37 protein-coding genes (2 of these 37 cut by a window edge) are annotated in these 57671 nt (G+C 37.2%); 22 read left to right on the top strand and 15 right to left on the bottom strand.

Features of this window, described 5'->3' with window-relative positions:
* From HOO91_16420 to HOO91_16395, 6 genes are all read right to left on the bottom strand, one after another.
* Positions 1 to 32, bottom strand: partial view of a ComF family protein gene (locus tag HOO91_16420; protein ID NOU19143.1) — the beginning only. The gene continues 667 nt to the left of window position 1, outside the view; only the first 32 of its 699 coding nucleotides appear in the window; the start codon lies at positions 30 to 32; its stop codon lies beyond the left edge, outside the window.
* A gap of 5 nt (positions 33 to 37) precedes the next feature.
* Positions 38 to 478, bottom strand: coding sequence for a DUF2147 domain-containing protein (locus tag HOO91_16415; GenBank protein NOU19142.1), 441 nt, complete (start codon positions 476 to 478; stop codon positions 38 to 40).
* Positions 479 to 588: 110 nt separating this feature from the next.
* Positions 589 to 1323 carry a septal ring lytic transglycosylase RlpA family protein gene (locus HOO91_16410; protein ID NOU19141.1) on the bottom strand — a complete coding sequence of 245 codons (735 nt, stop codon included), beginning with the start codon at positions 1321 to 1323 and terminating at the stop codon, positions 589 to 591.
* Between the two features lie 10 nt (positions 1324 to 1333).
* Positions 1334 to 2005 (bottom strand): PorT family protein, encoded by a 672-nt coding sequence (locus HOO91_16405; GenBank protein ID NOU19140.1) that lies wholly within the window; start codon positions 2003 to 2005, stop codon positions 1334 to 1336.
* 28 nt (positions 2006 to 2033) lie between these two features.
* Positions 2034 to 2342 (bottom strand): MTH1187 family thiamine-binding protein, encoded by a 309-nt coding sequence (locus tag HOO91_16400; GenBank protein NOU19139.1) that lies wholly within the window; start codon positions 2340 to 2342, stop codon positions 2034 to 2036.
* A 15-nt stretch (positions 2343 to 2357) separates the two neighbouring features.
* Entirely contained in the window at positions 2358 to 4097 is a 1740-nt protein-coding gene (locus HOO91_16395) for an Ig-like domain-containing protein (protein ID NOU19138.1), read from the bottom strand.
* Positions 4098 to 4162: 65 nt separating this feature from the next.
* On the opposite strand from HOO91_16395, the gene HOO91_16390 reads away from it, so the two are divergent.
* From HOO91_16390 to HOO91_16375, 4 genes are all read left to right on the top strand, one after another.
* A complete protein-coding gene (locus HOO91_16390) occupies positions 4163 to 4699 on the top strand; it encodes a hypothetical protein (protein ID NOU19137.1) in 537 nt (178 codons plus the stop codon).
* 18 nt (positions 4700 to 4717) lie between these two features.
* Positions 4718 to 5191: a hypothetical protein gene (locus HOO91_16385; GenBank protein ID NOU19136.1), complete on the top strand. Its 474-nt coding sequence runs from the start codon at positions 4718 to 4720 to the stop codon at positions 5189 to 5191.
* 52 nt (positions 5192 to 5243) lie between these two features.
* A complete protein-coding gene (locus tag HOO91_16380; protein ID NOU19135.1) occupies positions 5244 to 6545 on the top strand; it encodes an HlyC/CorC family transporter in 1302 nt (433 codons plus the stop codon).
* Positions 6546 to 7123: 578 nt separating this feature from the next.
* The gene (locus HOO91_16375) at positions 7124 to 8020 is read left to right on the top strand and encodes a hypothetical protein (protein NOU19134.1); all 897 of its coding nucleotides are present in this window, start codon (positions 7124 to 7126) and stop codon (positions 8018 to 8020) included.
* Positions 8021 to 8345: 325 nt separating this feature from the next.
* Here HOO91_16375 and HOO91_16370 read toward each other — a convergent pair whose 3' ends face one another.
* The gene (locus tag HOO91_16370; protein ID NOU19133.1) at positions 8346 to 13955 is read right to left on the bottom strand and encodes a hypothetical protein; all 5610 of its coding nucleotides are present in this window, start codon (positions 13953 to 13955) and stop codon (positions 8346 to 8348) included.
* A 312-nt stretch (positions 13956 to 14267) separates the two neighbouring features.
* On the bottom strand, positions 14268 to 14924 hold the full coding sequence (locus HOO91_16365) for a DNA repair protein (GenBank protein ID NOU19132.1): 657 nt from the start codon (positions 14922 to 14924) through the stop codon (positions 14268 to 14270).
* Between the two features lie 618 nt (positions 14925 to 15542).
* Here HOO91_16365 and HOO91_16360 point away from each other — a divergent pair.
* From HOO91_16360 to HOO91_16295, 14 genes are all read left to right on the top strand, one after another.
* Complete coding sequence (locus tag HOO91_16360; GenBank protein ID NOU19131.1) at positions 15543 to 19601, top strand: response regulator; 4059 nt, start codon at positions 15543 to 15545, stop codon at positions 19599 to 19601.
* Between the two features lie 473 nt (positions 19602 to 20074).
* Positions 20075 to 21121 carry a glycosidase gene (locus HOO91_16355; GenBank protein ID NOU19130.1) on the top strand — a complete coding sequence of 349 codons (1047 nt, stop codon included), beginning with the start codon at positions 20075 to 20077 and terminating at the stop codon, positions 21119 to 21121.
* Positions 21122 to 21174: 53 nt separating this feature from the next.
* On the top strand, positions 21175 to 22422 hold the full coding sequence (locus HOO91_16350) for an MFS transporter (protein ID NOU19129.1): 1248 nt from the start codon (positions 21175 to 21177) through the stop codon (positions 22420 to 22422).
* On the top strand, positions 22419 to 24137 hold the full coding sequence (locus HOO91_16345) for a hypothetical protein (GenBank protein NOU19128.1): 1719 nt from the start codon (positions 22419 to 22421) through the stop codon (positions 24135 to 24137). Before HOO91_16350 ends, HOO91_16345 begins: the two co-directional genes overlap by 4 nt.
* Before the next feature lie 44 nt (positions 24138 to 24181).
* A complete protein-coding gene (locus HOO91_16340) occupies positions 24182 to 27274 on the top strand; it encodes a TonB-dependent receptor (GenBank protein NOU19127.1) in 3093 nt (1030 codons plus the stop codon).
* A gap of 12 nt (positions 27275 to 27286) precedes the next feature.
* Positions 27287 to 28792, top strand: a complete 1506-nt coding sequence (locus HOO91_16335; protein NOU19126.1) for a RagB/SusD family nutrient uptake outer membrane protein — start codon at positions 27287 to 27289, stop codon at positions 28790 to 28792.
* Positions 28793 to 28847: 55 nt separating this feature from the next.
* Positions 28848 to 29918: a LamG domain-containing protein gene (locus tag HOO91_16330; protein ID NOU19125.1), complete on the top strand. Its 1071-nt coding sequence runs from the start codon at positions 28848 to 28850 to the stop codon at positions 29916 to 29918.
* A gap of 330 nt (positions 29919 to 30248) precedes the next feature.
* A complete protein-coding gene (locus HOO91_16325; GenBank protein ID NOU19124.1) occupies positions 30249 to 31859 on the top strand; it encodes an alpha-glucosidase in 1611 nt (536 codons plus the stop codon).
* A 145-nt stretch (positions 31860 to 32004) separates the two neighbouring features.
* Complete coding sequence (locus tag HOO91_16320) at positions 32005 to 32253, top strand: hypothetical protein (protein NOU19123.1); 249 nt, start codon at positions 32005 to 32007, stop codon at positions 32251 to 32253.
* A gap of 3 nt (positions 32254 to 32256) precedes the next feature.
* Positions 32257 to 32682 (top strand): PIN domain-containing protein, encoded by a 426-nt coding sequence (locus tag HOO91_16315; protein NOU19122.1) that lies wholly within the window; start codon positions 32257 to 32259, stop codon positions 32680 to 32682.
* A gap of 361 nt (positions 32683 to 33043) precedes the next feature.
* On the top strand, positions 33044 to 34273 hold the full coding sequence (locus tag HOO91_16310) for a hypothetical protein (protein ID NOU19121.1): 1230 nt from the start codon (positions 33044 to 33046) through the stop codon (positions 34271 to 34273).
* A 233-nt stretch (positions 34274 to 34506) separates the two neighbouring features.
* A complete protein-coding gene (locus tag HOO91_16305; protein ID NOU19120.1) occupies positions 34507 to 35388 on the top strand; it encodes a cell filamentation protein Fic in 882 nt (293 codons plus the stop codon).
* Positions 35389 to 36234: 846 nt separating this feature from the next.
* Positions 36235 to 39369, top strand: coding sequence for a T9SS type A sorting domain-containing protein (locus HOO91_16300; protein NOU19119.1), 3135 nt, complete (start codon positions 36235 to 36237; stop codon positions 39367 to 39369).
* Between the two features lie 329 nt (positions 39370 to 39698).
* On the top strand, positions 39699 to 42179 hold the full coding sequence (locus tag HOO91_16295; GenBank protein NOU19118.1) for an AAA family ATPase: 2481 nt from the start codon (positions 39699 to 39701) through the stop codon (positions 42177 to 42179).
* A 422-nt stretch (positions 42180 to 42601) separates the two neighbouring features.
* On the opposite strand, the gene HOO91_16290 is transcribed toward HOO91_16295, so the two are convergent.
* Positions 42602 to 42754 carry a hypothetical protein gene (locus HOO91_16290; GenBank protein ID NOU19117.1) on the bottom strand — a complete coding sequence of 51 codons (153 nt, stop codon included), beginning with the start codon at positions 42752 to 42754 and terminating at the stop codon, positions 42602 to 42604.
* Positions 42755 to 43320: 566 nt separating this feature from the next.
* Here HOO91_16290 and HOO91_16285 point away from each other — a divergent pair.
* Positions 43321 to 44076, top strand: coding sequence for a hypothetical protein (locus HOO91_16285; GenBank protein NOU19116.1), 756 nt, complete (start codon positions 43321 to 43323; stop codon positions 44074 to 44076).
* Between the two features lie 381 nt (positions 44077 to 44457).
* Here the strand turns inward: HOO91_16285 and HOO91_16280 are convergent, their stop codons facing one another.
* Positions 44458 to 47457 carry a hypothetical protein gene (locus HOO91_16280; GenBank protein NOU19115.1) on the bottom strand — a complete coding sequence of 1000 codons (3000 nt, stop codon included), beginning with the start codon at positions 47455 to 47457 and terminating at the stop codon, positions 44458 to 44460.
* Between the two features lie 579 nt (positions 47458 to 48036).
* Between HOO91_16280 and HOO91_16275 the strand changes: the two genes are divergently transcribed.
* Complete coding sequence (locus HOO91_16275) at positions 48037 to 48684, top strand: hypothetical protein (protein NOU19114.1); 648 nt, start codon at positions 48037 to 48039, stop codon at positions 48682 to 48684.
* Between the two features lie 72 nt (positions 48685 to 48756).
* On the opposite strand, the gene HOO91_16270 is transcribed toward HOO91_16275, so the two are convergent.
* Entirely contained in the window at positions 48757 to 50019 is a 1263-nt protein-coding gene (locus HOO91_16270) for a phosphoglycerate kinase (protein ID NOU19113.1), read from the bottom strand.
* Between the two features lie 201 nt (positions 50020 to 50220).
* On the opposite strand from HOO91_16270, the gene HOO91_16265 reads away from it, so the two are divergent.
* On the top strand, positions 50221 to 51375 hold the full coding sequence (locus HOO91_16265) for a DNA polymerase III subunit (GenBank protein NOU19112.1): 1155 nt from the start codon (positions 50221 to 50223) through the stop codon (positions 51373 to 51375).
* 66 nt (positions 51376 to 51441) lie between these two features.
* On the opposite strand, the gene HOO91_16260 is transcribed toward HOO91_16265, so the two are convergent.
* The 4 genes from HOO91_16260 to rimP all read right to left on the bottom strand — a co-directional run bounded on the left by HOO91_16260 (position 51442) and on the right by rimP (position 56844).
* Entirely contained in the window at positions 51442 to 51786 is a 345-nt protein-coding gene (locus tag HOO91_16260; GenBank protein ID NOU19111.1) for a hypothetical protein, read from the bottom strand.
* Positions 51787 to 51981: 195 nt separating this feature from the next.
* Positions 51982 to 55065, bottom strand: a complete 3084-nt coding sequence (gene infB, locus HOO91_16255) for a translation initiation factor IF-2 (protein NOU19110.1) — start codon at positions 55063 to 55065, stop codon at positions 51982 to 51984.
* A gap of 52 nt (positions 55066 to 55117) precedes the next feature.
* Positions 55118 to 56356, bottom strand: coding sequence for a transcription termination/antitermination protein NusA (gene nusA / locus HOO91_16250; GenBank protein ID NOU19109.1), 1239 nt, complete (start codon positions 56354 to 56356; stop codon positions 55118 to 55120).
* Positions 56357 to 56376: 20 nt separating this feature from the next.
* A complete protein-coding gene (gene rimP, locus HOO91_16245; protein ID NOU19108.1) occupies positions 56377 to 56844 on the bottom strand; it encodes a ribosome assembly cofactor RimP in 468 nt (155 codons plus the stop codon).
* Between the two features lie 351 nt (positions 56845 to 57195).
* On the opposite strand from rimP, the gene HOO91_16240 reads away from it, so the two are divergent.
* Positions 57196 to 57671 carry the 5' end (the start) of a hypothetical protein gene (locus HOO91_16240; protein NOU19107.1) on the top strand. 928 nt of this gene lie beyond the right edge of the window, so the window shows 476 of its 1404 coding nt (coding positions 1-476); it begins with the start codon at positions 57196 to 57198; the stop codon falls past the right edge of the window.

Here is a 57671-nt window from a genome sequence, read left to right as displayed (position 1 = left end):
ACAAAGTCAGTAAGTATCCGGGATATCCTCATATCATTTAAATTTCTTTAGTCCAAATAACTTGTTTCCCTATTAAGGAGAAGCCAATGTAACCCTTAACATGAAGTTTATTGATTTCTTCATCGAACCACATTAAACATTTATAGGTTTTTCCCTCTTTAGGGTCATAGATTTTTCCATTAATCCATTCATTATCATCCTTTGAAAAGACAAACCCATCTAAAAGTTTTAAACCCATAATAGGTCTCGATTGTAATTTTACATCAGGGTTTTTATCATCAACTTTAGGGCTTCCGTTTTTATTAGGTTCCTTAAGCCAAGATATTTCCCCATAGAATTTACCATCAGCATCCTTTTTAATGGTAACCTTTGAGTCGCCATATTGAGTAAGCCATGTGCCTAGAACACGACTCTCGTCCTGTGCGGTAGCAGAAATCCAGAAAAGGAAAAGGGATGAAAGTAATAGAAGTTTTCTCATAGTTAAAATTATGTTTGTTTGGCAAGATAATTTTTTTAAAATAAATCTAGCAATTGTTTGAGTAAAAAGTTAAGGAAAGTGGAAATCTAATTGACACAATATTTGAAATATTATTTCATTTCAACGATGAAACAATCGGGATAGAGTTTAATAGCCTTTCCCTTAAATATATCTGCATCTTTCCTGGAGGAAAAATTCCCTATAAATAATCGGTAGATTTTCTCATTGTTTGTTGTAATAACCTGAACGTACACCTCTTTTTTAAGAGTGTTCTTAATATCATTTGCTATTCTAAGCATATTCACCATTTCCTTATAGCTTCCAATTTGTATGGTAAATCCTTTTGGTTGGAATGAATTCACTTTCAGTTCATAAAAATCATTTACCTCTTGAATTTCTTGTTTTACCTCAGTATTTTGATTTTTAGTTTGATTAGTATTTTGGTCGATAGCAATCTGGGTTTGAGTAATTGGTTGTGATTGAGATGGTCCTTCAATTACTTCTATTTTAACTTTCACCTTTCCTTGAACAACAAATCCAAGTTTTTCTGCCGCAGAACGGCTAAGATCTATAATCCTATCGGGGATAAAAGGTCCTTTATCATTCACTCTAACAATTACGCTGATATTATTGGTTAAGTTCGTAACCTTGACCAAGGAGCCAAAGGGAATTGTTAGGTGGGCGCAGGTTGCTTTTCGAAAGCTATAGCTCTCTCCAGATGCGGTGGTTCTACCCTCAAATTTTTCAGCATAGATAGATGCAATTCCTTCCTGAGTATATCCAACCTGAGAGAACCCAGATATAGCAAGGATTTGAAAGATAATAGTAATAATTATTTTTTGCATAGATTGTTTTTTACTGAAATTCAGGATGTTTTTTCTTTTTACCCAATTTACTAAAATTATACATATAGCTTATGCTAATATTCTGAACTAGTGCATTTGATTTTTCGGGCATTCCTGTATATCTATAGTCATAAAGGTCCGTATAACCGTATGACATTCTTGCATCTACTTGAATAACCCCCCAACCGAATTCGTAGCTTATCCCTGCACCACCAATTAGACCATAATCAAAACGATTGTCGCGAAGTATATTTAAATCATAGTTTTGTAATACCATTTTTCCAGTTGTATCAACACCTTGTTTTGCAGAAAGCAAATAAGCAGCATAACAGCCCAGATTGATATGAAAATATAATCCTGCTATATCGCTGTGGACTTGGAAAAAAATAGGTATTTCAACGTAATTGCTTACATGTTGAAGTTTAGCGGTATCTTTAAAAGGCACAATATACCCACGCTGTGTAAAGTTGATTTCACCCTGAAATCCTGCCCATTTATTATCGTAGTATTTTAGGATTAGTCCAAAGTCGGGTTTTTTTCCCGGGAAAGCAGTTGCTTTTAAGTCGGGTTTAAATGAGATACTTGAAAAGAGAGAATACCCTGATTTAATGCCAATATATGTTTGCGCCCAGCATATTGAGGGTATGAATAACAGTGTTAAAATTATGGCTCTTTTCATCATGCTTTTAATATAAAATCTCAATAAATAATTAATCTTTCCCTTCAATTTTGTCCTCAATTGATCGAATCTTACTCTCGATTCTCCCACTTTTCCCTTTTCTAATATCTAGGTTTATTGAAACGTAAACCCTTTCACAATCATCTTCTAATACCTTGTAAGCCTCATTAATTAAAGCCATCGCCTCGGGTAGAGTTTCTGTTTCAACTAATGTTCCCATTGCAGTGAGCTGGGAGGGATGTCCTGTACGACGAAGATGCCTAATAATTTTGGTAACGTAATGACTTACACTATCTCCCTTATCGGTTGGGAACATGGCAAAATTCATTAGAACTGACATAATGGTTGTTTTAAATTACTTATTAAAATCAAATGTAATTTCGCTTTCCCAGTTTGCTCGGACGGTAATCACTCCCTTCGATTTTCCTTCATCATAGTAGTAAATCCTTTCAGGTTGAATCTTTTTTAAATACCAACCAGTATCCCATTCCCCATTCAAATTTGAATCTTCAATAAAACGCAAAGTGTATTTTCCGGCATCAATAAAACTCAACGCTACCTTTTCATCAGGTTTAACCATTAAACGCTCAATCACCTGCGATTTATTTTCGTTGAGTAGTTCAATAATTGCTGCGTTTTTAAAATTCAATAGATTAAAGTTCAGTATACCAAAATTATCAGGATTGGCTCCCTTAAACTGAATTTTAACTGTGTCATTTGCAATACTATCTAGCGAAAAAAAGGCTCCTGGAAGTGCTTCGAGTTTATATGTTCCATCTGATTCCCAGGCATGACTAAATCTGTAAAGACGAGGATTTATCGTATCCTTTTCCAGTTTTATATTTCCAATTTTTGATGAGTCTTTAAGGTTTGTGATGGAGATTAGAGATTCATCAATCTTTTCAAGAGGAATTGGAAAAGTTAATTCAAAAGGTTTATTTGGTTTTGCTATTTGAGAACTTTTAATGTTACTAGTCACTTTTAGGTAAACTTTCTTTTCAGGTTTATCTTTGTTTCTTTTACGTTTTTGAACGACTTCTTTTTCGGTGTATATAAATCTTAGAGTATCAAGTTTGGGTTTTAGTTGTTGTAAAGAATCCGTTTTAAGGTAGGAAACCTGAAATACAAGAGTATCTAAAGCATTAATTTTATCATTGTTAATCCAATAGATCAGCGAATCTTTACTGCGATTGGTTTCAGTTAAATACCACTTATTGTCAACCTTAAAATTTAATGGTGTTAACAGAACTTGCCCCTCAGGTTTCTTAGTGAAAGTCAATGCCAACTTGCGTCTTTTGCTGCGAGAAAATCCCAGTCGTGCTTGAATTCTATTACTCTCCTTAAACATCAATAGATTAATATCTCTACTTGCATGCCTACTAGTATCTAACAGTAAAGGTTCTTTAAGCATCTCCTTTTTGATGAGTTCATTCTGAAAAGCTATGTCCTCATTAATTTGATCGAACTTATAGTTAGAGTTATTGTCTTTTAGGGCAAAAATTTTATAATCGCAAGATTGTAGGTTTTTAAAAATGAATAAACCATGTTTATTTGATCTGGTAAGATATTTTGGGAGTTGTTTGATAGGGGTTGAATCATTATGATCCTTGTAAAGCATGACAAAAACATTCTCCTCGGGTAAAAGGGTGAATGCGTTTTTAATCACTCCAGATAATGTTAAAGAATCGATAGAGTTTCCTGTGGAAAAAGCAAATTCAAAATTATTTATCGGGTTGCCCTCGTTATTATCAACAATTGCATCGGCAAGGTATATCGTATAAGTGGTGTTATCTTTAAGAGTGTCCTTAAAACGAATTTCTATACTTTTCCCTCTTTGTAACAATTCTGGTTTTTTGATCATAGGAGGGGAAATAGCCAATTTCTTCTGAATATCTTTAAGTTGAACTATTTCATTGAAAGTTAGAGTTACCTTATCTCCCTTAAAGTTGAGTGCATTCATTGCAGGATTGCTTCGAACTAAGACGGGAGCAAGTGTATCCTTTGCCCCGCCTGTTGGAGTAACAATTTTGGCACATCTTGGTAAGATGCAGATAATCAATAAAAATACTGAAATTATTACGGCAAGTTTTTTCAAAAGAGGTTATGTTTTGGTTATTTTCTCAATTAGCAAAGTTATAAATCTTTATAACCCTAAAAACAATGTTCAGAAAAAAGGGTATTTGGTCTATCAAAAATAAGGGATATTTTTGTGGTTATACTAATTCCAATAAAATGTCGGAGGATAATCGTTTTGAAAGTAGTTTGCTTTACCGTTGGATGGGTGATCTTGTAGGAACATATGCAGCGTTTTCATTTAATCTTTTTGTAACAATAACAGCCGGTTTACTGTACAGTTTTAAAGTGTTTCAGTCACCATTTATCCTATTAATCTTTGGGGTAATTTCACCAATTATATTTACTCTTTGCCTTTACTTTTTCATCAGAAATATATCGCATGAAATACTTAATGAACCACTACCAAGTGCTTTTGTAACAAGAGCAGGAAATCGGTTACTGATGTCGTTTGATATCTTTTTAATTATAGGATTTTCTTTACTAATATACCTTGGACCTCTTAATTTCTTTATTTTTCGTTTTCTCCAAACTATATTTTTTCCAGGAATGCTTTTGGTTTTCTTAAGAGTTTTATATGTAAGTAAATTGATTGGAAGGAATGATGAAGAAGATATTTATTAATTACCACTCTGAATCATTGTGAAAACAGCCTCTTTGAATGAGCTTAAAAATGAACTATCATCGCAAAAACCTGATGAGATTCTGGCTCTTTGCCTGCGATTGGCTAAATACAAGAAGGATAATAAGGAGTTGCTCACCTATCTACTTTTCGAGGCTGGCGATGAGCAAGGTTATATAGAGGGCATCAAGAAAGAAATAGATCTGCAACTGGAGGGAATGAACAAAAACAATGTTTACTATGTCAAAAAAAGCCTTAGAAAAACACTCCGAATAGCAAATAAATACATAAAATACTCTGCATCCAAGCAAACGGAGGTCGAAGTACTCATCTATTTCTGCGCTAAACTTAAAAACTCCGGATTACCAATTCAAACAAACAATATCCTTAATAATCTATATCAGCGACAACTCGAAAGAATAAAAAAGGCATTATCAACACTTCACGAAGATCTTCAGTACGATTATAAAGTGGATATAGATTCATTATTGTAAAGCGATTCGCCCAAAAATATGTAAATTTGCATATTATCATACTCTTTAAAAAATGTTACTAGATATTATTATTACCCTTTCATTAGTATTACTTAACGCATTTTTTGTTGCCGCAGAATTTGCTATCGTAAAAGTGAGATATTCCCAGATTCAGATAAAAGCAGAACAAGGTGATAAGGTTGCTAAAACATCTCAACACATTATCAAGCATCTGGATACCTACTTATCAGCAACACAGCTAGGAATAACACTTGCTAGTCTTGGCTTAGGTTGGATTGGCGAACCAATTGTTGCATCCATTTTAACGAAAATAATTTCCTTATTTGGACTTACCCTTACACCTGAAACGCTCCACGCCTTAGCGCTGCCAACGGCATTTATTTTAATCACCATGCTTCATATTATTTTTGGTGAGTTAGCTCCTAAATCAATTGCAATTCGTAAACCGGAATCTACAACACTATTTGTTGCATACCCTTTAACCCTTTTCTATAAAATATTCCAGCCATTTATTTGGTTGATGAATGCCATCTCAAATATGTTTCTTAAGCTAATTGGCATTCATCCTATTGGGGAGCATGATATTCATAGCACCGATGAACTTCAACTTCTTGTAAAACAAAGCAAGGAGGGTGGTGCGCTTGAGGAGGAAAACTATGAAATTATTAAGAATGCCTTTGATTTTACAGACCATACTGTTAAGCAAATTATGGTTCCAAGGCAGCAGATTTTTGGAATTGATATCGATACCCCAAAGAACGAGATTATTGATAAAATTCTTGAGTATGGGTATTCCCGAATCCCAATATATCAGGACTCTATTGATAATATAATTGGTATTGCTTACGCTAAAGATGTTCTTAAAGGACATTACCAGAACCCAGATTTTAATCTTAAGGATTTACTCCACCATACCTTCTATGTAATAGAAACCAAGCGGATAAGCGATATCCTTGCAGAGTTTCAAAAACGCCACCTGCATATAGCCATTGTGATTGATGAGTTTGGAGGAACCGAGGGTCTTATTACCCTTGAAGATATTCTTGAGGAACTTGTTGGTGAAATTCAGGACGAGGATGATGACGAAAGGCCTATTGTTGAGAAAAAGGATGAGCGAACCTTTATTATTCAATCAACTACGCCGCTTATCGATATCAACGATCATCTTCCACACCCTTTTTCTATTAGTGAAAACTACAATACTCTTTCGGGTTTAATGCTTTTCAACTTCAATCGTATTCCTAAACTAAATGATAAGATTACCCTTGAGGGTTATGAGTTAACCATTATAAAAATCCAACATAGGACTATTCAAGTGGTACAAGCGGTGGAGCAGAAAGAACCTGTTGCGTAGATTAATTTAAGCCACTATATAGAGTTTGTCCAAAACCTCCGCCAAAAGCGTCATTGCAAGCGTTTTTTGCGAAGCAACCGAGCTTGCGAGTTCGCTCATGTTGCAAGTAAGCACATGGATATCGAAAGTACACACATAGATATCAAAAGTAAACTCCTGAACTTGCAAGTAAACACATGGATGTCGAAAGTAGACACATGAATATCGAAAGTAAGCCCCTGAACTAAAAAGTAAGCACATGGATATCAAAAGTAAGCTCCTGAACTAGAAAGTAAGCACATGGATATCGAAAGTACACACATGGATATCAAAAGTAAGCTCCTGAACTAAAAAGTAAGCACATGGATATCGAAAGTACACACATGGATATCAAAAGTAAACTCCTGAACTAGAAAGTAAGTTCCTGAATGTTCAAGTAAGCGTGTGAATGTTGCAAGTAAACACCTGAATATAAAAAGTGAATACACGGATATAGCAAGTAAAAATGGAATTATAATTTTTTATGTGATTTAACCTGAAATTTTTATATTTGATGGCATTTTACTAAACCGTAATTTTTTAATTCAAAAACAGAACTTATGAATCATCACCAAATTGAGAAAAACGGAATGTATAAGAAGATGCTTATTTTCTTTGGCAATCCGCTTTACAGTGTTATATGGGCAACTTTTACCCGTTTAGCGAACGAAATAACCAACTTTATAACGCTCAATACCGAACTTTCGAGCTACATACAACAGCATCATGCCGATATAAAGGGGGTTACGCATACAAAGAACGATGCGTTTATGGCTATGGTAAACATTATCGTGAACAAAGCACAAAGAGCTTACGTTTGGGCTCTTGACACGGGCAATGGCAGGTTGGCGCAAGTTTTTGATGTCCCTAAATCGGCTTTTATGAACGTAGCAGAGGATGCCGCTTTTGCAAAGATTAAAAACGTGCGCGATGCGCTTAACGCAAACATCGCCTCCATGGCAAGCGTACAGCTCACCCCTGCTGATGTTACAGAGGTAAACGCCGCAATTACAGCATACCAGCATACCGTTGGCACTACTGGAGCAGCACAAGCGCATAAAACAGGCGGAACACAGGGGCTTGAAGAATTAATACACTCCATCGATAAAAGTTTAGACATTATAGATAACCTATTGTTGAGCTCATACTCAGCAACCCATGCCGATATGATAAAGGAGTACCTGTTGAACCGTAGCGTAGAAAAGCTGCCCACGCACCACAGCGGGATACAAGTACATGTTACTGATGCCACAACGGGAGCTGATTTAGAAGGGGCGGTGTTGGCGATAAACGGCAAAACAGCCACCTCCAATATTGATGGAATAGCCGAAATCATTAAAATACACCCAGAGGGTTATAATGCCAGCGTTTCGCTTACAGGCTATGCCCCCCAAAGCTTTAAGGTGACTATTGCGAGGGGAAAGGTTACGGAGCTGGAAGTGAAAATGGCGAAGTAGCGGGTTTCAGCCATATAATCCCGAAATAATTGAAGATGAATAGCCCCGCACGGACTAAATTCAAATACACAAAAATGGTATGTTTCAGATATCCAATCCCGAAGGGATTAAATGTGAATAGCCCCGCATGCAATGCGGGGAAAGGTATAAGATAAAAAACAACCATAACATGGTTGAATAATATGAGCATAATGAACCCTGCGAAAGCAGGGTTTTTTTATTGTTTGAGTATTTGTGCAGGCAATAGATGGACGGCGGCACAGCCAACCGCCCAACCCAATCATTTTTGGTTTTTTTTAGCCTCGGTTTAATGGGGGTAAACATATTAAACGCCCCAGTTCCCTTCATAATCTAATAAAGGAAAACCTTTTTTAGGGTACAATGAAAACAACATTATATGTTTTGAGGGTAATGAACCAACACGAAGCAATAAATTCCTTTCAGGCAATGTTTTAACTTTACAACTTTGTTTGTAATCTGATTTATCTTTTAAATTAAATAGCTTATCTATTAATTCAACATCTAGAACTAACTTAATGAATAAATCATAATGCGGTTTATGAATGTCCTTTTTACCCAACAAATATATTGCATCTTCGATTGCATCATTTTTAGATTCAAATTTAATATCAGCCTCAAGCTTAAATTCAGTTTTAAATAATTTTAAAAGATTATTTTTAAATGTTTCAGTAATAATTGGTGACAAAATAATAATCTTTTTAAACGCCTTTAAGTTAGTCCTAAAAGTATCTGACTCTTTATATTTATGGAATACAAAATACCTTTCTGATTCAGGCACTTTATTACCCCATTTCTCATTTATATTGTTGCTATTTATTGCAAAATCTCCATCATCTTTAAATGGAAAATTATAGTAATTAAAAGCTTTTTTAAGTTGCGTACCTGAAATAGAAATATCAGTAATAATGACTAAGGTCTTATTTTCATGACCTTCAGTTTCAAATAATATTTTTTTATATTTTTTAAAATCAATATATCTGTCCTTAAAGCCTATCTTTTTCATTAACCTATCTAAACCATTTTTATCTTCGCCTGAATTTTTAATTGAAAATAGTATAAAATCAGGATCATTAACATATTGATCAATTTTTGATTTTATAAAATCAATATCCTCTAATGTTGTTGGGTAGTGACAATCTAATATATTTAATATACAATTATAAAGCGATTCAAAATTCAAACCTTGTTGATTCATATAGCTCTCTAATTGACTCCCTTGAATACTTGCCTCATTAAAGTTACTTAACCATGTTACAATCCTTTCTTTAAAATTGGTTGTTGTAGAATAATGTATAGAAAGATTTTTTTCAATGTTAATAATCCTAGGAAAAATACTATAACATTTTTCTGCTCGCTCATAATATCCATTTTTAGGAAATAATTTCAATAAAATATTATCATTTTCGTTTTTAGCATTATTAAAAATATCATGTCGTTCTAAAATGCGTTGATAAGTATATGAAATCTCATTTTCCGGTATATAAATAAGCAATTTATTATCATATTTATATGTAAACACGTAGTCATTTTTAGATTTTAGTTCTAAATCCTCAAGAGTAAATATCTCAAAAGACGATGAGTAAGAATCATAGAGATAAATAGCTATAGAATCATCTAATTCTGTATTATTTATTTTAAGAATATACTTATCCGATTCATTTTTCCAATCACGCTTCTTTGTTATATCTATTGTTATTTTAGAAAACCATTTATGTTCAAAGCATATATCTGTTGAGTTCTCATTATGTAAACATAAAGAAGGAATGTATTCATCGAAAACATTTGAAATGAAATTGAATTCTGAAATTTCAACCTCTGATTGAAAAATATCAATAGAATTTTTAATTGTATTGAAAAAATCAAATAAATTTTTATCGGATGGAATCAATCTGTCATTTGCAGAAAAGAAAATATCAATATGAGCATTATCTTTAATGAAAAAAGAGAAATGTATACTTAGATAGTTTATCAATAAACTCTTTACTGGTTTGTTTTTCAATGAACGAATAGAATTATAAATAGTATGTGTCCAGTAATATTGAAATTGAAAAATGGTTTTAATGTTTTTGCCTTCTATAATCTTAGTAAACTCATCAATAAACTTAATTTTATCTTCATTACAGGTTATTAAAATTGAGGAACAAGGTATAAGCCTATCCTCTAATTTACTTAACCCAAAATTGAAAGCATTATTATCATCAACAATATTTATCTTTTTAATATTCTCAACATTGGCTAAAATACCTTTTAAATTAGACCAATAGCTATCAACTGAAAAATCTTGAGATAACCCTTCATTAGTAATAAGTTTAGGGAAATCAGAATAAAAAGGCACTAATGGTTTTGAATCAATAGAAAGGCAAGGATTATAAAAATAAGGCAAGTTTGCATTGAATAAAGAGCTGAATTCTTGATGATTTTTAATGATCTTTGACAATTTTATTATAACATCGAAAAAGTTCTCAGAAAACAATTCTGTATCTAATCGTGTTCCTGCATTTTCGTATTCAATTTCATTATTAGTGAAGCTATTTTGAATTGAGATATAACTGTATTTTGAATGCTGTAATTCCTTATTAATACTTTTAACAAATATATTATCTTGAGTATATAATACTATTAACCCATTTAATGCTATATTCTTTAAACATATATTATCATTTTGCGGATATAAATTGACATTTGGATTCTTAACCCACTTATAAAATAATGAAGTATTTTCAACGTATTGAGAAATATTCTTATTATAATCTTTAAATTTATTTACATGATCCTTAGCAAATAAAAAAACTATAAGCACATTTCGATATTGTTCTACAAAGTTATTTTGGCATTTTTTGGTTGTTAAGCTTGAACCAAATTTATCACTTAATATAAAGTTGTAACTTTCATTAGAGAAATCCTGAAATTCAAATTCTTGCAGCCTATTAATCCAATAAAATTCATAATCAGTCTTAGAAACTTTAATAATTATTGATTTACTAAGTAATAAATCCCAAGCAGGTCTAACATTATTTTGTTTAGTCGCTTCAAATAAGGTTAAAAAACATAAGCAATGATAATATAGAACTAGGATTTCCTCCGTATCTATAAAATCCGAGCTTGCTTCATTTGCCTTCCATTCGCTAAATCTTGTAAATGAATATTCAGAAAGCTTATTTAAAAATTCTATGGAGTATTCGTTTTCCTTAATAATCCGTTCTAATTCCTTAAGAAAAAGGTATTTATTTGTTAATTGTTCGAGTTTACGATGAATAGAATCCCAAAATTCAATGGAATATTTTAACCCAGGAATTTCTAAAGCCAAATTCATAATTTCTATTGGGTATTTAAGGTCTATGTCTATTTTATTTTTTAAAGTCAATGTTGCCAATAGTAATTTGTCAGCATCTGATAAATCAATTCGTGAGTATGTCTTATTTATTAGATTTTTTATTAATTCAATATTATTTGAATTACAATCCTTCGATAAAAGAATCGTGTTAAAATAATGAGTTAATGAGAGACCTTTTATATTATCAATACTATCTATTAAACTCCAAAATATACCTTTAAAATTGACAATCAAATCAGCATAAAATAAGAAATACAGAGTACCCCGTCCATCACTTGAATAAGGAAGAATTGCTGAAAGTTTTTTCCTTATAAAATCTAATCGTTTATCACCTTTGAATTGATAATAAAAAAAACGCAAGTTGTCTTTTAATCCAAATTTCGTATCATCGGTTAGCTTTTCAAGTTTTAAAAGAGCATCTTGAATCTCATTTTCTGATAAAACATTTTTATTCTTATTAACATAATTTATATCATATTTAGTATCATCCTTAAATTTATTGTACTCTTCTGAATCAGCATATTCTTTTACATTAATTACTTTAGTTTTTTCTGTATTGAATTCCAAATCATTTATAGCTATCCAATCTGAAATTCTCTCATAAAGAATACCTGCTCTCTCCTTAGTTTCAACAAAAATAAATATGTCATCAACAAATCTATGATAGTATTCTCTTCCTTGATTTTTAATTATAAAATTTTCGATTAAAATATCTAGACCACTTAAATATAATTCTGCTAAGTAACGAGCGTATACAGGTCCTTGAGGCAACCCCTTTTCTGAATTTCCTGTGGTTTTTATGCTTAAATTAATTAAATAATCAACTATTTGTTTATATTTAATTCCATCGTCTTCTGACAATTCAGCTAATTTCAAGCGTATACTTTCCGGGGCTTCTTCATTTAACTTGATTTTTAATCTTTTTAAGTTAATAGTATCATAAAATCGTTTAATGTCAATTTTAATCATGAAGTATTCAGAGTACTCCTCATTATATAGTACATTTTCAATTTTTTTCGTATACTTAATCCAATTTACAAACCAATTTTGAAATACATTACCTTGATAAAAACTTGGAACAAATTCATATCCATAAGAATTATTAGATATTTCAGAATAATAAATGGTATTTAATATAAATGTAAAAAATGTAGATATGAAATTATTATTGGTGTTCAAATTATATAAATCTCTAATCTTGCTTTTTTCATTTCTATGAAAAATATAGCTTTCATAATTAGCTAGGTTAATTCCTTTATAAACATTCTCGATTGATTTATTTATTTCATAAAAGCTTAAATGGTTATTTTTTTCTAAAAGAGGATATAAAGGAACTTCATCGTTTCTTAATGAATAATTATCGAGAGCAAATCTTATTTTTTCAAATAATTTATGATCTAAACTAGATATAGAATATTTAGGTTTGTCACTAAGTTCAACTCCCTGAATTAATTCAATCGGAGATATTACATTACATTCATTACATGTTTCACATTTGCCTAAATTCCTACAAGTTATAGGCTGATAATACTTCAAATTCTCTAAGTTTTTTCTAGTCTTTTCCTTATCAAATCCTTGTATGTTAGAAAATAACTCCATTAATAAGTTATTTCCAAAATCATTATCATTTGTAGTTTTAAGCTGAGTCAACAGACCAACCAATATACTTCGTTCTTTACCCCCTAAGCCCTTTTCGTAATTATATAGTATTTTCTCTAAATGTTCACATTTTCTTAAGGAAGACAAAATAACATCCAAACTAATATCAATTGACAAAAAAGAGTTTACCCTTTTTGTTTTAAGATAATTGTCTTTGAATCTATTAAAAACAGGATAATTGTCAAAAGCATCAAGAAAAGGTTGTATCTGATCAATACTAACTGTCTTATATTTATTTAAAATTTCAAATTGTTCATTTAAGAAATGCTCGTTAGGTACAGCAAGCCAATTTACTTCGTTAAAATCAAACGCATCTAGGTTCTTGAGAAAAAAAGATAGCTTACCGCTGCCTTTATTCTGGGACAGAGGCAACTTAACGCCAAAGCCAATTCCTTTAGATTTTGGCGAGACATTTGGTGTCTTCGGGAATTTATCAGCAACTATATTATCTTTTAGTTTTAAAACAGTGTTTTCATGTATATATTCAATTAGTTTGTATCCTATCTCTTTTGAAACTAATTTTTCGAAAATAATCCATATATGAAAACCTCTTCTGCCCGAAAACTCTAATAGATAAGGAATACTTATGGAGTCCAAAAAAGCACATGCTTCATCAGCTGATTCTTTTACAAGTTTAAGATTATCTTGATTAATAGAATTTTCAACTATTTCCTTTTTAACTATATCTAAATCTATACAAATCCACTTAATTAATGCATTATTTAAAACATGTAATTCTTGATATGTTAAAAGACTTTTTTGATTTCTTAACATATCATCAACAGTAACGGGAGTAATTTTACCTTTAATTAACTTATAACTTCCATCAACCTGCTGTCTCCCATATTTATTATCATCAACATAAAAAACATCAAATAATTTATTTGACATATTTATGTATATATCATCGCTATTAATCATATCGTAATATTCCTGTTAGAGTATTTCATATTTCAAAAATACTTAATTGTAAGGAAAGTGTGATGGTAAAGTTGCAGCTCTTTTGCAAATCTTTGATTTTAGCGTTGGCTCGTGTGGGCTTGCAAATGTGCTGCAATGTGCGTTGGCTATTGATTAGAAGCGGGTTTCTTTCTGTTTTTAACAAAGTTTAATTATCGTTCAAAGCAGTTTTAACCTTGCGGCTAACTCATTTATAAGTATATTTTACCATCCAATTTAGCATGTATTATATGATAAAATCACACAATATTTAATGTGTATTTCGGGTGAATTCTATTTTATCTTTTCTATCTCCTTTTTCGTTAAGCCCGTAAGCTTAATAATTAGCTCAACTGAAAGACCTTCTTTTAAACTGTTTTTGGCAATCTCAATCTTTTCTTCCTTTTTCCCCTCTAACTTCCCTTCTTTCTCTGCAACCCTTACCGCTTCCTCCCGAATCTTCCTCTCCTCGGCGCGGATACGCTCAATCAGCTCAAACGAGGGAACGTATTTGGTGCTTTTTTCCAGCTTTTCCATTAAACCTTTAGCCTCAAAGTTCAGGTAGGATTTGGTGGAGATAATTAGGTGGTCAAATACATTGATGTGGAGTATACGCCCTACCTGAATTAGGTTGTCGGTGAGGTCTAAATCTTTTGCGGAGGGTGTAAGGTTGCCGCTGGGGTGGTTATGTACTAGGATTACCTTTGTGCAGCCCTTCGTCACCGCAAAGCGGAATACGTTTATGGGCTCGGCATAGGTTCTTGTTTCGCAGCCCAAGCTAACCAGCTCAACGTATTGTATGCGGAGGCTCGGGGCAAGACCCATCACCCAGAAGTGCTCCTTATCGCGGTCTATTTTATCCTCACGCATGAGTATCTCCTTCATTACTTTGAAGGCATCATCGGGGGTTCGGATAATTATGCGCTGCTTGCGGGTGAGCGTTATGTTCATGGATCTGTTTTTTCCGTTGAGTGGAAACAAATGTAGGAAAATTTTGGATTGGGAGGATTATGAATATCGAACAAGGATCAACGAATGTAGATTTTAGAAGATTGTAATAAACAAGCTGATTCGGCAAATATCATAAATCGTTTATCCTTGTTCTTAAATCAAAATGACAGATCCTTCGCTGCGCTCAGGATGACAATGGGATCATATTGCAATTCATCATCATAAAGGAGAGGGGTTGGAGTTTCCAGAATACATTGTTTCTTGTCATGCTGAACGGAGTGAAGCATCTTAGTTGTTGTTTAGATTGGTAGATCCTTCGCTTCGCTCAGCATGACAAGGGAATCATATTACAATTCATCATTATAAACAATAGTTCGTTAGGGTTTTATTATTGATTTGTAACATTTTGTTTTTGTGCTATTTTGTGTTTTCGTGTTTTGATGGCAACTATTTTATAGTAGCCACAAAATCACCAAGTCACCAAAATACACCAAAAAGTTTACCGAACTATTGTATATACATACCACTTCTATTTATCTTTAAACCCTTGATTCGTATAATTCTCTGTTTTTTCTACTTTTACGAACTCATTGACTGATCTCTGATTCTGCGTGCAAAATGGCTGGAAAACTCGTTAATCTAGTACTCTTTTTATCAATATCGCTTTCGCTTAGCGCAGAGTACAGAACAAATGTACATTCCATTTCACGCCGCGATGGTTTATCGAACGGTGCGGTGAATACTATTGTTAAGGATGCAGAAGGGTATATTTGGTTTGGAACTTGGAACGGACTTAACCGATATGATGGTAGCAATATTGTAACTTTCCTGCCTGGCAGCAATCAAAATTCGATTCACAATCACGTTATTCGGGAGTTATACCCCACCGCATCAGGTTCTATTTGGATTCTCACCAATAAGGGTGTTGGGTTATACGATAATATACATGATCGATTCACCTCGTATTTTACAAAGGAATCGGAACAGATAAACTATGAAAACGATATTGCAATCTGCCATTCAAATAGCAATGGAGCATTAGTTTCGATTTTTGGGTACGGCATATTCAGATTTGATAGTATATCAAGACAATTCAGTAAAATTGTTTTTGACAAAACTTCGCAAACCATCTCTCTGGGCATTAAACGTATTCATGTGGTGGGGAATCAGGTATATTGTATTTCGGGAGATGGTAAATTGATTTTAATGTCAGGTAATCACCTCGAAGAGTTTCTGCAATTGCCTTTAACAGGAACATTGACATCATCAATTGCAATATTGATCGACCAGCATCCATATATTCTTATTACCCAGCGAGCAGGAACGGCTCTTATGGTTGACCTAGAGGTTAAGTCGGTTCAACAACTCAGGATTCCAGATGATATAATTACCTCGTTCTCTCTTTCACAGGATAAAAACAGGCTATGGACTGGTACTGAAAAGGGTAGAATTTATAGTTATAATCTATTAACCAATAGTTTTGATGTACTTAATATACTTTCAGATCAGTTCGCCCACAATACCATTGCCACCCGAATATTAAGTATCTATGAAACTGAAAACGATATTTTGTGGATTGGAACTGATGGGAATGGGGTTTATACTCTGAAACTCACAGAATTTCCGAATAAAAGCCTGTCGTCGAATCAATTGGCATACCCGATTGTCCGAAGTATTCTCGTAACCCGCAAACGAGATGTTCTGATAGGTACTAAAGGAGGAGGAATAGACGTTTTTGATGCCAATGGAAATCATATTCGGAGAATATCGGTCAAAGATGGTTTGAGCAACAATTCAGTGCTTTCGTTCCATGAGCACAGTGATGGTTCTATTTGGGTTGGCACCGATGGTAAAGGTGTTGATATTATTTCTCCTGATTATAAGACTATTAAAAACTTCCCTCGTGATTTTAGAATCCTAAACCCATTGAACTTTGCTTCGGTTTACCGCATACTTGAAAACAGCGATCATCAAATTTACCTCGGAACCAGCGGTTATGGGGTTATAATGATTGAACTGGATAAGAAAAATGGTTCATTGCCAATTGGCTGCGAGCAGCTAATTCTTGATAAAAGCATTACAACACAAGGACAACAAAAGCAGATAGTTTATTCTTTGGCTGAGGAAAAACCGGGGATGATTTGGATAGGAAGCAGGGGATTGGGAGTATATCGCTATAATACAATTACTAAGAGGTTAATTTCACAATATACAACACTAACTCACATTAGTGTTATTAGGAATGATGATATCCTTTCTTTGTTTGCCAATCCTAAAGGACTTATTTGGGTAGGGAGCAGTAATGGCATTTTCAATTTATTACCAATCTCTGACGATTCGGTAAAGGTGGCCGGATTAAATGTTCAGTCTGATCTATCTAATACAAGCATACATGCCATGCAGCGTGATAATCTTGGTAATTTATGGGTTACAACCAATCAGGGACTCTCATTAGTTGATAGCAGCGGAGGTAAAGTAAGGAGTTTCAACGTGAACGATGGCCTAATTAACGTTGAATATAGTGATGGTGCTTCGTTTTTCGATGTAAAAACAGACAGACTTTTTGTTGGTGGCACAATGGGTGTAGATATTATTCAAACAGATGAGATTAAATTTTCTTCCTACTTTCCTCCAATCGCAATTAATCAGCTTTTTATTAGAAACCAGCTGGTGGAAATAGGAGATCAAAGCGTACTTACTAGCCGAATTAACCGCCAGAAAAACTTGAAACTGAAATACGATCAGAATACAATTACGTTATATATTTCTCCTCTAACTTTTTGGGGACAGGAACGCCACAGAATATCTTACAGATTAAAAAACTTTGACAATGAATGGATTACCAATCCACGGAATCAGCCCATTAGTTTCTCCAATCTGGCATCGGGTAAATACTTGCTTCAGATACGTGTAAGTGATGAGAATGGAAACTGGTCGAAGAATATCCGGGAGATAGAAATAATCATTAAACCCCCATTTTGGAGAACATTGTGGGCAATTATCGGCTATTGCCTGCTGTTCATTGGTATCCAATTGTTAATTTTCACAGCCTATCGTAGGCGTGAAGCCAGAAAAAAGGAGGCGGTATTGCAGGAATTTCAGAAGAAAAAGGAAGCGGAGTTACAAAGTTATAAAATAGAGTTTTTTACTAACGTGGCTCATGAGTTTCGTACACCTCTTACCCTGATCACCTCGCATATTCACGCTTTGCTTGAGGATACACGCAGTACACTTGAAAATCCTCGTCTTTTAAAGGTTTACAACAACAGCCTTAAACTTCAGAAATTGGTACTCGAAATTATGCAGTTTAGAAAGTTGGAAAAGGGGAAAGAACCATTAAATATCCAATTGACTAAACCAGTTGAGCTTGTACAAGAGATAATTTCTGACTTTGAGTTGCTTTTGCAGCAAAAAAATATCACTTGTGAGATTCTTGCGCCCAACCCTGAAGTTGTCTTCAAAACGGATGCAGATAAGTTTCAGCGAATAGTTTCCAATTTGATATCGAATGCCATAAAATATAATATTCCAGGAGGATTTGTCAAAGTCAATATTAAATCCGAAAACTCATCGCTTATTGTTGAAATTACCGATACAGGAATTGGAATAAAGCCCGAATATTTTCAAAAGATTTTCGAACCTTTTGGTATATCTTCTGCAAAAAAGAAGGGAAGTTTTCCGGGATACCGATCAACGGGCTTGGGCCTTGCTGTTACAAAAGGGCTTGTTGAGTTGCTGAAGGGGATTATTAGCTTTGAAAGCATTCCCAACGAAGGATCAAAATTTATCTGTGTTTTTCACAATGTACATCAGCTTAGCCCAGAGGAGTTAATTAATGAACCAATTGATGAATCGAATGAAATAGGATTCATTGATGAAATGGGATCTGAAAACTTGGTAGAAAATCCATTAATATCTGCCGGAAAACCTTTGATACTTCTGGTTGATGATGATCCTGAAATTCTGTTATTGCTCAGAGATTTTCTTCGGGCAGACTATAACATCATTTTTGCTGTTAATGGCCTTGATGCTTACAGTAAAGTTTTATCCGATAAGCCAGATCTGATTGTTTCCGATATAATGATGCCCGAAATGGATGGCATTGAACTTTGCTGTAAACTACGCGAAAACTTTGATACAAGTCACCTGCCGTTGATTCTACTTACAGCCAAAGCTGAAATTGAGGACAGAATTGCTGGATTGAAAGCTGGAGCTGATTCATACATTCCTAAACCTTTTCACCCCGAGCATCTTAAAGTTCGTATCGAAAAACTCTTGCAATTGAGGGTTGGTATCAGAAACCACTTTGGTAAGCAGGACGGGAATCCTGCTTTGGTGAAGGATATCCCCGATCCATTTTTTCAGAAGATGCTCAGCTACATTGATGAGAATATCGATGATGAAACCCTTTCATCCGAGAAACTTTGTGATAAGCTGGCTATCAGTAAATCTTCTCTTTACAATAAAACCAAATCGGTGCTTGGAACAACACCCCATAATCTTATAAACCAACGCCGTTTGAGCAAAGCAGCCATGCTGCTTAAATCAACCTCAATGACGGTGAGCGAAATTATCAACCAAACAGGCTTTGCCAGCAGAACCCATTTCTATGAGCTGTTTGGTAAGGCTTATGATTGTTCCCCTTCAGATTACAGAAACAAATCGGCAGAAAATTAAACCTGTTATTGACATCAATAGCTCAGTAAACTTTTTGGTGTATTTTGGTGACTTGGTGGCTATTATAAAAATTTTGCCACCAAAACACGAAAACACAAAATATCACAAATCAATAATAAACGTCAACTCGATGTAGGCGTAACACATTGATCATAAGCCTAGTATTAGATTGTTGCTTTGTCATGCTGAACGAAGTGAAGCATCTCGTATTTAGACAATTAGATCCTTCGCTTCGCTCAGGATGACACCTTACATCGAACTGACATTAATAAGGTTTTAACGAACTATTGTGATATAAAATACCTCTTTGCCGAGATCAATCACATTGCTTTTTAAGGATTAAAGGAGTTTTAGCGTTTCCGACAGACTTTTTGAAACCCTTGTATTTTGTACTATACAGGACAAGATTGGGAACGGAGCGGACATGGTTTTATTCAATCGTCTGTAGATTTGCTACCCACAAAAAGAGTATTATGGATATTGGTAAACGATTCCCGCAAAACCCTCTTATTCGTCCTGCCGATCTGAAATCAGGTATTGAAGGTATGGAAATAGTTTGCCTGCTCAATCCAGGTGTTTTTCAATTTGATAGAAAAATATGGCTACTACTTCGAGTTGCTGAAAGGCCTAAACAGATTGATGGCAAAATCAGCTTCCCTGTATATAATAGTAAAGGTTCAATTGAAATTTTGAATTTCGATAAAAACGATCCCGATCTGGATGCCTCTGATCCCAGAATAATCAATTATAAGAAGAAGGATTACCTTACAACACTCTCTTACTTACGACTTGTTTGCAGTGATGATGGCATTCGTTTTTATGAACCCGAAGGCTATCCTCCTATTTTCGGGAAAGGGGAGTTGGAAACCTTTGGTATTGAAGATTGCCGTGTAGCTACTATGACCGATGGCTTTAGCCTTTCGTTTACCGAGGTATCCGAATTTGGGGTTGGAGTTGGTCTTATCAGAACTAAAGATTGGAAGAGCTTCGATCGTGAAGGGATGATTTTTCCACCTCACAATAAGGATTGTGCTATCTTCGAGGAAAAGATCAACGGGAAATATTATGCCCTTCACCGCCCTAGCAGCCCTGAACTGGGTGGAAACTATATATGGATAGCTGAATCTCTCGATCTTATCCACTGGGGTAAACATAAGTGCATTGCAACCTCTCGTCCAGACATGTGGGATTCAAAGCGTGTTGGATCAGGCGCAGCACCTATCAGAACTGAAAAAGGCTGGCTTGAAATTTATCACGGAGCCAATAGCGATCATCGCTATTGCTTAGGTGCTTTGCTACTTGACATTAATGATCCTTCAAAGGTACTTGCTCGGAGCATTGAACCAATTATGGAGCCTATTCAGACATACGAGCAAACTGGATTTTTCGGGAACGTGATATTTACCAATGGTCATATTGTGGATGGTGATAAAATTACTATTTACTACGGGGCTAGCGATGAGGTTATCTGCGGAGCAGAACTATCGATAAAACGAATTTTGGAAACATTGAAAGAATAACGTTAACAATATAAAGTTGAATCAAGTAATCAAATTTGATAACAAGCTATTTTATGAAGAATAAAGTTTTGGCTGAGTTCCGTTTTTTTGCCTCTATGCCCCGTGATATGCGCCTTGTGCTTATTACCAATATGATTTATGCATTTGTACTGCCCATTATTGACATTTTTGTGGGAGCCTACATTATGCGTAGCTCCAATAACCCATCCATGGTTGCGGTTTACCAGCTGTGTGTTTACACAGGGATTCCCTTTACATTCCTACTGAATGGATTTTTGCTGAATAAGATAAAGGTATCGCGCCTATACAGCTTTGGAATGCTACTAAGCGGTGTTTCTATGATTTTCATGATGACGCTCAGCAATATAAACATGGTAGGAGTATCCATATCAGGATTTATTATGGGTGCTTCATTTGGTTTTTTCTGGGCTAATCGCGATTTCTTGGCTCTTGATACCACAAACGATACGAACAGAAACTACTATTACGGTGTTGAGACATTCTTCTACACCTTAACATTTATTATAGTACCTGCCGTTGTTGGCTGGTTTTTGATTCAAAGCACTACTCTGGGTTGGTTTGGCGGCAACATTCAGGGAGCCTATAAGATTGTAACGGCGATAGTGCTTCTGCTCACTATTCTGGCTAGTATTGTAATTCATCAGCATAGATTTAGGAATCCCGCACAGAAGAAGTTTCTTTACTTGCGTTTCGACCCGTTATGGAGAAAAATGCTAGGGCTTGCTTCCTTAAAGGGGATGGTTCAAGGTTATTTAGTAACCGCACCAGCAATTCTAATCATGACTCTAGTTGGTAATGAGGCTACGCTGGGAACTATTCAAAGTGTTAGCGGGATACTAACTGCTTTCATCCTTTATTTTCTGGGAAGGACAACAAAACCAAAACATCGGATCTACATTTTTGCCGCTGGTATGACCATTTTTCTTATAGGTGCTCTTACCAATCAGATACTGTTCTCTGCCATTGGGGTTATTGTTTTTGTATTGTGTAAAGTCTTATTTATGCCATTACACGATATTGCCTACTTCCCCATTCAAATGCAGGTAATCGATATCCTGTCGGTAAAGGAGAACCGTAGCAAATACGCATACATCTTCAACCATGAGTTTGGACTTTACTTAGGTCGATTCTTTGGTCTTGTCCTATTCATTGGCTTAGCTTTCTATGTTTCTAAAGATTTTGCCCTAAGGTATTCGCTTGTGATTGTTGCGATTATCCAGATGCTCTCTATCCCGCTTGCAAAAAACATAATGAAACATTCTTATTCTGAGGATAAATGAAAAGAAGTTTTTTCATAATAGTTATATCACTGATTTCTGGATTATACGCCTGCAATCCGCAGAATGGTGGACAAGTGGTTCAAACATCCTTGCCACGCATTAATCAGATGCCAGACGTACCACAACCATTAAAAATCATCGACTGGAGGAAAAAAACAATGCAGTTCGACAGTCTTGTTTTTAACTTTAATAATCAAACTTCTTATGGCTCGCTTATCTGGCTCGATAGTTCCAAGCGAAATATCGATCAGGTTACATTCGGGCTTTACACAGTAATTGGTGATGTACGCCAAGGATCAAAGAAAAACAATGGCGAATTTCATGAAGCGCTTACATCGCTTAACTCACTTGTGAGTGCAGGGTTGATGGGAATAGATAAAACCAACCAGAACGGTTTTAACTATGTAAAGATGGTGCAGAACTATTTTAACAGCGACACTAAGTGGAATATCGTAATGAATAATACGAATCCAACAGTGGCTATGGCTGGAGGCGGCTACGGTCGCGACTGGTGGTACGATGTTTACCCCAATGTATTGTATTACGGAGTTGCTGCCCTTTTTCCTGATGTAAAAAACACTGAACACATCCAACGCACGGTTGCAGAACAATTCTGCAAAGCAGACTCTGTACTGAACGGGAACTATGATTATTCCTATTTTGATTACTCCCAAATGAAAGGCATACAAAATAATATCCCCTTTCAACAGGACGCTGCAGGTGGACACGCGTGGGTGTTGTATTCGGCTTATCAGAAATTTGGCGATAAACGTTACCTCAATCATGCTAAAAGCGCAACAGAGGCTTTATTGAGCCAGAAAGAAAGTCGCTTTTACGAAATGCTGCTCCCGTTCGGAACGTACACTGCTGCCAGATTAAATGCTGAACAGGGAACCAATTACGATATAACCAAAATGCTAAACTGGATGTTTGATGGCTGCCAATCCAAAGACGGTCGCTACGGTTGGGGTGTGATTGCCGAAAAATGGGGCGATTACGATGTTTATGGATTACAAGGAAGCATTACCGATGGTGGTGGATATGCATTTTTAATGAACTCAATAGCTATGGCTTGGCCTTTAGTTCCATTGGTAAAATATGAACCACAGTATGCCAAAGCGATTGGAAAATATATGTTGAATGCGGTAAACGCATCACGCTTATTCTATCCGGATCAGGTTGACGCTACGCATCAATGGCTACCTGAATTGAAAAACTTGACCCATGGAGTTATTGGCTATGAGGGCATCCGTAAGGTTGATGATTACAATAAACCAGCACTGAAAGGAGTCTCACCCGTTTCTATTGGCGATGGGCCAAAATGGGTAATTGGACAGCCTAAAGAATCTATGTTTAGCCTTTACAGCACTTCTATTGTTGGGGTATTTGGAGCAATTGTCAACAAGACAGAGGTTGAGGGAATTCTAGCCCTCGATTGCAATATAACTGATTTCTATGCAGAAAGGAAATACCCGGTTTATCTGTACTATAATCCATATACCGAAGACAAAACCGTAACCTACACTTCGAATAGCAATGTTGACCTGTTTGATATAATCACAAAAAAATACTTAACTAAAGGGGGTAATGGTTGTGTTGGCATTAAGTTGTTAGCTGGCGAAGCCGCACTAGTTGTGGTTCTTCCCGCTGGAACGCCTCTTAGTACTCAAGGATCAAAAATTAAAGCCAACGATGTGGTAATTGCATATAAATAACCTGAAAAGAAGCAGAGTTGTAAAATCATTCAATAGTATATAAAATGAAGAAACTTGGAATACTTGTGATGATAATTTCTTTAGCCGGATCGCTTTTTGCGCAGCGTTCGGTTGAAGGGTTGATTACGGATGCCAAATCTGGCGAAGCCCTTATTGGCGTTACGGTTCTGATTAAAGGAACAGCTATAGGAGCCATTACAGATGTCAACGGTAAATATCGTTTAGTATCGGATCAATTGGTTGCCTCATCAGTAATTGTATACTCATATATTGGATATACAAAGGTGGAGGAGGTTTGTGGAGAACGTACGGTGATTGATATTGCTCTTAACCCCGATCAATATGCACTTGATGAAATGGTGGTGATTGGATACGGGACTGCCAGGAGGCGCAATGTATTAGGAGCCGTTACCAAAGTTGATAGCAAAGAACTCACACGATTGCCAGTGGCTGGGGTTGCTCAGGCTTTACAAGGTCTTGCGGCAGGTGTTCAGGTAACACAAAACACTGGTGCTCCAGGCGAAGGAGTCTCGGTTCGCATCCGTGGTGCAGGTTCTATCAATTCAAGTAACGACCCACTCTATATCGTTGATGGAATGCCAACAACTGATGCTCTTAAAATCCTTTCACCTGGGGATATTGAAAACATCTCGGTTCTTAAAGATGCCTCGGCAGCGGCAATTTATGGTTCACGCGCCAATAATGGGGTTGTGCTTATTACCACCAAAAAAGGAATAAAAGGTAAAACCAAAATTACCTATCGCGGACAGACTGGATTTCAGAAAGCAACCCGGCTAACCAAAATGGTAAACACAAACGATTATATCACCATATATAACGAAGCAGCCACCAACGACAATGCCTTTCTCCCTGTAGGTCTACAACGTAGCCTTATTATGCCCAGTGACGCAGTGGATTTTGCCAATGTGAACTATCTAAAAGAATTATTCCAAACAGCACCTGTAAATTCCCACGAACTCTCCTTTTCTGGTGGAAATGAATCGACCAATTACATGATTTCCACATCGCTATATAACCAAAAGGGTATTATACAGGGTACTGATTACACTCGTGGAACAGTTAAACTTGATGTGAACACGGAAGCGAATAAATGGCTTACTACGGGAGTGAGTATGCTAACAGGATTCTCAAGTAACGATATCATTGGAAGTTCAGGGGACGGTTACCTTGGTAATGGTGGAAGTGTGGTAAGGTATGCTTTCTTCCGTAATCCAGCTATTCCTATAAAGTTTGCTAATGGAACTTATGTAGACAAACCGTCTGGGTATTTCGGAAGCCAGATTTATGATTCATTCCTCGGCGATGGTTACAATCCCATAGGTATGACCCATTATAACGAAAACAACCGCAAAGACGACAGCTATTTGGGCAAGGCCTATTTCACCGCCAAAATAACAGATAAGTTAAAATTCACTACCAATCTCGGTATGGATTATCGTAATTCTAACACACGCCGTTTCAACCCAACATGGGGAACCATGAACCGAATTAATGGAGTGAACAGCCTGAGTATTGGCAATGAACGCACAGCCAACTGGACTGTGAATAATCTGCTTAATTACGAAACCACGTTTAGGGAATCACATACCCTTTCGATTATGTTAGGATTTGAGGCTATTAAAAATAGCGGGAAAGGCATTTATGCCAGCGATTCCGATTTCCCTATCCAACAGAAGGAACTTATCTATATTGGTAATGGGGTTGGAAATAAGATTAGTAATCAAACTGATTGGGCCTCAACACTGGCATCGTTTTTTGGTAGAGTTAACTATGATTTCAAAGGAAAATATTATCTATCTGGCACTCTACGCCGTGATGGATCTTCTCGTTTTACTGGGAATAACAAGTGGGGAACCTTCTATTCCCTTTCTGCTGGTTGGTCGCTGAATCAGGAAGCCTTCCTTAAGGATGTTATGTGGCTTAAGAATCTTAAACTTCGTGCTGGTTATGGAGCAATTGGAAATCAGGAGATAGGACTTTATGCGGACAAAGACAGGATCTCCCCATATTTCAACTATCCGTTTGGCGGAGTGTCCAGCGGTGGTTATGCGCAAACTGCTTTAGGAAATAAAAACCTAAAATGGGAAACCAGCTATCAATATAATGCTGGAGTGGATGCTGAACTATGGAAAGGTGCATTTGCATTCTCATTAGACTATTTTTATAAAGTTACAGAAGGGATGTTGGTAAAAGCACCCATTCCCCCATCAGCAGGTTATGCAAATGCTGCATGGATCAATAGCGGATCGGTATTGAATACAGGGGTTGAACTTGAAGCTAGTTATCATCATAAAATCAGCGAATGGAGTTACTCAATTACGGGTAATCTGACCTTCCTACACAACGAGGTTCTCAAGTTGGATGCACCTCTCTACGGAGGAAGAATTGAGTCAGGTATAGATGCAACGAGAACAGAAGTGGGTTATCCCATCGGTTCATTCTACTTGCTCGAAATGGATGGCATATTCCAGAATGCTACTGATATTCTACTCTCTGCTTATCAGGGAAATAACATTAAACCAGGCGATGTTAAATTCAAAGATAATTATAAAGATGGGCGTATCGATGATAAAGATAGGGTACATCTAGGTAGTGCCATTCCAAAAATGATTGCAGGAATTAACCTAGCATCTAACTATAAAAACTTCGATTTAAGCGTGTTCTTCCAAGGTGCGTACGGCAACAAAATCTATGTACAGATAAATCAGGATATTGAAGGATTTTACCGTGGTTTTACCGTTACACAACGCTATTTCGATGAACGATGGACAGGAGAGGGTACATCAAACACCCAACCCAGGGCATCATGGACATCCAAATCGAACAATGCGACACCTTCGTCACGTTTTCTTGAAGATGGTTCATATTTGAGATTGAAAAACCTTCAGTTTGGTTACACTATTCCAGAGAAAACGCTAAAGATTATCGGTTTATCAAAGGCAAGGGTCTACGCATCTGCCACCAATCTGTTTACACTAACCAAGTATTCTGGTCTTGACCCAGAGATGACCGTAAGCGACAACGCAAAAAACGAAGGTGATATCGCAGCAGGTATCGATTGGGGAACCTATCCTTCGGCAATTACTATAATGTTTGGAGTCGACATCACTTTTTAATTATAACGGGCTATGAAAATAAAAATTAAAAATATATCCGCTGCCTTTAGGCAATTAGTGATTGCAAAGGTTATCCTACTGTTTGTTTTTTCCATGATTATCATGAGTTCTTGTAAAGATTTTTTAACAGAAGACTTAAAAGGTGAATTCTCTTCAGAAACCTATTACCAGAATGACAAACAGGCCATACAGGCGGGGAATGGTGTATATAATGCCATATCTTTCAGTAGTTCAAACAATGCTCTATGGGTATTTGGAGATGTTGCTTCCGATGATGCTGTAAAAGGCGGCAATCCTGGCGATCAAGCTGAAATTACTTATATAGATGCGTTTACTGCCAATGCTAGCAATGGGATTATCCTCAATTACTGGAAATTTACCTACGAAGCTATTGCCCGTGCCAACAATGTAATAGCCAATGTTCCAGCAGTACCTATGGATGAGATAACGAAGAATCGCATTATCGGAGAAGCTAAGTTTATTAGGGCATACAGTTATTTTAATCTTGTAAATATTTTTGGAAAAGTTCCCCTTAAACTTCTTCCTCCTATTAGCCAAAGTGCTATAAATGTGCCACTAAGCGAAGTATCTGATATTTATATGCAGATTGAGAAAGACCTCTCTGAAGCAGTCGCTGTTTTACCTGTTTCTTATGGTTCAGCGGATATTGGTAGGGTAACACAAGGTGCTGCTTTGGCAATGTTAGGAAAGGTTAGTCTATACCAACAAAAATGGTCGGTTGTAATTGGATACTTTCAACAGGTTGAAGCCCTAGGAATTTACCACCTATTACCAAACTATGCTAATAACTTCAAGTTGGCATTCGAAAACAGCAGTGAATCCATTTTCGAGATTCAACACCTATCAGGCAAGAATCCATTTACCGGATGTGGATTGAATCAATGGTTTGCTCCTGCATCGGAAGGTGGGTATTATTTTAATGCTCCCACTCAAAGTTTAGTTGATGCCTTTGAAAAAAGCATAACTACTGAAGTTGATCCTCGCCTTGATGCCTCAATTGGTCGTGATGGACAGACTTGGCTTAACGGAGAAATTTTTAGTGCCACATGGTCTCCCACTGGATACCTTACTAAAAAGCACCAACAGCCGCTTTCCGAGGTTTCTTCATCTCTCAAAGGCGATGGCGGTCTCAATTACATTTATCTACGTTATGCCGATGTTCTGCTTATGAAAGCAGAGGCCTTTAACGAATTAAGCAATGCCGATTCTGCAAAAGCAAACATCAATATAGTGAGACATCGTGCCCGTGCTAGTTTCAACGGAACACCACCTGCCGACCTTCTTGCTGATATCACTACCTCCAATCAGGATTTACTTAGAACAGCTATTCAAAAAGAACGCAGGGTTGAACTGGCTCAGGAATTTCACCGCTATTTCGACTTGATGCGCTGGGGCAAAACCGTTGCTGAATCGGTGTTAGGAACTGATTTCCACTACGAAACCAAGAGGTATTTTCCAATTCCACAGGCGGAAGTAGATGCAAATCAGGCTATATAAACCCTTTAGATCAAATAAATCATTTCACCTAAATCAATCACTAATTAAAAACACTATGAAAATGACAAATCTGATGAAACTTCACACCCTGCTGCTTATGCTGGTTGTAAGTTCTGCAATGATCCTAGGATCGTGCAAAAAAGATGACGAAATCGTTGAAGGTAACAAGACTGCCCTTACAACATTAATTGCAACGGCTGATGCACTTGCTGCTGCCGCACTTCCTGCTAATTACCCACAGGCAGATATCGACGCTTTTAAAGCTACTTTGGCAACAATTAAAGCTGCTGCGGCTACTAAGCTTACCCAGGTTCAAATAGATAACCTAGTAGTTCAGCTAACCGAAGCCATGGCTACTTTTAACTCTAAGGCATACGGTTATATTGATGAGAGTTTATACCTAAATGCTGGTTGGCATTTTGACGAAGGAACCGGGACTACCGCCACCGCCTTCTCTACTGTTAAACATGTTGGAACTTTTAAAGCAGGAAATACAGTTATTCTCGGCAATGACTCAAAATTACCCACATGGACTACAGGCGTAAAGGGCGGAGGTGCTATCTATTATTCTGGAGGAGGACATCTTGAAGTTCCTTATACAACAGCATTCCTACCAGCTAATTTATCCATCTCGGTTTGGGTTAAACCTGATGTATTGCGTGCAGACAACTATATCGTTTCACAAAACTACTGGACTGGATATAAACTACAAACTCAGGACGGAGGAAAACCATTCTTTACTTACAAAAAGGTAGATGGAGGTATTGTTGATGCCGATAATGAAACGGATAACTGTATTAAAGTTGCTTTGTGGAATCATATTGTTGTCACATTAAACGGAACAACAAAGGAACTGAAATTCTTCGTTAATGGGACACTCACAAAAACTTGGACAGAATCCAACAAAAGCATTGGACCACTCTTACAAACTCTTACGCCCGCTCCTCAGCCATTTATTATTGGTGGTGTGGCAACAGATGCAGAACTTGCAGCCAATTTCATGGATTGGACAACGGCTACAAACCTTGGCTATTTCAAGGGTGTCATTGATGAGCTAAAAATCTATAACATCGCATTGGCTGATGGTCAGGTTTCGAAACTTTACAACGATGAAAAGCCTTTATAGGTTAGTTTGGTTTAATAATTGATGTTAAGTTCAGGGAAAGGCTTATATTTCTGCATTGAGGTTAGCAGGAACGTAAGCCTTCTTTTTTTAAAATAACGTGAACTCGATATAAGAAGTCACATTAACAATATAATAAACAATTATTTACAAATGGATTATTTTTGGATGGAATGGTGGAAAAGTGGAATATTGGGAAACAAGAGGTTAGATTCTTGCTTATATCCTCCAGTTTTCCAATATTCCAGTTTTCCATTGTTTCAAAAAAAGAAACTGGCTGACATATAGGTTAACACATTGTTTCTTACATCATATTCATCAACAACATTTATCATGATTCGCAATATCCTTAAATACCTGCTTATCCTCATCACCTTAGTTGTTACAGCCCAAGCAGGGCAAGCGCAATGGTGGAAGGAATCAGTCTTTTATCAGATTTATATGCCCTCCTTTCAGGATAGCAATGGTAATGGGTACAGCGATTTTACTGGGATGACTGCTCGGTTAGATTATCTACAATCCCTTGGTATAAAAGGCATCTGGCTTACACCTTTCCTTAAATCGCCCAAAGTTGATAATGGCTATGATGTAGCCAGCTATTACGAGATTGATCCTATTTACGGCAATCTTGAGGAATTCAAAACATTTCTTGCCGAAGCACACAGGAGAGGAATCAAGGTAATTATGGATATGGTGGTCAACCATACATCAACTGAATGTATGTGGTTTCAGGAATCACGGAAATCAAAGGATAATCCCTTTCGTGATTATTATATCTGGAAAGATAAACCCAATAACTGGGAATCCTTTTTCGGTGGAGGAGCTTGGAGGCTCGACTCACTCACCAATCAGTACTATCTACATAAATTTGACATTCGCATGGCAGATCTTAACTGGTCGAACCCTGCGGTGGTAAAAGAAATTCAGAAAGTGCTGCGTTACTGGCTCGATTTGGGTATCGATGGTTTTAGGTTTGATGTTATCAACTTTCTGAACACCGATGATATCATGACCGATAATCCTATCAAGGACGGTAAACAGCAACATCTATATAATATTAATCAACCCAACATAAAAAAAGCCATAACCATTATCAAATCCATTGTTAATGAATATAAAGATCGATTTACTGTAGGCGAGATTGGGAGCGATAAAATTGAGATACTCAAGCAATACCAATCGCCACAGCTGATGGATGTGGTCTTTAATTTTAATTTTGGTAGTATTCCCAATTTTTCGGTAAAACGACTTTTCACCGAATTGCAAAGCATGGAAAATAGCATGAGCGATTATCCAACCCTGTTTTTCGGGAGTCATGATAATCCACGTCTTCTGAATCGTTTGGCAGATGGAAATATTGAAAGGGCTAAAGCCCTCGCTGCTCTTATGCTTACTGCCGAAGGAGTTCCATTTATTTATTACGGAGAGGAGATTGGGATGCAAAACATCACAGCCACAACTTATGATGAGATAGTAGATATTCAGGGCAAGACATTTTACCAACTTGCCCTTGATGCAGGTAAAACGCCCGAGCAAGCACTTGCATGGGGGAATGATCATAACCGAGACAAATCGCGTAGCCCAATGCAATGGGACAACAGCAGCAATGCTGGTTTTACAACGGGTAAACCTTGGATAAAACTAAATGAGAACTATAAAGATGTAAATGTTCAGCAGTGTTTAAAGCAGGAAAAATCAATACTGAATACCTACAAAGCCTTGCTTTATCTAAGGAGCAGTGAAAAAACCCTTCAATTCGGGAGCTATGAAACACTGGAACAGCATGAAGATGTTATACTCTTTACCCGCTCATATAAAGGCGATAAAATCTCAGTTATCATAAACTTTGGCAAAGAGATGAAAGTTGAATTGCCCGTAGGTGCAACAGTGCTGATGGGCAATATTGAACTAGAAACCAATGGTTTCTTGATTTACAAGCACTAGCCCTTGCTTGGAGAAGTGTACCTTTTGTGCATATATAAACGAGTTTCAGCAGATAAAAAAGCACGTGCATTTAATTTAATAATTGCACGTGTAAAGTTTGTTTTGTATATTTGCAGAGTTTAGATTATTTATAAAACTAGCTGCTATGAATACAAAGTTAACATTGACAATTGAGCAAAGTATTATCGAGAAAGCAAAAAAATATGCTAACGGTAAGGGACGTAGTTTATCCAGTATAATTGAGAACTATCTGAAAACCATTACTAACGAAGAAGTTGTTAGCGATATTGAACTAACACCAATTGTTAAATCTCTGAAAGGTTCCTTTAAAGCACCTAGAAATCTTAACTATAAGAAAGAACTTTCCAAAAGATTGTCTGAAAAATACCTTTAAGCAATGACTAATATACTTCTCGATACTGACGTCATTCTAGATTTCTTCTTTGACAGAAAACCTTACTCTGAACATTCTGCAAAGGTATTGTCGTTGTGTGAATCAAATGAAATAAAAGGCTTTATTACGCCAGTAATATTAAGCAACTTATACTATTTGCTTAGACAATCCTCAACTCACGAAAGAGTTATAGATAAGTTATCTCAATTAATTTCAATAACAGAGGTGCTATTAATTGATAGAACTTCAATTATTCATGCATTAAACTCAAATTTCAAAGACTTTGAGGACGCATTACAAAATTTCTCGGCAGAATGTAACGGAAATATTAGTTTGATTTTAACTCGTAATTTAAAAGACTTTAAAAATAGTTCATTGGGTGTAATGACCCCTGAAAATTATTTGAAGACAAGAATTGCCAACCGCTAACATCGTATTTATTGGCTTCGCCAAATTCCCAAACACAACCAAAGTTTCGTGTGCATAGTGTTGACTAATTTGCAACTTAACAATTCCTTGTACCGAACCGCCGTTAATCTCTATTATTATTGAAACGCATACTTTTGAAATTCCTACTTACATTCATCACCCCTCGCTAAACTGAAGGAAAAGCTAAACGCTTTTTGATAGCCCATGAAAAAGTCTTATTTTTATATACTACCAGAAGGTACACAATACATTCCTTTTGGGGTTTACAAGTGTGCTTTGGGGGCATATATAAATGAGTTGTAGTTAATGCAAGAAGATACAAGTACATATGAGCTGTATAATATTTGAAGATGAATCGAAAATGCAAGAATGGCTTAGTCAAAATCTAACTAAGATTGAAGGTCTAGCAGATTTGATTACCAATATTGACGAAATAGAAAATTTTAAACCAAACTCTTTGGTGAATGAGAAAATTCATAATAGTTTCAAATATTGTATAAAATCACTAAAACTAAATTCTGTTATTTCAGAAAATGAAAACATATCATTAAAAAAAGGAGACTCATTAAAACCGGACTTTCTTTTATATGCTCCAGAAACAGAAAGTATTGTAATAATTGAATTAAAGAATATATCAGGAACAACGAGGCAAGCAGGAACGGAAATTTCTGCTTATGCAAGTGAAATTAAATCATTCATACCTTTTATCTCTGAAGGAGATATCATCAATGTAATTATATCTCCTGTTTGGCCAACTCTACTGAAACATTATGTTTTTCATGAAATATTTTGGTTACAAAGAAATATTATATGTATTGAACCTTTTAAAGATGGTGTAAATATAAAATTAAATATATTAGACATTCTGAGTTTTACTGAGGATAATGTTACATTAAAATTAAGTGATAAGCATCTTGGAGGTTATCAGTTATGTTTGTATGATGACAGTTTATATAAAGACCGTGAAAACAGGAATAGATTAGATCCTTTTATTGAACAAATGAAAACCGCACTTTCTGCAATAGCTACTAAAGGCTATTCCCAGAAAAATCATGGTTTTGCATTTTTATGGAAAGATAATTGGAAATCTAGTTTGGCTCCATATAGTATAACAATACTAAATTTTGCGCCTTTTCAATCTATAGAAAGGTTATTTCATGATGAAAACTATGAAATTAATGATATTACGGAAAAATTCATAAAAATTATTGTTGATTACGCTCCTATTGGACATGGTGAATCTCTTAGTGAAATTACTGACGCAGGTATTAGTTTCTTGGACAACTTTTGTTCACCTAGAATGGAAGGATTTAGCACTTGGGCTGATTTAAAAGAACTAATGAAACATCGTTGCGATTTAAAAGCATTCAAATGTTGGGGTATTTTTGATGAATTATTTTCAAATAAACTTCAAGAAGAATATAAAAAAGGAAACATTCAGATAAGTTCAACTGACCCTAATTTAGGTTGGGATTTGCTTAATGAATTAATTGACCCTAATTATGAATTTATTGATTTATCGTACTATAAGTATACCCCTGACAATGACGAATCATTCTTGGGTTTAATTGATAAAACAAAAATGCACTAGCTACAACAACTTATTTATTGTATTTGGATTGATGACGCATTTGGAGCTCTTAACGCTTTGGGGTAATTTAATTAACGAGGGATAAGAAAACGTTTCAAACTCCAATATACAACAAATACGCAGAACATCAGCGCTCATTATAACGCCCCACCGCCGACAGCAACTCCAAGACAAAAATTATCATAACTTTGGATGGATAATTTCAGTGCGACAGAATAGATGACATTCAAATTATGAGCAATGCAAAAATATCCATACGTTTTTTTGACGACCGTGAAGTGCGAGCCGTTTGGGACGAGCAAAACACCAAGTGGTGGTTTAGTGTGTTGGATATTGTAGCAGTGCTTACCGACCAAGACGACTACACCAAAACCCGCAACTATTGGAAATATCTTAAAGCCAAACTGAAAAAAGAAAACAGCGAGGTGGTTAGTACCACTACCCAACTGAAACTTTTAGCTAGTGATGGGAAACGATATTTAACCGACATGTTGGATTACGCCGGTATTATTGCCTTAGGCAAAGAATTTCCGAGCAAAAAGGCAAACCGATTTATAGAATGGTTTACATTCAGCGATGAAAGCATCGACGGAAAAAGCAAAACAAAAGCGTATGCCTTGTTTGAAAGCTCTTTTATCAGCAGCATAGAAGTTGGCACAACCAAAGGCTTGCAACAAATACACGCTTATTTGTTTGGTGGATTGTATGATTTTGCGGGGCAAATCAGGCAAAAAAATATTTCAAAAGGTGGTTTTCAATTTGCCGTATCACGCTTTTTAGGCGACACATTAAAGCAAGTTGAAGCAATGCCCGAAACTACATTTGACGAAATTGTAAACAAATATGTAGAAATGAACATTGCGCACCCTTTTATGGAAGGTAATGGCAGAAGCGCCCGAATATGGCTGGATTTGATGCTGAAAAAACGCCTCAAAAAATGCGTAGATTGGAGTAAAATAAGCAAGCAAGATTACATGAACGCAATGATGCTAAGTCCAACCCAAAGTAGTGTTTTAAAAACACTTTTGGAAAAAGTACTCACCACTAAGATAAACGACCGCGAAATGTTTATGAAAGGGATTGACTACTCATACTACTACGAAGAAAATGATTAATAAAAATGGCAAAAAGGGGGCAACACAAAACGAATAAATGAAAAACGAAACAACAAAATCGAAAATAATTAATAGCCAATAGCGGCTACAAACCATTTGGGCTGATGCTCAGGCAAGCATGTTTTTAGTACCCCGCTCAACATTCTAAACCATACCCAAGTAAAATAGAAAAGCTATTTTCTATTGCCAAAACACAAACCCTACTGCAAGCCCACAATCGTAAAATGCGTTACAAAAAGCATCACTGCATCTCAGTTATCGCATTTTGCGATAGCCTAATCGTTGAATAGAGAGTTTCCAATTCTAACCCATAGTTTAATATTACGGTGCGATGCACCTCATTTACTGGAATTATCGGAACTATTCAGCAATAAAATATCTCACGCAAAGTCGCTAAGCCGCAAAGAATATAAGATAGATGAAGATCGCAGTTAAGTCGAATTGAAACATTAAGATTTGATAATACCAAATTGAACCTACAATTTGTTCGCAAAGCGAAAAAACTAATAGTTTTTTCTCCATTGCGAGCTTAGCGACTTTGCGAGAACTTTAGTGCGAGAATAGCATGTGTAATTGATATCTTATTTTCAAAAAAAATGTGCCTGAGTCGTTACGAATTATCTAATTGGATCACAAATATTATGCGGATATGCCGCTTGAAATGCCAAACTTCGCTAACATTTCTCGGATAATTCCTTTTTTGAGGTGCTGGAAAAAAACCTTTGCGTAACTTTGGGTAATACTTTGTGAGCCTTTGTGTAATAGCTAATCCACAAAAAGAACAAAGAGGTCACAAAAAACACAAAGTAAAAGCAACTCCTAAACCGCCGCTAACCCCCATCAATAATGAAACGTACACTCCTGAATCTCCTACTCATATTCATCACCCTATCGGGTTTGGCTCAAACGGGACAGCTGAGTATTCCTCGCATAGATCAAATGCCCGATTTACCTACACCCTTACTTATCAGGGACTGGAATGCAGTAACCATCAATTACGACAATCTGGTATTCGATCAAGGAAAAACAGGTACATATCTGCCTTTATCTCGTCTTGGAACGCAGGGGCAATTTAACTATGCCGATAATACACCTTTATTCCTCGATTCTTATGTGGGTGTTGATGGTCATCTAAATCAGTCCGAAGCCATTAATGCTATGCCTGCCATTGTAGGAGCCACGCTTGCTGGTGTAGATAAAAGCAACCAGAATGGAGTGAACTGGGTGGCTAAAGCCAAAGACTTCTTCAATCTAAAAAACGGTCAAAATGTCTACCTAAACAGCTATTCAACCACTTCGGGCGATGACTGGTGGTACGATATAATGCCCAACGTCTACTTCTATCAGCTAAAATCATTATACCCCAATGCTGCCCCAGAATTTAATAGTCAATTTACAACCGTAGCCAACCGCTGGTTGGATTGTGTAAACAAATTGGGAGGAAGCGCAAAACCATGGGCTGCTCCTAATATGAACTATCGAGCCTTTAATCTTACAACAGGATTACCGCTAAACATAAGCGTTCCTGAGCCCGAATCAGCCGGAAGCATAGCATGGTTGCTCTATAACGCTTACCTCGAAACTGGAGATAGAAAGTATTTTGAAGGTGCTCAGCAGGCTATGGATTTTCTTACTGGCTTAGTATCAAACCCATCATACGAATTACAATTATCTTACGGAACACTTGCAGCGGCTCGCATGAATGCCGTTGAGGGCACAAATTATCCTTTGCAGAAATTGCTCGACTGGTGCTTCAATCGTGGCGATTTGAGAGGATGGGGATCTATTGTAGGAACTTGGGGTGGTTATGATGTCTCGGGATTGATTGGCGAAGCCAACGATTCAGGTAACGATTATGCTTTTGCAATGAATGGCTTTCAGCAAGCAGCAGCACTTGCACCACTCCCCAAATACGATAAACGCTATGCCCGAGCCATTGCCAAATGGTTGCTGAATGTTACTAATGCCAGCCGATTGTTTTACTGGAATGCTCTTCCACAAACCCAACAAGATTCCTATTCATGGGCTTCCGCAAACGACCCAACGGCTTGCATTCCTTACGAATCGATGAAACAATTGTTGTTAGGAAAATCCCCTTATGCTACTGGCGATGCCATTGGTGGCGGCTGGGCATCAACAAATCTATCGCTATATAGCGGTTCAAGTGTTGGTTATCTTGCTGCTGTAACCAAACCAACCAATATCCCTGAAATCCTCCAGATAGATCTCAATAAAACCGATTTTTACGGAGATAATTCTCTCGTCTCTTACCTCTATTTTAACCCAACAACGGTTGTTAAGCAGGTTAACGTAAATCTTCCATCGGGTACATTCGGGGTGTACGATGCCATTACCGAAACCATTCTATTTTCATCAGCCTCAAGTTCCATTCGGCTAACAATCCCTGCGGGAGAAGTAAGGTTGATAAGACTATATTCATCGGGACTAGTGCCAGACTCCCGTAATGGCAGGTTGTATGCTGGAAGCGATGTTCTCGACTATCATTATCAATATAACTACTCTAACAATCTTCGTGTAAAAGCACTTTCCACCGATAAAAACCCAATTACCACAAATTCATCGTTCATGGCATACTGCACACCGGGAAATGTAAATGTTGGCGATCCTGTGCAATATGAATGGTTTCTGGATGGTGTACTAATCGATGGGCAAACCCAGTCGCAGGTGCAAATTACCACATCAGCGAGCCCATCGCAACCTGTGCTAAAATGCAGGATAACCGCCAATAGCCAAACCGCAGAGGACACCTTGCACCTTAAAATTGTTGAGCATATTCCCATGCAACCTGTAGTAAAAGGCATTCAAGCGGTATCGAAATACACGGCGAAGGGCGAAACAAGCACCTTTACTGCAATTGTTGAACCTGCGCTTGGCGAAACCCTTGAGTACGCATGGACATCATCTACTGGCACTTTAAATCAAACTACTGGAAATTCTGTTACATGGCAATCTCCAACAACTCCAACTGTTGGGACTATCACCGTGAAGGTTACCAATCAGGATTTGCTTTCAACCACTGTATCTGCTGGGGTACTGGTAAAAGATACAAGCTATGCCAATCAAACACCCATAATATGGTATCCTTTCGATTCAGATAATCGCAATGCCGCCGCCGATAGATTTCATGCCACAGCATCCGGTGTAACCAAAACCGATGATGCTAGGGGTAAAGCATCGCTAGCTTACAGGTTTACCGCTGGAGATAATATCATCTATACAGATAATCACGTTGACCTAAACTTTACCAATGCTGTAAGTCTAAGCTGCTGGGTGAAATGCGAACAGCTGGGTTCGGAAAGGTTTATCATCTCCCACGGATCGTGGCAGCAGCGATATAAGCTATCCATCACCCCCGAAGGTCTGCTTCGATGGACTGTAAAAACAAGCACAGGCGTTGCAGATCTGGATGGCTCATTGCCAATTGAGTTAAACCGTTACTACCATGTAACTGTGCTTTATACTGGCTATTCAATGGAACTTTACATCGATGGCATTCTCGATACATTTAAGGCCTTTGCAGGAACTATTCAACCCTCAACCAAACCGTTTACCATTGGGCGGATGGACAATGTGGAAACCCTATATGCACTCCGTGGAAGCGTGGATGAAGTAAAGTTATGGAGCACAGAAATTCCCATTCCACAGATTGAACAGCTAAAGAATCAGTGGGCAATATCTAACGGAATTAATGATGATCTGCTGATTGCACGTGTATATCCCAATCCAACCAATGGGCTTATTTATATTGAATACAATGGGATTATCCCTGCCGAAAACATCTCACTATTCACAATGGATGGAAAACAGGTATCAGGCTGTAGGGTTATATCACAAAGTTCAGGTATTAGAATTGAAGTTCCTCAAACCTCAACAGGCTTGCATTTACTACGAATAATTCTAAAAGATGGTAGGGTGGTTACAAGGAAAATTGTAATAAACACAAGTTGTTACTTATTATGATATTTAATCTCAAATCACTTCTAAAATCAACATTCGTTATTCCTTGTTCTTAAATCTTTTGTTATTCACCACAGCCAACTTTACAATTCGAATCAAATCATAATTGTTTTTTTATACCTTTAAGCCTAAATAGAGTCTGTCGTTAAAGCATCATTATTTTGATTTAAGAACAAGGATCAACGATTTATAATCTCTGATGTTTGCGTAATCAGCTTGTTTTTAGAAATCTTCTAAAATCATAAATCGTTGATCCTTGTTCGTTATTCAATTTATTTTAGAACTTCTTACTTTATGTACAGATTCTAAATAAACTATATTTTGTTAAATTAATGGAATCAATCCTCAACACTCAGTTAGAATTAGCCTTTGATTTTGTTGAGTTTACTAACAAAAACATCTTCCTTACCGGGAAAGCAGGAACAGGCAAAACAACCTTTCTACATAACCTTAAGAAAAAATCGCCAAAGCGAATGATTGTTGTTGCACCCACAGGTGTTGCTGCAATAAATGCTGGTGGGGTAACCATCCACTCGTTTTTCCAGCTATCATTTGGCCCTCTTTTGCCACAGCAATTCACATCAAACAGTGAGGAAGAAAAGCCAGCTGCCGAAGGCGTAAAGCGATTCAATCGCGAAAAAATCAAAATAATAAAAAGCCTCGATTTACTTGTAATTGATGAGATAAGCATGGTTCGGGCAGATATGCTCGATGCAATAGACGAGGTACTACGGAGATATAAAAATCGATATCTACCCTTTGGTGGCGTTCAGCTCTTGATGATTGGCGACCTACAACAGCTTGCCCCCGTTGTTAAGGAGGATGAGTGGGCAATCCTCAAAGATTATTACGAAAACGCCTTCTTCTTCTCCAGCAAAGCCCTGCAAAAAACGCAGTATGTCAGCATCGAACTAAAGCACATTTACCGCCAGAGCGATACCCATTTCATCGATATTCTCAACAAAGTACGTGAAAATAATCTTGATGCCGAATCCCTCAACGAGCTTAGCAAACGTCACATTCCAGGCTTTAACCCAAAGGACAACGAAGGCTATATAACGCTAACCACACACAACCATCAAGCCCAAACAATAAACGAATCGAAGCTTAAAAAACTCTCAACGGAAGCGCACTCATTTAAAGCATCCGTAGATGGTGAATTCCCCGAATATATCTACCCCACTGAATTTAATTTGATACTTAAAGTAGGTGCACAGGTGATGTTCGTTAAGAACGACAGTTCTCACGAAAAGCTTTACTTTAACGGTAAAATAGGGACAATTACCCAACTTGATGAGGATTCTATTTATGTTCGCTGTTCCGATGATTTAACCGATATCCCTGTACAAAAGGATGAGTGGAAAAATGCAAAATATTCAGTCGATCCCGATACAAAAGAGATAAAGGAGACCGTTGCTGGTACGTTTACACAATACCCGCTGAAGTTAGCGTGGGCTATTACCATTCATAAAAGTCAGGGCTTAACCTTCGAAAAGGCGATAATTGATGCCAACTCAGCATTTGCCCACGGGCAGGTATACGTTGCGCTTAGCCGTTGCAAGACTTTGGAGGGGCTGGTTTTAAGCACACCCATTGCCGTTAAAAGCATAAAGAGCGATTCCACCGTAACACAATTCGTGAGCAATGTGGAGCAAAACCCACCTAGCAAGCAACTCCTTGAGGATTCCAAAAACAGGTTTCAGCAGGAGCTACTCCTTGAACTTTTCGACTTCAATTATATAAACCGTAGTTTAAACTACCTGCTAAAGCTGATTACCGATTCCACTGCAAGCCTTCAGCCCAATTTCAGAGATCCTTTCGATAAGATGATAGCATCGCTTAAAACAGAACTTCTGGAGGTTTCGGACAAATTTAAATTTCAGGTTCAAGGTTTGATAGCCGTACAACCATCGGTTGAGGAGAATGAACCATTGCAGGAGCGAGTTAAAAAAGCCTCAACATACTTTGCCGAAAAAACAGAATCGGTAGTTGCTAATGTTCTGCGTAGCACCGTTGTGGAAACCGATAATAAGACCGTGAAGAAGCAGATTGGTGAGCAGCTAGGTCGTTTGATGGAGATTTCAGAGACAAAGCTAACCTGCCTTAAGGAATGTACCAACGGTTTCTCCGTAAAAACCTACCTCGATATCCGTGCCAAAGCCGCTATTGAAAAGAGCGAACCAAAACCTAGGACAAAACAAGAATACACATCAACCCAAACGCCTAACGCTGAGCTATACAGTACCCTTAAAGCATGGCGCAACGATAAAGCCGACGAGCTAAATCTACCACATTACATGATTTTACCTCAAAAAACTCTAACGCAATTGACTCTTCGCCTACCCTCATCGATGGAAGAACTTCAAGCAGTAAAGGGATTTGGAAAGAAAAAAGCACAGCAGTTTGGCAAGGAAATCCTTGAAATTATCCTCGACTACCGCACCGATAACGGAATTGAAACTCCCCAATTGGAGATTGTTGCACCAAAGGCCATTAAATCAGATAAAACCGATTCCAAAAAAACCAGCCTTAATCTTTTTAAAGAGGGAAAAACAATTGAGGGCATTGCCTTTGAGCGCAGTATGGCAGCATCCACAATCGAAGGACATCTGGCGCACTACGTGGGTATAGGTGAGTTGGACATAAACCTACTTCTCACACCCGATAAAATAAAGCTAATATCCACCTACTTCTCCAACACTCAAAGCAAAAGCCTTGGCGATGCCAAAACCGCCCTTGGCGATAAGGTAACATACTCCGAGTTGAAGTTTGTGCTAAAGCATCTGGAATTTACGGCGAAGTTGGAAGTTTGAAGACGGGAGAGGGAAATTAAACCCTCACCAAAATTACACCAAAAGGCAAAACTGACTCCATTGTCATTCCGGGCGAAGACCCGGAACCGAACGGAGTGAGTTCAGCGCAGCTAATCTAGTTCTGTGGAGTCCCCTATGGTCAGTTTCTTAAACCCTTCACCCAGTATCGCATTTTGCGATTATTTGTTGCAAGCCATTTTCCCAACCTCCGAGTAGCTGTTATAGCCCCTTATTTTAAGGGGTTGGGGTTATATTTTATTGTATTAAACCCAAGAGTTCCGAACTTTTTGAAAGTTCGGAACTCTTATCATATTACCTTATACCTACATACCGTCCCATTCAGAACTGTCCCGTAGGGACAACATATCGGTAAACCAAAATCAACCCCCAACATCTTTAAATCCCATCGGGATGAAATAGAATTAGGGAGATATTAGAAGATGGAAGACAGAGTAACCCTCGATATCATCCCTAGAGGGATTTTTAAAAACCATCATATTACCTTTTACCGATATACCGTCCCTAGCGGGACTATCCAGCAAGGACAAAATATCGGTAAAGCCTAGGTATCGCATTTTGCGATTATTTATTGCAAACCACTTTCCAACCACCGAGCATCTGTTATAGCCATTATTTAAGGGTTGAGGTTTGTCCTAACAATCACGCCACACATTTGATATTATATCGCATTTTTCGATAGGGTTCAACATGGTTATTCCACAAAAAGCACCAACAAATCACTAAATACACAAAACAACTCACTCCAATAAAAGAAGCAGAAACCACCTTATAGCCTATTATTTAAGGGGTTGAGATTAATTTTCCCCCTACCACCACTGCAAATACACCCTCCAGAACCCTGGGCGTGTCCTTTGCACATGCAAATATGTTGCCCGGAGTTCAAGGCATGTCCTTTGCAGCTGCAAATATGTTGCCTAGAGTTCAAGGCATGTCCTTTGCACGTGCAAATATGTTGCCTTGAACTCAAGGCATATCCTTTGCAGTCGCAAAACCTTTTTCCTGAGATTTAGGCATGAAATTTGCAAACCCTTGGAGGTTACCCTAAAAACGTAGGGTAGCTGCGGGGTACTCCAATTACCCCGTTTAGTTTCATATAGTAAAATTAAAAACATAAAAAATTATGGTTAAAATTGAATCAATCGGGTTGTTCCGTATGCGCAACAGCGAGCACCACCAGTTTATGAGCGATTTAGATGCGCAAATAGTAAAGTACAGCCCTACGGAGCTGGGAATAGAGAGCGAACATGCGGAATTTAGCCACAGTTTAGGGGCAGTGGAAAACGCCATGCGCATGGAGCTGGGCAGCAGTAAATCCAAACTTATTGAGCAGATGGATTTACTGCGCGATAGAACATGGAATGCCATTAACCAGAAAGTGATGGCAACCCTCCTAAGCCCCATAGCGGATGAGGTAGCAAGCGCAGAGGTGATAATGCGAATTATTGATAGCTTTGGCGACATTCGGGGGCTATCGTACAACGAGGAGAGCACCGATATGGACAACCTGATTATAACCCTGATGCAACGACCTAACGCCACACATCTGCAAAAAATTGGCATAACAACATGGGTTGCGGAGATGAAAAAGCAGAACGACGATTTCCAAGCCACTTTCAACGAGCGTAATGACGAGTATGCAGGTCGCGAAAGCGGAGATGTACGCCTAACCCGCAAGGTAATTGACCCAATATATAATAGGATTGTCGAAAAAATTAACGCCTCAATAGTGCTTGGCATCTCCAAACCATCCGTAGAAACATTCGTTAACGGGCTTAACGAGAAAATAAACTACTACAAAGCCACCATTGCTATCCGCGATGGCAAGAGTAAGGGGAAAGATAAAGAATCAACAGACACAGCAACTCCCCAAAATTGAAACACTAAAAAGCAATAAAACATACAAAAACGTTCGGCTAAGACCCTTCCTTAACCGAACGTTTATTTTTAGGATATGGGCTGATGGTATAGAAAGAAATACCCCCAACCCCCTTAAAAAAGGGAGTATAATTGAATGCTGCGTTTGCTATGATTGTTGAAATTAAAGGGCGGGTTTGTAGTATCTGTTATGTTTCCAATCCATTCCTAAAAGAGAAAGCGAAATCCACTGTACAACTCTGTTATAGCCCCTTAATTTAAGGGGTTGGGGTTGTTCCTCCTTTTATTAAACTCTAGCAGGACCTTCGGACTCTGCTAGGTTAACCCGCTTGTTTGACCTTCCAGATTCGCAAGAACTGGAAGAGTCAATAGTAAAACAGCCCTATTTAAGGTACAAATCTTTTAACCGCAAGTATTCACCCTCTTCCCTCAGCCCCTCCCAATCGGAATCGAATTCTGCATAATCAAATGTAATCTCATTTTTTTGCAAGCAAACTTCCAGCAGGCGAAACGCCTCATTTATATTTCTAGTTTTAGCATATATACAGGCAAGGTTATAGGAAGAACCACCTAATTCTATTGCTTTTTTATGTTTTTCAATAGCCTGTGAGTAGAGTATTTCGGCTTCCTTACCAGATTTTGTTTCTGCCAAATTTCCAAGATCAATGCCCCAATTGTCGTAGGCTTCGTGTTTGTCTGGTTTTATCTCTACCGCCCTGCTGAACTTTTCAAAGACCTGCTTATACAGTTCCTCGGATTCTTTGCCGGATTTTGTTCCTGCCAATTCTCCAAGATCATTACCCCAGTTGTAGTAGGCTTCGTGTTTGTCTGGTTTTATTTCTACCGCCCTACTATACTTTTCAAATGCCTGCTTGTATAGCTCCTCGGATTCTTTGCCGGATTTTGTTCCTGCCAATTCTCCAAGATAAGTACCCCAGTTGTAGTAGGCATCGTATTTGTCTGGTTTTATCTCTACGGCTCTGCTGTACTTTTCAAATGCCCGCTTATATAGCTCTTCGGATTCTTTCCCTGTCTTGATTCCTGCCAATTCTCCAAGATCAGTACCCCAGTTGTTATAGGCATCGTATTTGTCTGGTTTTATCTCTACGGCTCTGCTGTACTTTTCAAATGCCTGCTTATATAGCTCCTCGGATTCACTGCCTGACTTTGTTTTTGCCAATTCTCCAAGATCATTACCCCAGTTGTTATAGGCTTCATGGTAGTCTGGTTTTATCTCTACCGCCCTGCTATACTTTTCAAATGCCCGCTTATATAGCTCTTCGGATTCTTTCCCTGTCTTGATTCCTGCCAATTCTCCAAGACCATTACCCCAGTTGTAGTAGGCTTCGTATTTGTCTGGTTTTATCTCTATCGCCCTGCTAAACTTTTCAAATGCCTGCTTATATAGCTCCTCGGATTCACTGCCAGACTTTGTGCCTGCCAACTTTCCAAGACTATTACCCCAGTTGATGTAGGTTTCGTATTTGTCTGGTTTTATCTCTATCGCCCTGCTAAACTTTTCAAATGCCTGCTTATATAGCTCCTCGGATTCTTCCCCTGACTTTGTTTTTGCCAAATCTCCAAGATATGTACCCCAGTTGTAGTAGGCTTCGTATTTGTCAGGTTTTATCTCTACGGTTCTGCTATACTTTTCAAAGGCCTGCTTGTATAGCTCCTCGGATTCTTTACCTGTCTTTGTTCCTGCCAAATTTCCAAGATAAGTCCCCCAGTTGCTGTAGGCTTCATGGAGGTCAGGTTTTATCTCTACGGCCCTGCTAAACTTTTCAAAGGCCTGTTTGTATAGCTCCTCGGATTCTTTGCCGGACTTTGTTTTTGCCAAACTTCCAAGACTATTACCCCAGTTGTAGTAGGCATCGTGGAAGTCTGGTTTTATCTCTACGGCCCTTTTGAACTTTTCAAAGGCCTGCTTATATAGCTCCTCGGATTCACTGCCAGACTTTGTGCCTGCCAACTTTCCAAGACTATTACCCCAGTTGATGTAGGTTTCGTATTTGTCTGGTTTTATCTCTATCGCCCTGCTAAACTTTTCAAATGCCTGCTTATATAGCTCCTCGGATTCTTCCCCTGACTTTGTTTTTGCCAAATCTCCAAGATATGTACCCCAGTTGTAGTAGGCTTCGTATTTGTCAGGTTTTATCTCTACGGCTCTGCTGTACTTTTCAAATGCCTGCTTATACAGCTCCTCGGATTCTTTGCCAGACTTTGTACCTGCCAATTCTCCAAGACCATTACCCCAATTATAATATATATCTGAAATATCTGGTAGTAAATCAGTATACCCCTTCTCGTTTACTTGTTTCTCCAACGCAGGCAGTTCATCATATTTCTCATTAATCAAACAATTAATAAGGGCAATATTCAGTTTTGTAAACTCAATATCGCTTTCGGTCATCTTTGGGTCTTGGCTATCTTCCTTTTCATATGTATTAATTGCATCCTGTACCATCTCTTTGCTTGCAGCCAATCTTTCCTTAACCGATTTATACTCCTTACTATCTTCTATATCAGTGATATTTTCAAGTAATCCTGATAAAAAGGTAAAAGGTGTACTAAAGATTTTAGGTTGATCCTTCTCTATTTCTGCGTTTAGTTTCAGGAAAAACGAATCAGCATCATAGTCCTTAACCCAAAAACTTTCTGTGTTGGGTTTGTTCAGCAACTCATTTTGCACACTTGGAGAAGGTTCTGAATCTTTATAGCCAACCCAGTAAAGTCCATTGTCGAACCGACCAAGTTTGGCCAGTTGATCAAAAACAAAATCATCGCCACTATAGCCCACTACAACCCACAAGCGATTATTGGCAATTTTGTGGAGAATGCTTTTTGCCACCTCGCTATTGGATATTTTTCCCATCTCCTCCTTTGTGTTCAGCTGCCAAATACCATTATGCTGTCCATGGAGGTAGGTAATCGACTTTGTGTCGAGCATTGTTGTTGTAAAATCTTTAAGAATGGATATATCATATATTGGTGGGAAAACATTATACAGTGCCAACGCTCTTTGGGCTAGATTATCGAAATTTACGGTTACAATATAGTCTACATAACCCTTGTCCATAAGATGTGCCAGGTAGATGTGGCTTACATTAATTTTAGCCTTATCCACATAATGCTGAAATACCTTTTTCCTTTGGAGGGGGCCAAGGCAGCTCATTACCTCTGCATAAGTTGAGTTTTCGCTTATGCACTCGAAAGCAGGGTTATCCTTGTATTCTTCTAATACGTACTCAACAATTTTATTGGCTGTTGGAATACCAGCGGAAACAGAGCAACCCGCACCAATAAAAACAATTGCTCCTTGCCCATCATTCTTGTTCTGCTTTAGCTGGTAGGCTATATCTTTAATATTTTTTTCAATCATATATGGATTTTCTAGGGGTAACAATGTTACAAAAATCTCCCCTCTATTCAAACAGAATTATGTATTAAAGCAAACCGTTTTCTCAAGTATCGCATTTTGCGATTATTTGTTGCAAACCATTTTCCCAGCCTCCGAGTATCTGTTATAGCACTTTACTATTAAGGGGTTGGGGTTATATTTATTGTATTAAACCCAAGATTTCCGAACTTTCAAAAAGTTCGGAAATCTTATCATATTACCTTATACCTACATACCGTCCCATTCAGAACTGTCCCGTAGGGACAACATATCGGTAAACCAAAACCATCTCCCAGCACCATTAAATCCCAGCGGGATGAAATATAATTTAGTTGATATTAGAAGATGGAAGACAGAAGAACCTTCGAATTCATCCCTAGCGGGACTGTCCAGAAAGGACAAAATATTAGTAAAACTCAGGTATCGCATTTTGCGATTATTTGTTGCAAAAACCCTGTTCCCAATGTTACTGAGGAATAGCCGTGCAACTTGTAAATGAAAATGGTATAGTTATATTTGTACAGGTGGGTTATAATCTATATTACTTAACATCCGTAAACAATGAGAAAATTAATCTGCATATCAATTATCCTATTTATAGGAATATCCTGTTTTGGGCAAGAGGCTGAATGTTCCACCTCCTTAAACACCTCTTCGGAGCAACGATTCCAAAACGCACAAGGAATAGGACTTCAATATCAGCAAGATATTAGCACAAAATTTAAACTTGGATTTGGGGTACATTACAACTTCAACAATGTAAACTTTAGCCAACTAGCCTATATCGATGCAATTCCATTTCCTCCATCTGTAGAGAAGGTTCATTCAAAATCCAAACGAGTTTCCTTCCGATTAAACATCCAAGGCCTACTTAAAAATAACGAATACGTATCAATATCCCTTGGCCCCGAGATTAGCTACAACTACCTGTGGGGTAATGACGATATTAACATGTTTTTTGGAGGAGGCACCGAGTGGACTAATTACCCACAAAAAAATGGTACAACAAAAATGTTAGGGATAGGCCTAATTTCGAAGATTGAGATTAAGAATTTTATTACTCCGCAACTCTCCTTGTGCTTTACTATTAGACCAGAACTTATTGCTGATGGAGTATCAGCAAAAGAGGGCAGTAGTAATCCTGTATTTTCCCCAGCAATAGGATTTGTTGAGTTCCAAATAGGATTAAAATATAGATTCAAGAAATAAATACAGATCGTATTGATATAAAGAGAAAAGCCATCGTTTTAGGATGGCTTTTATAGTAAATAGAACTTTGAATTACCCTCTCACTGCCTTAATTCCAGGAAGTTCTTTCCCCTCCATATACTCAAGCATTGCCCCACCACCAGTTGATACGTAGCTAATCTTATCGGCAAGGTTTAGCTTATTAACTGCGGCTACAGAATCGCCCCCACCAACAAGGCTATATGCACCTTTTTCAGTTGCTTTGGCAATTGCTAGTGCAACAGCAGATGTACCCTTTGAGAATTTTTCCATCTCGAAAACACCCATTGGACCATTCCACAGAATAGTCTTAGAATTTTCAATAACATCGCTAAATATTTTTATTGTCTCAGCAGCAATATCTAAACCCATCCAACCATCTGGAGTTTGATCAATTTTAAGCGATTGTGTATTTGCGTTTGCATCAAAAGCATCGGCATTAATTGCATCTACAGGTAGATAAACCTTTACACCCTTTTCCTTAGCTTTCTTAAGAAGTTCTAAAGCCAATTCGAGTTTATCCTCTTCGCAAAGCGATTTACCAATCTTACCACCTTGTGCCTTAATAAAGGTATAGGTCATTCCACCGCCAATAATAAGGTTATCAACCCTATTTAGCAGATTTTCAATTAGCAAAATCTTATCCGATACCTTTGCACCACCCATAATTGCTGTAAATGGCTTAACAGTATTGTGGAGAACTTTATCCATAGCCATAAGTTCGCTCTCAATCAAATAACCGAACATGCTATCATTAGGGAAATGCTGAACAATTAATGATGTAGAAGCATGTGCGCGGTGCGCTGTTCCAAAAGCATCGTTAACGTAACAGTCAGCAAAACTTGCAAGTTTCTTTAGGAATGTCTTTTGGCTCTCCTTTAGTTTTGCCTTAGCCTCCTTCTTTTGTTCATCAGTAGCATCTTCGGGCAAGCTGTACACTTTTCCCTCTTCTTCTTCGTAGTATCTCAGATTTTCAAGAACAAGAACCTCTCCCGATTTAAGCTCCGATGCCAACTTTTGGGCTTCTTCACCAATGCAATCAGGTGCAAACTTTATCTTAATTCCTAGATTTTTCTCAATAGCAGGCACAACATGTTTTAGAGAGTACTTCTCCTGAACTTTACCATCTGGACGACCAAGATGCGACATAAGAATGGCCGCACCGCCATCTCCAATAATCTTATTAATAGTTTTTAATGCCCCGCGGATACGGGTTTCATCTGTAACTACAAAAGTTTTCTTATCTAAGGGAACATTAAAATCAACCCTAACAATTGCCTTTTTATTGGCAAAACTGTAATTATCAATTTTTTGCATAGTATACACTTGTTAAATTTTCAAAAACAAATATACGTTATCCTATTGCAAATCTGCATTAATTCCAACAGTTTTCAACGCAATCGTTTGATTACTGATTAGCCATTTTTCAAATTTATAGCTCAAAAAAGATATCATTACACTTATCACTATTTTTACTACTTTTGAATGGTTTCGGAATATAATTGATTAGTTAAGATCATGCAGTTTAAAGATATAGTAGGACAGGAGCAGGTTAAGCAGAGGTTAATAAAATCTGTAAATGAGGGGCGGATGCCCCATGCACAACTTTTTACTGGCCCTGAGGGTACGGGGAAACTTGCACTTGCCATAGCATATGCTCAGTACATTAGCTGTCATAAAAAAGGAGATGATGATTCCTGTGGGGTTTGTCCATCGTGTCACAAGTTTATGAAGCTAATTCATCCCGATCTTCATTTTGTTTTCCCTATAATTCTTTCCGATAAAAAACCCGATGGTGATGATGATAAAGGGCCATCAGGCAAGTTAAGTGATGGTTTTCTTATTCAATGGCGCGAAGTATTGCTTTCCAATCCATATATCACTGAGGCTGATTGGTACGAAATGATTGGAGCTGAAAACAAACAAGGTATTATAGGAACTACGGAGAGCTCGGATGTTATCAGGAAACTTAGCTTAAAGAGCTATGAGTCCGACTATAAAACCATGATTATTTGGCTTCCTGAGCGCATGAACCAATCGGCTGCCAATAAGCTGCTTAAACTAATCGAAGAACCGCCTGTTAATACTATTTTCTTATTGATAAGTGAAAACCCAACACAACTTCTTAAAACGATTCTTTCACGTACTCAAATTATAAAAGTTCCACCCATACATCGTGAGAGCATTGCCCTTGCCTTGGTTGATAGATATCAGATTAGCCCTGCCAAGGCAAATGAATTAAGTAGAATTTCGAATGGAAATTTTCATAAAGCTATTAGCCTTATAAATGTGGAAACCGACAATCAATATTTTGCCCTTTTCCGCCAATTAATGAGAACTTGCTATGCTAACGATGTTTTAGGATTACTCGATTGGGTAAATGATATGACTTCTCTTGGTCGTGAGCATCAGAAAGAGATGCTAGCAGAATCGCTAAGATTGCTAAGGGAAAGTTTAATGCTTAATTTAGACCTTGAGGATATATCGTACTTAGCGGGGGAGGAGGTTGATTTCGGTAAGAAATTCTCGCCATTTATTAACAGGACAAATATCTACCAGATTTTTAACGAATTTAATCTAGCAATTGACCATATCTCCCGCAATGGTAATCCGAATATCATTTTTACCGATATGAGTATGAAGTTGATAAAGTTGATAAATAAAAATCCATAATTTCCCTAATCGATTAAATGGAGTGAAAAAACAAAAGCCGGATTTCTCCGGCTTTCTTGATTTTTATTATTCCTTAAATTCTATCACAGTACCGTGAACGATTACAGTTCTTTTTACGTATATAAACATCAGTTTATTATGCTCTTCAAGGGTAACATTAATAATAGCCTTAGAGGTGCCCTCAAGTTTGGCTTTTTCAATCATGTTTTGTTTTGCCTTTGCAACTAATGTTTGTTTAAAACCACCTATAAAAAACCAATAGGTGTCAGTAGCTTCTCCGCTAACATTTTCTACAACCTTAAAATTATTCTTTTGTAGAACAACGTTTGTATTGGCTCCATTAACGCTATATTGATTCATTATTCCTGAATTAATACCACATCCAGATAAAAAAACAACTGCTATTAAAATGGCAGTATAAAGTGCATTTCTTTTACTAAAGATTAACTTTTTCATAATTTTTCAATTTTATTTTAAACATTGGTGAAAATATTGATACAGTCGAACGTTCACAGATACAATTTCTATACCAAAAATACATTTTTAATTCAATTAAAAAAAGCAAAAGCCGAATTTCTCCGGCTTTTTTATATGATTGTTTTGTAATTACAATTTTCTCTTCACCTCTACCTCTTGGAAGCTTTCAATTATATCTCCAACCTTAATATCATTAAAGTTTTTGATGTTCAAGCCGCACTCAAATCCATTAAGTATCTCTTTTGCATCATCCTTGAATCGTTTTAATGATTCAAGATCTCCAGTATATACTACAATACCATCACGGATTAATCGTACTTTATTATTTCTGATGATTTTACCCTCTCTAACAATACATCCTGCGATTGTACCCACTTTGGTAATCTTGAATACCTCAAGCACCTCGGTTGTACCAATGATTTCCTCTTTAAGTTCAGGTGAAAGCATGCCTTCCATAGCATCCTTTATCTCGTTGATAGCAGAGTAGATAATTGAATATAAACGTATATCAATCTCCTCCTTTTCAGCGAGTCTACGTGCACCAATGGATGGGCGAACTTGGAATCCAATTACGATTGCATTTGATGCAGCAGCTAAAAGGATATCCGATTCTGAAATCTGACCAACTGCTTTATGAATAACATTAACCTGAATCATTGGGGTTGAAAGTTTGATAAGTGAATCGGCCAAAGCTTCAATCGATCCATCAACATCACCCTTTACAATGATATTTAATTCTTGGAAATTACCAATCGCAATACGACGCCCAATTTCATCAAGTGTAATATGTTTCTGTGTTCTGAGACCTTGCATACGTTGAAGTTGCTCCCGTTTATTTGCAATCTCTTTTGCTTCTCTGTCAGTCTCCATAACGTTGAAGTAATCACCAGCTTGTGGAGCGCCATTTAAGCCGATAACCTGAACAGGCATTGAAGGACCTGCTTCATTAATCCTATTGCCACGCTCGTTGAACATAGCTTTTACGTGGCCAAAGTTTATCCCAGCAATCATTATATCACCCTGTTTAAGTGTACCAGAATGAACTAGAACAGTTGCAGTATAACCACGACCTTTATCAAGGGTAGATTCAACAACGGTTCCTTGGGCTTTCTTTTGTGGATTAGCCTTAAGATCGAGCATCTCTGCTTCAAGAAGAACTTTATCGAGTAGTTTTTCGATATTCGTTCCTTTCTTAGCTGATATCTCTTGACTTTGATATTTTCCTCCCCAGTCCTCAACAAGGTAATTCATGTTAGCCAATTCTTGTTTAATCTTCTCAGGGTCGGCATTTGGTTTATCAACCTTGTTGATAGCGAATACAATTGGTACACCTGCAGCACTAGCGTGGTTTATAGCCTCAATAGTTTGGGGCATAACTGCGTCATCAGCAGAAACCACAATAATTGCTACGTCGGTAATTTTTGCTCCACGAGCACGCATCGCAGTAAAAGCTTCGTGACCTGGAGTATCTAGGAATGTGATATGTTTACCTTCTTTAACCTCTACATTGTAAGCCCCGATGTGTTGGGTAATACCTCCTGCCTCGCCGGCAATTACATTGGTATGACGAATATAGTCAAGTAGTGAAGTTTTACCGTGGTCAACGTGCCCCATTACAGTAACAATAGGTGAGCGATGAACCAAATCTTCAGGGAGATCTTCGTCCTGCTTAATTGCTTCTTGTAGTTCTACGCTAACAAATTCAACTTTATAGCTGAATTCATCGGCAACTAAAGCCATGGTTTCTGCATCAAGTCTTTGGTTGATTGAAACCATCAGCCCAAGGTTCATACAAACTTCAATTACTTCTTTAGGGGAGACGTTCATCATACTTGCAAGTTCACTTGCAGAAACGAATTCAGTAACTTTAAGCGTATTTTTATCAATCTCCTGTTGATCAAACTCCTGTTGTTGACGTGCACTAACAAGATCACGCTTCTCTCTACGATATTTTGAACCTTTAGTTTTCCCTTTTGAAGTTAACCTTGCAAGGGTTTCCTTAATCTGTTTTTGTACTGCTTCCTCACTAACTTCCTGCTTTACAATCTTCTTCTTCTTTTTAAGGTTCTTTCTTGCTGGTAAATCTGCACGTTTCGTTAATGTTGGAGGAATAGCAGATTTTTGGCCAGGTGTGTGTGGGGTTGGTAAGTTTACCTTCTGATTATCTTTTCTAATTCTCTTACGACGTTTCTTTTTATTCGATTTTTCAACATCATTAGACGATGCAACGGGCTGTTTTTTCTTAATCTCAAAAGCCTCTAGGTTAATTTTTCCAACAACAGTTGGACCTGAAAGTTTTTCAACTTCTCTTCTAAAAAGAACGGCTTCCTGTGGTTCAACCTTAACAATAGACTCTTGCGCTTCAGCAACGGGTGCTTTTATCTCTTCAGCGGGTTTTGGTCTCTCAATTATTTTAACAGGTTTGTGAATTTTATGCACATTTGTTTCCTGTCCTGTTGCTTGCTTCTTCTCTTGTCCATGTTTCTCATGTCCATGCTTTTCCGACCCTTGTTTCTCCTGCCCCTGTTTGTGATATTTCTGTTTTTGATTAGGGTGTTGTTCCTGTTTATTATGGGTAGGTCGAGTCTTTTGATTCAATTGATCCAAATCAACTTTTCCAATAACCTTGGGTTGTTCAACATGAATAGGAGACGTACTAATATGCTCGGGTTTTTTTTCGACTTTTGGATGAACTACTTCCGGTTTTTCATCTTTTTTATCTACAGGTTTTGGAATCTCTTGCTCTTGTTTGGGCTTAACTTCTGGTGCTTTTGGAGTTACAGGCTGCTGTTTCTTTGGTGAAAGAGCATTTAAATCAATTTTGCCTTTAACCTTTAAATCAATCTTAGGTTTTTCAAAACTTATAACCTCTTTCTGCTTGGGAGTGGCTAGAATATTCTTAATGAACTCCTCATCGTCAGTATCTGGAGCGTCAGTATCTTCTTCAACTACTTTTTCAACATCCTCAATAGAAACTGTTTCCTTTTTGTCCCGAAGGCCTTTAAGGCTTACTTTCTGAGACTCCATTTTTAAATTCACCTCAGCACCATACTCTTTAGCAAGCAGATTGTACAACTCTGCATCTACTTTAGAGTTAGGATCGCTCGGAATTTTATGACCTTTTTTATGCAAAAACTCAACAATGGTTGATATTCCCACATTAAACTCCCGTGCAAGTTTACTAAGCCTTAATGATTTTTCGACATTTGTCATACCAGGTAATCCCCGTTATTTAATTAATTGCAAAACTAAGCTTTTGAGCGCACTATTCAAATTCCGATTTTAAGATTCTGATAACCTCTTTTACCGTTTCCTCTTCCAGATCGGTACGTTTTACCAATTCTTTAAATGGAATTTCAAGAACCCTTTTTGCTGTGTCGCAACCTATACCTTTGATTGCATCAATAACCCAACCTTCTATTTCATCTACAAACTCATCGAGATTAACATCCTCTTCATCTTCAGTATCGGCTTCACGATAAACATCAATTTCGTAACCCGAAAGTTGGCTTGCAAGTTTAATGTTAAAGCCTCCCTTTCCGATAGCTAACGAAACTTCGTTCGGTTTTAAATAAACCTCAGCTCGTTTATTCGCTTCATCCAGTTTTATTGAAGAAATTCTAGCAGGACTTAATGCGCGTGTTATGTAAAGTTGGGTATTATTGGTATAGTTGATTACATCAATATTCTCGTTACGTAATTCCCGAACAATCCCGTGAATGCGGCTTCCCTTCATCCCAACGCAGGCACCAACAGGGTCAACCCTTTCATCGTATGATTCAACTGCAACTTTTGCTCTTTCGCCAGGAACACGAACAATTTTTTTAATTGTAATAAGGCCATCGAATATTTCAGGAACTTCAAGTTCAAAAAGCCGCTCAAGGAAAACTGGCGAAGTACGCGAAAGAACAATTAATGGACTGTTGTTACGCATTTCAACACGAATAACAACTGAACGAATAGTATCACCTTTACGGAAGTAGTCAGTCGGAATTTGCTCCACCTTAGGAATAATCAATTCATTTCCCTCATCATCCAGAATCAGAATTTCTTTCTTCCAAACCTGATAAACTTCACCAGTAACAACTTCACCGATTCGATCTTTGTACTTATTATAGATATTATTCTTTTCAAGTTCCAGAATTCTTGAAGTAAGATTTTGCCTTAGGGCAAGAATAGCTCTACGCCCAAAGTCTATAAGTTTAACCTCGTCAGTAACCTCTTCACCAACCTCATATTCTTTGTCAATTTTCTTGGCTGCTTTTAGCCCTATCTGGCGGTTTGTATCTTCAACTAGGCCATCCTCAACCACTTCACGGTTACGCCAAATTTCGAAGTCACCCTTATCAATGTTGATGATAATATCATAGTTATCATCCGAACCGTACATTTTGATAAGCATATTTCTGAAGACATCTTCCAATACGCTCATCATCGTTGGACGATCGATATTTTTCAGCTCCTTAAACTCGGCAAATGTGTCAATCAGATTCAGGTTTTCCATTGTGTTAATATGTTTACAAACTATCTAAATGATACTACAATTTTAGTTGATTTTATGTCTGAATATTTTAAAGGCATAATTTCGGTAATTTGCTGTTTTCTTTTTTTCCCTTCAAGAACAACATTTTTTTCTACTTCAAGATTAATTCCATCATCATTAGCATTAACAAGTTTCCCAGTAAGTTTTTGCCCATTCCTTAAGATAATTGCTACAGAACGACCAATATTCTTAATGTATTGCCTTTGCACTTTTAATGGGAGATCCAATCCAGCAGAGGAAACATCTAGTTCATAATCTTCCTCATCGCGATTTAGGTTTTGCTCAATAAATCGGCTTAATGCCATGCACTGATCAATTGTTACCCCCTTATCCCCATCAATGAACACAGAAATTTTATTCGATGAATTAACGCTTACTTCTACCTGAAATAAATCCTCTTCGTCGATTTTTGGTTTAATTAAGTTTTCTATCTGTTCCTTTGTGATCATGCTTTTAATTGGGGCTTTGTTAATAAAACAGGGGACAATGTCCCCTGCACTACTTGTCGCAAAACCGATGCAAAAATAGGAAAAAAATTTTTCTAAAACAAAATATTAACTTGAAAGTTAGAGGAATACTTTTAAAAACATTAACTTAGCAAGTCATTATTTTACATACATAACTAATTTTATAATTTTACATTGATAGTTTATTGATATTACAAAGTATCTAAAGTTGCAAAAAGCATAGCTATTTACTGCAACATTTGTTCATCGTTTATTGTTATACGCATTGGCTTATTTTCAAATTGATTCGAAAAATTGTTTAATCTATTTTAAATTTTTAGGAAGGAATTGACCATGAAAAAAAAAATATTTATAATGGGATTACTCCTTGTTGCTATGATGCTTCAGCTTCAAGGACAGGTTCCACAAAAATTTTCTTATCAGGCAGTTATCCGCAATGCTGATGGAACAGTAATGGCCTCCCAATCTGTAGATATTAAAATAAGTCTACGGAAAACCTCTTTATCTGGTGATATTGTTTATTCTGAGACTTTTAGTGCAATACCTACCAATGCTCAAGGAGTTATTTCTCTGTCTATAGGAGGGGGAACGGTTCTAAGTGGAGTTTTTGCTACTATTCCTTGGGGTGAGAATATTTTTATTCAGGTTGATGAAAAGAAAACTACAGAATCCACCTATCAAACGATTGGTGCAACACAAATACTATCTGTCCCCTATGCTCTATATGCTGGTAGTGTTAGTCAAGTTGTGAGCCAACCCAATGCAGCTGTTGATGATCCAATCTTTGTTGTAAAAAATAAGGATGGGAA

Source organism: Bacteroidales bacterium (assembly GCA_013141385.1).
Taxonomy (GTDB): domain Bacteria; phylum Bacteroidota; class Bacteroidia; order Bacteroidales; family Tenuifilaceae; genus UBA8529.
This window is presented reverse-complemented; position numbering and strand designations above follow the sequence as displayed.

Coding starts and splice junctions, on each gene's coding strand:
- HOO91_16315 (NOU19122.1), top strand. CDS start 32,257: ATGACTAATATACTTCTCGATACTGACGTCATTCTAGATTTCTTCTTT.
- HOO91_16415 (NOU19142.1), bottom strand. CDS start 478: ATGAGAAAACTTCTATTACTTTCATCCCTTTTCCTTTTCTGGATTTCT.
- HOO91_16295 (NOU19118.1), top strand. CDS start 39,699: ATGGAATCAATCCTCAACACTCAGTTAGAATTAGCCTTTGATTTTGTT.
- HOO91_16335 (NOU19126.1), top strand. CDS start 27,287: ATGAAAATAAAAATTAAAAATATATCCGCTGCCTTTAGGCAATTAGTG.
- HOO91_16275 (NOU19114.1), top strand. CDS start 48,037: ATGAGAAAATTAATCTGCATATCAATTATCCTATTTATAGGAATATCC.
- HOO91_16350 (NOU19129.1), top strand. CDS start 21,175: ATGAAGAATAAAGTTTTGGCTGAGTTCCGTTTTTTTGCCTCTATGCCC.
- HOO91_16380 (NOU19135.1), top strand. CDS start 5,244: ATGTTACTAGATATTATTATTACCCTTTCATTAGTATTACTTAACGCA.
- HOO91_16265 (NOU19112.1), top strand. CDS start 50,221: ATGCAGTTTAAAGATATAGTAGGACAGGAGCAGGTTAAGCAGAGGTTA.
- HOO91_16370 (NOU19133.1), bottom strand. CDS start 13,955: ATGATTAATAGCGATGATATATACATAAATATGTCAAATAAATTATTT.
- HOO91_16285 (NOU19116.1), top strand. CDS start 43,321: ATGGTTAAAATTGAATCAATCGGGTTGTTCCGTATGCGCAACAGCGAG.
- HOO91_16400 (NOU19139.1), bottom strand. CDS start 2,342: ATGTCAGTTCTAATGAATTTTGCCATGTTCCCAACCGATAAGGGAGAT.
- HOO91_16390 (NOU19137.1), top strand. CDS start 4,163: ATGTTCAGAAAAAAGGGTATTTGGTCTATCAAAAATAAGGGATATTTT.
- HOO91_16330 (NOU19125.1), top strand. CDS start 28,848: ATGAAAATGACAAATCTGATGAAACTTCACACCCTGCTGCTTATGCTG.
- HOO91_16310 (NOU19121.1), top strand. CDS start 33,044: ATGCAAGAATGGCTTAGTCAAAATCTAACTAAGATTGAAGGTCTAGCA.
- HOO91_16365 (NOU19132.1), bottom strand. CDS start 14,924: ATGAACATAACGCTCACCCGCAAGCAGCGCATAATTATCCGAACCCCC.
- HOO91_16410 (NOU19141.1), bottom strand. CDS start 1,323: ATGCAAAAAATAATTATTACTATTATCTTTCAAATCCTTGCTATATCT.
- rimP (NOU19108.1), bottom strand. CDS start 56,844: ATGATCACAAAGGAACAGATAGAAAACTTAATTAAACCAAAAATCGAC.
- HOO91_16280 (NOU19115.1), bottom strand. CDS start 47,457: ATGATTGAAAAAAATATTAAAGATATAGCCTACCAGCTAAAGCAGAAC.
- HOO91_16305 (NOU19120.1), top strand. CDS start 34,507: ATGAGCAATGCAAAAATATCCATACGTTTTTTTGACGACCGTGAAGTG.
- infB (NOU19110.1), bottom strand. CDS start 55,065: ATGACAAATGTCGAAAAATCATTAAGGCTTAGTAAACTTGCACGGGAG.
- HOO91_16325 (NOU19124.1), top strand. CDS start 30,249: ATGATTCGCAATATCCTTAAATACCTGCTTATCCTCATCACCTTAGTT.
- HOO91_16360 (NOU19131.1), top strand. CDS start 15,543: ATGGCTGGAAAACTCGTTAATCTAGTACTCTTTTTATCAATATCGCTT.
- HOO91_16340 (NOU19127.1), top strand. CDS start 24,182: ATGAAGAAACTTGGAATACTTGTGATGATAATTTCTTTAGCCGGATCG.
- HOO91_16375 (NOU19134.1), top strand. CDS start 7,124: ATGAATCATCACCAAATTGAGAAAAACGGAATGTATAAGAAGATGCTT.
- HOO91_16300 (NOU19119.1), top strand. CDS start 36,235: ATGAAACGTACACTCCTGAATCTCCTACTCATATTCATCACCCTATCG.
- HOO91_16270 (NOU19113.1), bottom strand. CDS start 50,019: ATGCAAAAAATTGATAATTACAGTTTTGCCAATAAAAAGGCAATTGTT.
- HOO91_16290 (NOU19117.1), bottom strand. CDS start 42,754: ATGCGATACCTAGGCTTTACCGATATTTTGTCCTTGCTGGATAGTCCC.
- HOO91_16405 (NOU19140.1), bottom strand. CDS start 2,005: ATGATGAAAAGAGCCATAATTTTAACACTGTTATTCATACCCTCAATA.
- HOO91_16345 (NOU19128.1), top strand. CDS start 22,419: ATGAAAAGAAGTTTTTTCATAATAGTTATATCACTGATTTCTGGATTA.
- HOO91_16320 (NOU19123.1), top strand. CDS start 32,005: ATGAATACAAAGTTAACATTGACAATTGAGCAAAGTATTATCGAGAAA.
- nusA (NOU19109.1), bottom strand. CDS start 56,356: ATGGAAAACCTGAATCTGATTGACACATTTGCCGAGTTTAAGGAGCTG.
- HOO91_16355 (NOU19130.1), top strand. CDS start 20,075: ATGGATATTGGTAAACGATTCCCGCAAAACCCTCTTATTCGTCCTGCC.